Here is a 50,731-nt window from a genome sequence, read left to right as displayed (position 1 = left end):
CCATTTACCGGCTTCTTTCGCGCCGCTTTCGCCATTGTTCGCAATATAGTCTTCATAACCGACCACTTCAGCACGGATAAAGCCTTTTTCGAAGTCAGTGTGGATTTTACCTGCCGCTTGCGGAGCTGTGGCGCCAATTGGCACGGTCCAAGCACGCACTTCTTTAACACCCGCCGTGAAGTAGGTTTGCAGGGTAAGCAGTTCATAACCGGCGCGAATCACACGGTTAAGGCCTGGCTCTTCCAGCCCCATTTCTTCTAAGAATGCAGCCGCTTCTTCGGCGTCCAGCTCGGCAATTTCGCCTTCAATTTCCGCGCACACGGCGACCACGGTGGCACCTTCTTGGGCGGCAATTTCACGTACTTTGTCGAGGTAAGGGTTGTTTTCAAAGCCATCATCGTTGACGTTGGCAATGTACATAGTGGGCTTAAGCGTCAAGAAGTTGAGGTATTGTACTGCCGCTTCTTCTTCTTTGCTTAGCTCGACAGAACGCAACATGTTGCCTTCTTCCAGCACAGGCAGCAGTTTTTCAAGCACAGTTAGCTCAAACTTAGCGTCTTTGTCGCCACCCTTGGCTTTTTTGGTGTTGCGCTGAATGGCGCGCTCACAGCTTTCAAGGTCGGCCAGTGCCAGCTCGGTGTTGATAACATCGATGTCATCCGCAGGGTCGACTTTACCGGCAACGTGAACAATGTTGTCGTTTTCAAAACAACGTACCACGTGGCCAATTGCATCGGTTTCGCGGATGTTGGCGAGGAACTTGTTTCCTAAACCTTCACCGCGTGATGCACCGGCAACCAGTCCCGCGATATCCACAAATTCCATGGTGGTTGGCAGCACTTTTTGGGGGTTAACAATCTTGGCTAACGCATCCAAGCGCAAGTCAGGCACAGGCACCACGCCCGTGTTTGGCTCGATGGTACAGAATGGAAAGTTAGCTGCGTCAATGCCAGCTTTGGTCAGTGCATTAAACAGAGTGGATTTACCTACGTTTGGTAGGCCCACGATGCCACATTTAAAACCCATGAGATGGTAACCCTTTAATCAAAAATTACTGTGCTTTGAAGGTATGCAGACGGTTTTGCGCTTTGGCAAGATCGTCTTTGAGCAAGATATCGAGGCTACGAACCGCCTCGTCCGTGGCCTGTTCGATCAGGCTTTGCTCATTGGCGGGGGCTTTGGTGAGCACATATCCCGCTACCTTGTCTTTGTGACCCGGATGGCCAATACCAATCCGGAGTCGGTAGAACGATTTATCGTTAGCTAATTTACTGATGATGTCACGCAGGCCATTGTGTCCTCCGTGTCCACCGCCTTGCTTAAACTTTGCCACACCCGGTGGCAAGTCTAGCTCGTCATGCGCCACCATGATGGCATCGACGGGAATATTGTAAAAATTAGCCAGTGCTTGAACGGCTTTACCGGACAAATTCATGTAAGTGGTTGGGATCAACAAACGCAGATCTTGACCGTGTACGGTAATGCGGCCGGTCAGGCCAAAAAACTTTTTTTCTTCTTTCAGCGGTGCATTGTGGATCCGCGCAAGTTCTTGCACGACCCAAGCGCCCGCGTTGTGGCGTGTTTGGGCATATTCTGGCCCCGGATTGGCCAATCCAACTAGTAAGCGGATCTGATTACTCACGATGTTTCTCGCTGTTTATCTACCCATCATAGCCGGTGAGCATTCTGCCCACCCCAAAAGGCGCCATATCCTACCATTGTTACGACTCAGCGGTCGAGTCAGCACTGAAAATAGACAGATAAAAAAACGCCCTGCACAGAGGCAGGGCGCTTTCACTAAGGATGCGTCTATTACGAATTAAACATCGCAGAGATGGATTCTTCGTTGCTGATACGGCGAATCGCTTCCGCTAGCATGCCAGACAGAGTCAGTTGTGAGACTCGGCCGGTAGCTTGGATTTCTGCGCTTAGCGGAATGGAGTCGGTCACCACGATTTCATCGATGACAGATTCCGCAATATTTTTCGGCGCGTCGCCAGAAAATACAGGGTGAGTTGCGTAAGCGAATACACGTTTCGCACCACGGTTTTTCAGCGCTTCAGCGGCTTTACACAGGGTGCCACCGGTATCGATCATGTCATCAACGATGATGCAGTCACGGCCTTCAACGTCACCAATCAAGTGCATAACTTGAGACACGTTCGCACGTGGACGACGTTTATCGATGATGGCAATGTCGGTATCGTCGAGCAGTTTCGCGGTTGCACGCGCTCGAACCACGCCGCCGATGTCAGGAGAGACAACAACAGGATCTTCCAAGTTCTTCGCTAGCATGTCTTCAAGCAAAACAGGGGTGCCAAAGATGTTGTCGACAGGCACGTCGAAGAAGCCTTGGATTTGCTCTGCGTGGAGATCCACGGTGAGGACGCGGTCAACGCCAACGTTGGAAAGAAAATCTGCAATAACTTTTGCGGTGATAGGAACACGGGAGGAACGTACGCGGCGGTCTTGACGGGCATAACCAAAGTAAGGGATTACTGCGGTTATACGACCTGCCGATGCACGTCGGAACGCGTCTATCATCACGACCAATTCCATTAGGTTGTCATTGGTCGGTGCACAGGTAGATTGGAGGACGAACACGTCACTACCGCGCACGTTCTCGTTAATCTGAACACACACTTCGCCGTCAGAAAAACGGCCGACAGTGGCGTCACCCAGTGACATGTAAAGACGGTTTGCGATACGTTGGGCGAGAACGGGTGTCGCGTTACCAGCGAACAGCTTCATATCAGGCACGGTGGAAACCTCGGGTTGCATCCATTTAGTAGTCACTGACTCACAGTTTGCTGCTGTAGCGCATCAAGTAGGGGTGAACGGTTCAACCCACGTGCAACAAACCCTGTCAGCCAGTTAGGCATTATGTCGAGTGTGGCCTGGGCATCTTGTGCGGTGTCAAACTCGGCAAACACGCACGCGCCTGTCCCAGTCATCCTAGACGGCGCGTATTCTAGCAGCCACGAAACAGCCTTATCAACCTCGGGGAATTGTTTACGGGCTATCTTTTCGCAATCGTTTTCGTATTTTTGCCCCATTAGCTCAGAAACTGTGCGCTTTGGCGTGTTTCTTTGCAACTGAGGATGAGTGAAAATTGCAGCGGTCGAAATCGACACGTCCGGCTTGACCACTAAGTAAACTTTTTCTTCCGGTAACACCGGTGTGAATTTTTCACCCACGCCCTCAGCCAATGCTGCTTGACCATGAATAAAAATAGGCACGTCAGCGCCCAAACGCAATCCAAGAGCCGCCAATTCATCAGCGCTGACTTGGGTCTGCCATAAATGATTGAGCGCAACCAAGGTAGTGGCGGCATCGGATGACCCGCCCCCTAATCCGCCGCCCATGGGGAGCCGTTTGTCGATATCAATGTGCGCCCCGTAGGGACATCCTGTGTGGGCTTGCAGCGCCTTGGCGGCTTTGACAATCAAGTTATCGTCTTCTTTCACCCCTTCCATGGCAGGGCTGAGGCTGATCGTCCCGGTTTGGTTAGGCGTAATGGCAAGGGTATCGCCCACGTCCAAAAACTGAAACAAGGTTTGGAGTTCGTGGTATCCGTCCTCACGACGGCCATTGATATACAAGAAGAGGTTCAGTTTGGCAGGCGCGGGCCAAAATGTGGTGTCATTCATCATCAAGCGTCCAATTGGAGATAACCAGCTTTACGGTTTGCTGGGGGCTTTTTAAGGTGATACGCGAAGGCAGCGCCGGCTGCGTGCTACCATCGTAACCGAGATAATCAATGGTCCAGCCTTGGGCGTTGCTTAAACGGGCGAGGCGGTTATCATCGCCGAGCTCAAATTGATCTCGCGATTGTGGTAAGCCAAGCAACCAAGCGGGCAGCGCGTCAATCGGTAACGACATGCCGCTCAGCCGCTCAATCAAGCGAGCCGCATCTGAGTCGGTATAAACTTGGCCTTGGTCATCCACCACGGTGGCAAGCTGCGGATCGATAGTCAGCGAGAGTAGGGTGGTCCCTAAAAAATTGGTCAGACGGAGCGTGGATTGTTCTGGCTGATGATGCCAATACAAATTCGCTGAAAACCGCTCTTGGGGTGAAATAAACGCGACCTTGCCTTTCGCCGTGTAGCTATCGATGGCCGTTAACGCCGACTGATGCGCTTGCCATTGAGTCGACGGTGGTGGGGCGGTGGCACAGCCTGACAAAATGGCGATACAGGCGGCGATGACGCAGGCGCGTAGGGGAGCAAGCATGTGCTGAGTATCCTTTCTTTGACGTCAATAAAGCGGCATCAGGGCCGTGATGCGCTTACTTTGCCACAAGCTGTGCGGAGAAAGAAGACGCCTATCGTGTCTGTATCCGTGGATACGGCACGGGTTTGGCGAGGAAGCCACCAATCTCGCGAGGCTTCACATTTCCACGCCAAGAGGATGATGCATATCAATGTTCGCTTTAATTCACGGGGGCCATCAAGTAAAATCCTCCGCTCCAATCCTTACTGGTGCTGTCGGTAACAACGCTTCATGAGCCTGTTAGTTCTCGGAATCAATCACAAAACGGCCCCCGTTGACTTGCGGGAGAAAGYCGCCTTTTCGCCGCAACAACTGGAACAAGCGTTGCAGCAACTGACCGACCACCCTCAAGTACGAAGCTGTGTGATCGTCTCAACGTGTAACCGCACTGAGCTGTACGCCGACATGCGTCAGCCGGGGATCGGCGTGCTGGTGGATTGGTTGACCGCTTTTCATCACCTAAGCAGTGATAGCCTGATGGCGAGCATTTACTATCACGAAGAACAAGCAGCGGTGAAACACCTGATGCGCGTAGCGTGTGGGTTGGACTCTTTAGTACTCGGTGAGCCCCAAATTCTAGGCCAAGTGAAGCAGGCTTATGCCAGTTCCGGAAAAGCCAATCTGATTGCGGGCTCGCTAGAAAAGCTGTTTCAAAAAGTGTTTGCCGTTGCCAAACGGGTGAGAACCGAGACGGATATCGGCGGCAATGCGGTCTCTGTTGCTTTTGCGGCTTGTACCTTGGCGCGTCAGATCTTTGAGTCGTTATCCGATGTCACCACCTTGTTGGTCGGGGCGGGGGAGACCATAGAATTAGTGACCAAGCACCTGCATGAACACAAATGCAGCAACATTATCGTGGCCAATCGGACTCAATCTCGTGCGCAGTGTTTGGCAGACCAATTTAATGCGCAGGTGATTGGGCTTGAAGCGATCCCAGAGCACTTGGCGAAAGCAGATATCGTGATTAGCTCAACGGCCGCCCCTTTGCCGCTTATTGGTAAAGGCATGGTAGAAAAAGCACTGAAACAGCGCCGTCACCAGCCCATGTTGCTGATCGATATTGCCGTGCCAAGAGACATTGAAGAAGAAGTGGGCAATCTTGCCGACGCGTATCTGTATAGTGTGGATGATTTGCAATCTATCGTGGAACGTAATCGCGAACAGCGTAAAGTAGCCGCGATCCAAGCTGAAGCGATCGTGACGGAAGAAAGCGCTGATTTCATGCGTTGGCTACGCTCACGAGAGGCGGTTGATAGTATTAAGCAATTCCGCACTCAATCGGAGCAGATCAAACAAGCCGAGCTTGAACAAAGTATTCAGGCGTTGGCCAATGGCGCAGATGCCGAAAGCGTATTGCGCCAATTGAGCAATCGTCTAACAAATAAACTGATCCATACGCCGACACAGGCAATGCAGCAAGCAGCACAAAATGGTGAGCCAGAAAAACTGGCGGTGATGCGTGCCTGTCTTGGGCTGGACAGTGATAACTAACGAAGAGATATATGAAAGCATCAATTTTAGCCAAGCTAGAATCACTGGCCGAGCGTTATGAAGAAGTTCAGCACCTGTTGGGCACGCCAGAGATCATCAACGATCAGAACAAGTTCCGTGCGCTGTCCAAAGAATACTCTCAGCTTGAAGAAGTGATTAAGTGTTTTGGTCAGTTCAAACAAGCACAAGAAGACTTGGTAGCCGCACAAGAAATGGCAAACGAAGACGACCCAGAGATGCGTGAAATGGCGCAAGAGGAAGTCGAACAGGCCAAGCAGAGCATTGCCGACTTGACCGACGAGCTGCAAATCTTGCTCCTACCCAAAGACCCTAATGATGATCGCAACTGCTTCCTTGAGATCCGTGCTGGCGCAGGCGGTGATGAGGCCGCGATTTTTGCAGGCGACCTATACCGTATGTACAGCCGTTATGCCGAGCAACGTGGCTGGAAGACTGAAATCATTAGCGCGAGCGATGGTGAGCACGGTGGTTTTAAAGAAGTGATTGCGCGCGTGGCAGGCGAAGGCGCCTATGGCGTGCTGAAATTTGAATCTGGCGGCCACCGAGTCCAACGCGTGCCGGCGACAGAATCACAAGGTCGCGTACATACCTCTGCGTGTACCGTTGCTATCTTGCCTGAAGTGCCAGAAGCAGAAATTCCAGAAATTAACCCTGCTGATTTAAAAGTGGACACCTTCCGTGCATCGGGTGCGGGTGGTCAGCACGTTAACACCACCGACTCGGCCATTCGTATTACCCACTTGCCAACCGGCACTGTGGTGGAGTGTCAAGACGAACGTTCGCAGCACAAAAACCGCGCTAAAGCGATGTCGGTACTGGCCGCTCGTTTGATTAAAGCGGAAGAAGAAAAGCGCGCTGCAGAAGAAGCGTCAACACGTCGTAACTTGTTGGGCTCAGGCGATCGCTCCGACCGTATCCGTACTTACAACTATCCACAAGGCCGAGTGTCCGATCACCGTATTAACTTAACCCTTTATCGTTTAGATGAAGTGATGCAAGGCGATTTGGATAGCTTGGTTGACCCTGTGATTCAAGAGCATCAGGCCGACCAACTCGCGGCGTTGTCAGAGCAACAATAATTATGACTGCCACGATTAGCGCACTGTTAGCGGATAGCACCCATGAATTGAGCGCTGTCGGGCATGGCTCGGCGGCCATTGATGTGAAAGTGCTGCTTTGTCATGTGCTCGATCAGCCCACCAGTTATTTGTATACCTGGCCTGACCGTAAACTGACCGCCGCTCAGCTTGCCCAGTTTCGTCAGCTGTTTGCGCGTCGTCTGCAAGGCGAACCCGTGGCGTATATTCTTGGCTATCGCGACTTTTGGACGCTGCGCCTGTCGGTGTCGCCCGCGACCTTGATCCCACGCCCAGAAACGGAGCTGTTAGTCGAGCAAGCACTGGCGGTGTTACCGGATAAGCCCTGTCGGGTATTGGATTTAGGCACAGGCACAGGCGCGATTGCGCTGGCGATTGCGTCAGAGCGCGCTGATGCCACCGTGGTGGGCGTCGATCTGATGCCAGAGGCGGTATTATTAGCCAGCCGGAACGCACACGACAATCAAATCACCAATGCGCACTTTATTCAAAGTGATTGGTTTGATGCGCTCAGCGACATGCAGCCTTTTGATCTGATTGTCAGCAACCCGCCCTACATCGACGGTGCCGATCCGCATTTGCAGCAAGGCGACGTACGGTTTGAACCAGCGAGTGCGCTGGTGGCAGACGAGAGTGGGCTGGCAGATATTCGCCACATTGGTGCGACTGCGCGGACATATTTGGCCGCATCTGGTTGGCTAATGGTAGAGCATGGCTATGACCAAGGCGCAGCAGTGCGCGCGCTTTGGCAACGACAAGGATGGGGCAATATTGCAACCCAGCAGGATCTCGCTGGGCTCGATAGAGTCACTGTCGCTCAGAACGTATAATTCTAACTGACTGGAAGCAGGAACTTTTTATGATCTACATGGCACTAAAGCATACCCATTTATTGAGTATTGTCTTGAGCCTTTCGCTATTCGTGATCCGCTTTTTTTGGGTGATGCGTGGCAGTGAGATGCTCAACAAAAAATGGGTCAAAGTGACWCCCCATGTTGTCGATACCGTATTATTGACCACCGGAATTGGCCTGATTTTTGTAACAGGTTTTGTGCCATTTACGCCAAGCGGGGCGTGGATGACCGAAAAGCTGACTTGTGTACTGGCTTACATTGCGCTCGGATTTGTCACCTTGCACTACAGCCGTGGCAAACTCTTTCGCACCTTTGCGTTCTTTGGCGCCTTGGGTTGGGCGTATGCAGCAGCCAATTTAGCGTTAACGAAAGTACCACACCTAATGGGATAACAGGATGCCATTAACCGATCAACAACTGGATCAGCTCACACTGGCAGAGGGCGCCTTAACATTGAACCACGCGCTCGATCCGTCGATCGATGTTAATCACGTTCAGGCCTCACTGGAGCTGTTGGCGGACGAAGCCGAACATCTGCTGGGCAGCGAACCCGATATGGCTTTGCGCCTCGAGGGCTTGCGTCGCCTTTTCTATCATCAATGGCAATTTACGGGCGACTTCGAGCAATACTTTTCCTCGGAGAACGTCTTTATTCACCATGTACTGTCGCGCAAAAAAGGGATCCCAGTCTCGCTCGGTGCGATCTTTTTGTACCTGTGTGAGCGCCTCTCGCTACCCGTCAAACCGGTTGGCTTTCCAACTCAGCTGCTGTTGCGCATTGATGAGTTAGAAGACACCCCCGTATACCTCAATCCATTTGATGGTGAGCGTGTCAGCATGCGAACCCTGCGTGGCTGGCTGATAGGCAGTCAAGGACCGTTTGCTGAGCTAGATCCATCGCACCTTGAAGTGAGTGACCACCCATCGATCATTGGTCGTTGGTTGGCCGTCGCCAAAAGTGCGTTATTGCGCGAAGAAAAGTACGCGATGGCATTACGTTGTAGCGAACTCGCGCTAACCTTTAGCCCTGACGACCCATACGAGATTCGCGATCGCGGCTATATCTTTCAGCAACTCGATTGTGATCGGGTTGCGGCGACCGACTATGAGTACTTTATTGAGCAATGCCCGGATGATCCGGCGGCAGAGCTGTTAAAGATGCAAGTGAAAGTACTCAACGAAGAACAACCGACTTTACATTAGCGCGCTGCTTTCAGTGCGACCAAGGAACTAACCATGACGCAAAAAACCGTTCACATTGGCGATATGCCAGTGGCTAACGACCGTCCTTTTACGCTGTTTGCTGGCATGAATGTGCYGGAGTCTCGCGATTTAGCGATGCAAATCTGTGAGCACTACGTCAAGGTAACGGACAAACTGGGCATCCCTTATGTCTTTAAAGCCTCCTTTGATAAGGCGAACCGTTCATCCGTACATTCATACCGTGGACCGGGAATGGAAGAAGGCCTGAAGATCTTTGAAGAGCTGAAAAGCACCTTTGGCGTCAAAGTGATCACCGACATTCATGAGCAAGAGCAAGCGGCACCGGTAGCGGAAGTGGCGGACGTGATCCAGCTGCCAGCGTTCTTGGCCCGCCAAACCGACTTGGTGGCAGCGATGGCCAAAACCGATGCGGTGATCAACGTGAAAAAACCCCAGTTTATGAGCCCAGGCCAAGTGGGGAATATCGTGGATAAATTCGCGGAGTGCGGCAACGAGAAAGTGATTTTGTGTGAGCGTGGTAGCTGCCACGGTTACGATAACTTGGTCGTGGATATGCTGGGCTTTGATGTGATGAAAAAGGCCTCTAACGGCAGCCCGATCATCTTTGATGTTACTCATGCCCTGCAATGTCGCGATCCGATGGGCGCTGCATCTGGTGGCCGTCGCCAACAAACAGTAGATTTAGCGCGTGCTGGGTTAGGGACCAAAATTGCGGGCTTATTCATTGAGGCGCATCCAGATCCAGACAATGCACGTTGTGATGGCCCTTCAGCACTACCGCTAGATAAACTCGAGCCTTTTCTTGCGCAAATGAAAGCGCTGGATGATGTGATTAAAAACTTTGCAGAGATTGATATTCGCTAATTGGCGAATGATCGAGACCCAGAAAGCTGCCTATTGGCAGCTTTTTTTATCTACGGCTTGCGGTCACGCCTTAACGGTGAGCAGTCGTCTATCAGTCGATATGTGTGGCACTCACACCTTGTTGCATGTCTTCGTTTAGGCGCGTTACTAAATAGTCAATCAGAGTGCGGAGTCGTTTGGGCATCAAGGTACGATTGGCATACACCAAGCTGATGGGTACCGCCGGCATTTGCCAGTCGCTAAGCAGTTGGACCAAACGGCCTGATTCAAAGTGCGGACGACATAAGAACGTCGGTAATACCGCAATGCCGAGGCCATCAAGGCATGCCTGCAACGAGGCCGTAATGGTGTTGACCCGCAGCTGATAGGGGAGGTCGACACTAAAACTCTGCCCCTGCTTGTCATACAACTCCCACGCTAACAGCTTCACCGCTTGGTTATACACTTTGACTTGGCGATGCGGTGAACGAAGATCGGCAGGGCTTTGCACCGTGCCAGTTTCGGCTAAATACGCTGGGCTTGCCGCCACCACACGGGTTGAATTGGTGAGCAGGCGTGAAACGAGGTTTGAGTCTTTGCGTGTCCCCACTTGCGCGTAGAGATCAATGCCTTCACCAATAATGTCGACTTCACGGTTACTCATCTCAAGGTGCACGCGGATATGCGGATGCAGCTTGATGAACTCGTTGATGTAAGGCCCCAATACCTGATGACCGAGCTCAACGGGCATCACCACATTTAAATCCCCTTGGATCAATTCTTGGTGAGCGGYGATTTCAATTTCTGCCTGCTCCATGATGTCTTTCGCCAACAAGCATGATTGGTAAAAGCGCTCGCCCTCCGCGGTCAGCTTTAAACTGCGCGTGGAGCGCGTGATCAAACGCACACCTAGACTGCGCTCAAGGTCAGAGACTTTTCGACTGACCGTCGATTTTGTCATTCCCAGTGCCTCAGCCGCTTGCGTGAAACTGCCTAATTCCACCACTTTCACCAAGATGGCGAGCGCATTGAAGTCCAACATCCTTCCTCTGATTAGATTCATTTTTGCAACAGTGTTTTTGATTATAGCGCGATTATTAATTAATACGATTGGTTTACAATTCGAAACACTTTGCTTGGTATTGATTTAATTAACATTAGTGAGACCTCATGACAGCCTCAACCGCTTCGAAACGCGTTAAAGCGCCACTATTGGCGACCTTGATATTCCTCGTGATTGGTGTGCTTGGCGCAGGGTACTGGTGGATGGAAGGGCAGTATCATGTGTCGACCGATAACGCCTACCTAAAAGGGGACATCGTTACCATCAGTCCCAAAGTCTCTGGCTATATCGTGGCCCGATATGTCGACGATAACCAGTTTGTAAAAGCCGGAACCTTATTGGCCGAAATTGACGATCGCGATTATCGTACCGCGGTCTCCCAAGCTAAAGCAGCACTCGCCTCGGCAAGCGCTAATGTCGAGCACCTGCACGCACAGCAAACCTTACAGCACAGTAAGATCCGCCAAGCCGCGAGTCAGATGGCATCCGCGCAAGCTGAGTACGATCGCGCCAAGCAGCAAGTGGCCCGTACCCAGCGTTTAATCGCGCAGCATTATTCCTCTGAAGATGAATTGGATGCCCAACTTGCGCAGCAAAAAGTGCGACTCGCCCAGTTAGAACAAGCTAAAGCCGCGCATCATGCCGCCAGTGACCAATTGGCCGTGTTAGCCAGTGAGCTGAAACAAGCCCAAGCTGCGATTGATGACGCCACCGCTAAGCTGACTCAAGCGCAGCTTAACTTGGATGATACCCGCCTTTATGCGCCCGTTGATGGGGTGATTGGCAAACGGAGCTTACGTGTTGGCATGTTGGTTCAGCCGGGTATGCCGTTAGTTAGCTTGGTGCCTCAAGGGGAGGTGTGGGTTGAAGCGAATTTTAAAGAAACGCAGCTTGCGCATATCCAGCCGGGGCAATCGGTGGATATTGAAGTGGACGCGTTTCCCGGACAAGCACTGCATGGCGTGGTCGATAGCTTCTCGCCAGCCACGGGCGCACAGTTTGCGCTGCTGCCCCCTGAAAATGCCACCGGGAACTTTACAAAAATTGTTCAGCGGGTGCCGATTAAAGTGCGGATCCCCGATCAGCCACTTAAAGCTAAGTTATTGCCAGGACTATCTGTGATTGCAACGGTAGATACACGAGGCTGAATATGACCGCGACAGCGTTAACCGCCGAAGCCTACAGCGATCGGGTGCCGCTCAAAAACTGGATTGCCCTCTTAGGTGGGTTGATTGGGGCCTTTATGGCCATTCTCGACATTCAAATCACCAATGCCTCGCTAAAAGATATTCAAGGGGCGCTGTCGGCGACCTTGGATGAAAGCTCGTGGATCTCGACCTCCTATCTGGTGGCAGAGATGATTGCGATCCCGCTCAGTGGCTGGTTATCGCGGGCGCTGGGCGTACGGCGCTATCTGACATGGACCACCGCGGTGTTTACGCTGTCATCTTTTTTGTGCTCACTGTCATGGAACATGAGTGCGATGATCGTGTTTCGCGCCATGCAAGGATTTAGTGGCGGTGCGCTGATCCCACTGGCTTTCTCGCTGGTGGTGCAACTGCTACCTGCCAACAAACGGGCGATTGGTATGGCGATGTTCGGTGTCACGGCGACGTTTGCGCCTGCCATCGGGCCTACTTTTGGTGGCTGGCTGACGGAAAATTTGTCGTGGCACTATATTTTCTACATCAATATTCCACCAGCAATGCTGGTGATAGCCATGATCCGCTACGGGCTTGAGGATACGCCGTTATCATTGTCATTGCTGAAAAAGGCCGATTGGGTCGGAATTGCCACTATGGCATTAGGGCTTGGCTGCTTAGAAGTGGTGCTTGAAGAGGGTAATCGTGAAGATTGGTTTGGCTCGTCGTTTATTCTCACGCTCAGTGCGATTTCCGTGGTGAACATCGTCTACTTTGTGATTAACGAACTGCAACACCCCCGTCCACTGGTGAATTTGCGGTTATTGAAAGACAAGCAATTTGCCTTATCCTGCTTTGCCTATTTAATTTTGGGTATGGCCTTACTTGGCTCGATTTACGTGTTGCCGCTGTATCTCACCCAAATCCAGCACTACAACGCGATGCAAATTGGCCAAGTGCTGATGTGGATGGGGCTGCCACAGTTGTTACTCTTTCCGCTCGTGCCTAAGTTAATGCGCGTGTTTCGCCCAACCCACATGGTGACATTTGGTTTTGTAATGTTTGGGCTCAGTTGTTACGTCAACACACACATGACCGTCGACTTTGGTGGTCAGCAGCTGGTTTTATCCATGATCCTGCGTGCCATTGGTAGTCCATTTATTATGGTGCCTTTGTCGATAGTGGCACTGAAGCATATCCAGCGTGATGACACGCCAGATGCCTCCACACTCACCAATGTGATGCGTAATTTGGGCGGTGCGTTTAGCATTGCCATGATAGCGACCTTGCTAGATAACCAAACACGCTTGCACTTAGCGAACATCAAAGCCACCTTGTCCACAGTGAGCGAGCAAGGTTGGCAGCGTTTGCACCAACAAACAGATTGGTTTATCGCCAAAGGCAGTGATGCCACCACCGCGTTGCATCAAGCACAAGCCAGCGTGCTGAGTGTGATGCAACGTGACGCCGCCATTATGGCGTACAACGATGCCTTTATTGTGATGACCGGCTTTTTAGCATTGGCAGCCGTAGTGATCCTCTCGCTCGAAGACTAACCCCCGCTCGATAGTCACCACGTAAAATGGGAGCGGTGCACCGCCGCTTCCTTCGCTATCCTTCCTGATAAGTTCAAGTAGCTTGACCGACAAACGGTGTTGTCCGATGCATTCGGCTATTGTCGCTGTCTTTTCGTCTGCCACCGTGTCACTTGTTCGGGGTCGTCATGCGCTCGAGATAACCTATGTTTGCGAAACACTGTCTAGCAGTGACTACGAGCCGTTAAGGTTTTTAGATGTTTAGACGTCTATTTGTTGACTGGATGGCTAGAGGGCTGTAATCTGGATCACAGTTTTATAAGAGGTATTACAAAAACTGCCATGACAACATCTGCAAACACAACGCCGCAGCCTTCTGCCCTTGCACTGCTGCCCCTATTATTATTCTTAACCCTTTTTATTGGTGCAGGCGTTTACTTTACCTTAGAAGGTGCGGACTACGCCTTCTATCAACTGCCCGCACATGTCGCCATTTTACCAGCGGTGATCTTAGCGCTCGCACTTAGCCGTGAGCGGCTGAATACTGCGATTGAACAGCTTATTCGTGGTATGGGCCATGGTGATATTATCGCCATGTGTATGATTTACCTGCTGGCGGGCGCCTTCTCATCAGTGGCTGACGCCACGGGCGGTGTGCAGGCGACGGTCAATCTGGGGCTGACATTGATCCCAGAAAACCTGATTCTGCCGGGACTGTTTGTGATTGCGGCCTTTATCTCCACGGCAATGGGTACGTCAATGGGCACCATTGCCGCACTGGCGCCTTTTGCATTGAACATGGCGACCGCAACCGGTCAGTCACCAGCAGTGATGGCGGGGGTTCTGCTCAGCGGTGCGATGTTCGGTGACAACCTGTCATTTATTTCGGATACCACGATCGCGGCAACACGCTCACAAGGCTGTAGCATGCGTGATAAGTTTAAAGAGAACGTCGGGATAGCCATTCCTGCCGCCATTGCTGCCATTATCCTGTTTGTGTTCAACAACCAAAGCGCACCGGTGGACGCGCCTGAAAGCATTAATTATCTCGCGGTTGTGCCGTACCTTTCTATCATCGTCTTGGCGCTCGCAGGGCTGAATGTGTTTGTGGTGCTGACTGCGGGTATTTTGCTGGCGATGGGCGTCGGGTTGATGAGCACGCCAGATTTTACCTTGATGAGCTTTAGCCAGCATGTCAAAGACGGCTTTGCCAGTATGCAAGAGATCTTCATCTTGTCTTTGATGATTGGCGGTATTGCAGAGCTTATGCGCTGCCAAGGTGGATTAAGCTTTTTAACCAACACGGTCAATAAAGTGATTGCCCGTTTTCAGAAAAACCAAGGCAACCATCACTCACGGGCCAGTGAGTTTGGAATAGCCTTGTTGGTATCATTCGCCAACGTGTGTACCGCCAACAACACGGTTGCTATCGTAGTGTCAGGGCAAGTGGCGAAGAACATTGCTAGCGAACACGAGGTGCCAGCGAAACGCAGTGCCAGCCTGCTCGATATTTTCTCGTGTGTGGTACAGGGTATGATCCCCTATGGGGCGCAAATCCTGCTGCTGGGTGCTAGCTTTGGCCTCTCGCCACTGGTGATTGTAAGCCACTCGTACTACTGCTTCTTCCTTGCCATTTCTGCACTGGTTGCCATTGCCAGCCGACACTGGTTTCACGCCCGTCAGCAGTAAAGGTCTGAGAACGCGCTATTAAAATGGCTCACCTCATAAAGCCTTTGCCTTATGCAAAGGCTTTTTTGTTGGCCCTAGCGAACTAGTAAGCAAAGGATGCGCCGATTTTGCTATTGATTAGAGTTTAGGCTCTATAACTTATGACTCGATCACCAAAGTGACGGTTTTTGCCCAACTGACGGTGATCATCGCAACAAAATAATGAAATAGACCAGCGGGATAGCATGAATTCTTTTAGACTAGTCGGCGTTTTATAATCGTCGACAGTCGTCGATGGTGGCTTATCCATCGCTAATAAGGTCTTAGATCATGAAGGAACGTCTTTCTTTGAAGGCAGCGGTCAGTGCTGCGTTAATTGCGTCATTGGCAGGGTGCGCCAATACAGGCTCAGAAACACCAGAACACGGTTGGGCGCCAGATACCACTTATAAGTTAACCATTCTTCATACCAACGATCACCACGGTCGTTTCTGGCACAACCGCTACGGCGAATACGGCATGGCTGCGCGCAAAACGCTGATTGATGAATTGCGTGCCGAAGCAAAAGCAGAAGGCAGCGAGGTGCTATTGCTCTCAGGCGGTGATATCAACACCGGTGTGCCTGAGTCTGACTTGCTACAAGCGGAACCTGATTTTAAAGGCATGACGCAAATTGGTTACGATGCGATGGCGATCGGTAACCACGAGTTTGATAACCCACTGAGCGTGCTTGAAAAGCAAATGCAATGGGCCGACTTCCCAATGCTGTCAGCCAACATTTATGATAAAGAAACAGGCGAGCGCAAATTCCAAGCTTATCAAATGTTTGAGCGCAACGGCCTTAAAGTTGCTGTGATTGGCTTAACCACAGAAGATACCGCCAAAATCGGTAACCCAGAGTATATCGGTTCATTGGAATTCCGTGATCCAAAAGCGGAAGCGAAGAAACTGATCGCAGAGCTGAAAGAAACCGAGCACCCAGATATCATCATTGCCGCGACACACATGGGCCACTATGCCGATGGTAAAAGTGGTGTGAACGCACCGGGTGATGTGGCGCTCGCGCGTTATATTGATGAAGGTGATTTGGATCTGATCATCGGTGGACACTCGCAAGAGCCGGTGTGCATGGAAGGTCCAAACATGTACAACAAAAACTTCCAGCCGGGTGATGCATGTACGCCAGACCAGCAAAACGGTGCGTGGATCATGCAAGCGCACGAGTGGGGCAAATATGTCGGTAAGGCGGAGTTTGAATTCCAAAACGGCGATTTGAACCTCGTTAGCTATGATCTGATCCCTGTGAACCTGAAGAAAAAAATCAAGGTGAACGGTGAGAAGAAACGTGTCTTCATCCAAGATGAAATCGCGAAAGATCAAGCGCTGTATGACTTCTTGAAGCCATACCAAGACAAAGGCCAAGAAAAACTCAACGTCAAAATTGCTAAGAGCAATGGCAAGCTTGAAGGTGATCGTGATGTGGTGCGTTTCCAACAAACCAACCTTGGTCGCCTGATCGCCATGTCACACATGGAGCGTGCGAAAGCAGACTTTGCGGTGATGAACTCCGGCGGCGTACGTGATTCGATTCCTGCTGGCGACATCACTTACAAAGACGTATTGAAAGTACAGCCATTTGGCAACATGGTGACCTACACCGATATGAGCGGTAAAGAAGTGCTGGACTACCTGAATGTTGTCGGCACTAAGCCGGTTGATTCTGGTGCGTATGTACAGTTTGCCGGTATCTCGATGGTGGTTGAAAACGGTAAAGTTCACGATGTGAAAATCGGTGGTGAGCCATTAGATATGGACAAAACTTACCGCTTCACTGTGCCAAGCTTTAACGCAGCGGGTGGTGACGGTTATCCAAAACTGACTAACCATCCTGGTAACGTAAACACAGGTTTCGTGGATGCTGAAGTGCTGAAAGACTATCTAGAAGCGCACAGCCCAATTGATGTGAACGACTACGCACCGAAGGGCGAAATTGTTTACAAGTAAATCTGACTAAGATTGCCATGATGACAAAGCGGTACCGATGCGGTGCCGCTTTTTTTATGCAATGATAGTGCGATGTGTTTTAGCTGTAGAGAAGCATGATGACACCAGCGATTAAATTAGCTGAAAAACATGGGATTAAGTTTAACGTTCATCAATATGAACACGACCCTAACAACCAACACTTTGGCGAAGAAGCGGTGCAAGCACTTGGGCAAGATCCTGCGCGGGTATTTAAAACGCTATTGTTTTGCATTAATGGTGACAGTAAACAACTGGCGGTCGCAGTGGTGCCGGTGAAAGGCTCGCTCAACCTGAAAGCGGCAGCCAAAGCTGCAGGCGGTAAAAAGGCGGTGATGGCGGAGCCGGCGAATGCCCAACGGGTGACAGGCTATTTGGTTGGCGGGATCAGCCCTCTGGGACAAAAGAAACGCTTGCCAACGCTACTTGATGCATCTGCACAACAGTTTGAGACGATCTGTGTCAGCGCCGGTCGTCGTGGATTAGAAATAGAACTATCGCCAGCGGATTTGTTGGCGTTGACTGCGGGAAAGTACGCGGCGATCGGCGAATAACCATAAGGATAATCCAGTATGACATTCACCATTTGGGCCTCATTGGCGCTTGTGTGTATGCTCGGTGCGATGTCGCCCGGGCCGAGTTTAGTAGTGATGGCGAAACATAGCCTCGCCAACAGTCGATTACACGGTATTGTTGCGTCTTGGGCGCACGCGCTTGGCGTCGGTTTGTATGCGCTGATCACCATGTTGGGCTTAGCCGTGATCTTCAAACAATCGCCGTTACTCTTTACCGGGATTGCCTATACAGGGGCGGCTTACTTAGCGTGGCTTGGCGTCAAATCTTTGTTGAGCCAAGGTGGCGTGGCGTCCAAACTTGAAGCGGGTAAACCGGCAAGCTTAGGTGAGGCGGCGCGGGATGGTGCGATGATCTCGATGCTTAATCCCAAACTGGCGCTCTTTTTCATTGCCTTATTTAGTCAGTTTGTTGCCATTGGCACCGATTTCTTTAGTCGCAGTGTGATTGTTTTAACACCGCTACTGATTGATGGCTTATGGTATACCCTGATCGCGTTTCTGCTCTCTAGTGCCAGTGTGGTCGATAAGCTACGCCAGCATGCCGTGTGGGTGGATAAGCTCTCAGGCGTGGTGTTAATCGCGCTATCGGTTCGGGTAGTGGTGACGCTTTAAACCGCATAACGGCCGAAACATAAGTACAAAAAAGACTGGTGGCTCACCAGTCTTTTTTCTTTGGCGCAAGACAGCGCCGTGTCGTGTTGGGGTACATTCGCTAGGCGCGGCGGCTCAAATGGCGCTCGCGTGTTTCCAATTTTTTCTCTTGGCTTTTTTTCAGCATCACGTAAAGCGCTCCCGAGCCACCTTGATGGCGCAGCGCCGAGTGATAACAAAGGACATCTGAAATCTGCTGTAACCACTGGCACACATAGCTTTTCATCATAGCCGGTGGGTTACTGCGCTCTCCTTTACCATGCACWATCACCACGGTACGRATATCCATGCGCTGGCATTGTTTTAAAAAGCGTAAAATTTCATCGCGCGCTTTTTCCAAAGACATCTTATGCAGGTCGAGTCTTGCGTGAATGTCATACTTCCCTAAACGCAGTTTACGGAACACGCCCTCTTGCACACCCGCGCGCTTGTAGGCCATGACTTCGTCCGGTTTCACCATGGTGGCGTAATCCAACGACAAATACTCAGGGTCGCTGTCGGCCAGCTTTTGCGCCGCTTGCTGTCGTGCCAGCTGTGCTTCAGTTGGCTGGTGAGATGCCGGTTGGGTCTCTACTTTGTCCTGCTCAATGGGGTCAACGTCAGACATCATCTCGCGGAACAAATCAAACTCATTTTTATCACTCATCGCTCTTATGCCATGTGTGGTTTGATACGATTTGGGGACAGTATAAACGAAATTAAAAAAAGAAACCCAGAGCCACATTCTGTGACCAACCATGTGACCCTGGACTAAGCAAGAATGCTTAAAGTTAGGTAGGCAATAAAAAACAGGTTACTGAGGTTTGGACGTCATCACTTTGTAGATGAAGTAACCACCAAAAAAGCTGATTAAGCCAAATGTACAGATGATGACAATCATGGATGACAAGCCGACTGCATTGCCGAAAAGGAGATCAAGCCAAAAGTCCATAGTCTGTACCCTCGTGTCCGTTAATGTAGGGTCAGAATGCCAATAGGCAGTTAGTTGAATACTGATCAGGATCAAGTCAGGGTGGCGAACAAATAATAAACACATGTTAACGGGAATTGGATCACAGTCTCTGCGTAACTGACGTTTCTTTCACCGCTTAAGCGTGAACAAGAAAAAATTTATCGGACAGGGCTTGAGGTTTCGGTGGGCTTGAGTATTATAGGCGACCTCAGCGCGGGGATGCACTTGGTCGCATAGCCCTTCGCTTGACAAGATAAACGTCAATTCGTAAAACTTGTCATATGTCGGTGAATAGCGCAGTTTGGTAGCGCATCTGGTTTGGGACCAGAGGGTCGGGGGCCGGAAGCCGGTCCAATCGAATCCTTCTTCACCGACCACTATTTTTAAGCTCGGTAATCTAGGGTTGCTTGGCTGATGTAAAGAACATTGTCGGTGAATAGCGCAGTTTGGTAGCGCATCTGGTTTGGGACCAGAGGGTCGGGGGTTCGAATCCCTCTTCACCGACCACTATTTAAAACTGAGTGATCCAAGGTTACTTGGTTGACGTAAAAAGCATTAACGGTGAATAGCGCAGTTTGGTAGCGCATCTGGTTTGGGACCAGAGGGTCGGGGGTTCGAATCCCTCTTCACCGACCAACAAGAAACCCCAGCCTTTTGGCTGGGGTTTTTTCGTTTTATTGCAGGTGAGTGCTTAAGGCTTAGGATAGTGCTGGAAAGCCTTAGTATGACCTGTTTCGTCAAATGCCATCACTGTGTAGGGCTGGTGACGATCGCCATATTCCATACCCGGCGAGCCGATCGGCATGCCGGCAACAGCGAGACCTTCATAGCCTGTATGGGTGGCAAGGAGCTTTTCCACTTCTTGCGCGGGGACATGGCCCTCAATCACGTAGCCGTTGATGCGTGCAGTGTGACATGATTGCATGTCGGCAGGCACACCCATCTCTTGTTTGACGGCCGCCATATTGTTGTGCGGTTTAACCTCCAGCTCAAAGCCGGCTTGCTCCATGTGCTCAACCCAATCGTCGCAACAGCCACAGCTGGGCGATTTATACACCACACCGCTTGCGGCCATCGCTGAGGCACTCATCAGGCCTACGGTTGCTACCAGTAGTTGTAAATGCTTCATTATCACTCCTTGTTACTTCTTGTCTGATTTTATTTTGAAAAAACGTAGTCGATTGGCGTTGGTCACCACAGTGATCGAAGACAATGCCATTGCGCCGCCGGCAATCACGGGGCTGAGTAACATGCCGGTAAAGGGATAAAGAATACCGGCCGCCACCGGGATCCCCAGCGTGTTGTAAACAAAGGCGCCAAATAGGTTTTGCTTCATATTGCGCACGGCGGCTTGAGATAAAGCAATCGCGTTGGCAAGCGCACCCAGGTGTTGATGCATTAACGTAATTTGCGCACTTTCAATCGCAATATCACTGCCGCCGCCCATCGCGACCCCCACATCTGCCTGAGCAAGAGCGGGGGCGTCGTTAATACCATCGCCCACCATTGCCACACGCTTACCTTGCTGTTGCAGCGCTTGAATTTGCTCGGACTTACCATCCGGAAGCACACCAGCAATCACATGATCAATGCCTAATTGGCGACCGATTGCATTGGCAGTATCGGGGTGATCGCCTGATAGCATGATGACTTCGAGCCCTTGTTGTTGCAGTCGCGCGACGGCATCAATCGCATCGTCCCGGATCGGATCGCTGATCCCGATAAGCGCCAGCACTGCCTGTTCATTGGCAAGATAAATGGCGGTCTCACCGCGTTGGGTCATGGCATCAATATCGTGTTGATGGGGGCGGGTATCCATGCCTTGCGCACGCATCCACGCTTGGTTGCCGATGTAGTAACGCTCACCGTCAATTTTGGCTTGGATCCCTTTACCGGWTTCACTGTTAAAGTCGCTTGATTCGGGCAATGAGAGAGCTTGAGCTTTGGCATAGTCCACAATCGCGCGTGCCAAGGGGTGCTCGGAATGTTGTTCCATGGACGCCGCGATAGCCATGAGGCGATCTTGTTCGCCATGAAGGGTATTAATATGCGTTACCTCAGGCTGGCCGCGTGTCAGCGTACCGGTTTTATCAAACACCAGAGTATGCAGCTTGGCGGCCGTTTGTAGTGCGTCCGCATCACGGATTAACACCCCGATTTCAGCCGCGCGTCCCACCGCAGCGGTGACCGATAGCGGTGTCGCCAGCCCAAGCGCACACGGGCAAGCAATAATTAACACCGTGGTCGCTGTCACTAGCATATAACTCACTGAAGGCTCAGGGCCGACAAGATACCAAATAGCAGCGGTAAGTAACGCGATGCACACGACCACAGGCACAAACACAGAGGAGATGCGATCCGCTAACTTGGCTAGTTCAGGCTTGCTGCTTTGGGCTTCACGCACCAAATCGATAATCCGTGCCAGCATGGTGTCGCTGCCCACGCCGGTGGCTTTAAAGGTTAAGCCCCCTTGTTGGTTTACGGTTCCTGCATGCAAGGTATCGCCCGCTTGCTTATGCACCGGCACAGGTTCACCAGTTAGCATGGATTCATCGATATAGCTGCTGCCATCAACCACTTCACCATCCACAGGGACTTTGGCACCCGGCTTCACGCGCAGAGTCATGCCTTTTTCCACATCACTTAATGGGCGCTCGGTTTCTTGGCCATTTTCAATCACTAGGGCAGTGGGCGGTTGCAAATCAAGCAGCTGGTCTAGCGCTTTGGAGGTATTGGCACGTGCGCGCGCTTCAATCGCATGGCCCAAGCTAATCAAACCAATGATCATTGCCGAGGCTTCAAAATACACATGGCGTGCTTGTTCAGGGAATAATGCCGGTGCCACGACGACGGCGGTTGAGTACAGCCATGCCGCCCCCGTGCCGAGCGCAACCAAGGTATCCATGGTGGCGCGTTTGTGCATCAACGCTTGCCACGCATTCGCGAAGAAGTGGCGACCACCGGTTGCAAGTAAGATCAGGGTCAGCACGGCAATCACGCCCCACGCCCACTGATCTTGAGTCGATTGAATGGTCATACTGCCACCCAATACCCCCCAAGCCATCAGCGGTGCGCCAAGCCCTAACCCAGCCAGGGTGCTGCGTTTAAAGCTTTTCAGCTCAGAGGCTTGTTGAGCCTGTTGGCGTTCACGGCGGTCATTATCATCTTCTACCTTCTCGGCGCCATAGCCTGCGTTTTCTACTGCTTGAATAATCGCCGCTGCCGTCGCATTGCCTTYGACAATGGCACTGCGCTCAGCAAGGTTCACGCTAACATTGGCCACACCATCCACACTGCTGATAGCAGTTTCAACACTTTTGACACAGCTTGCGCATGTCATGCCGGATAACACAAATTGCATGCGTGAGTGGCTGGATGAAGGCTCAGTGCGCGTCTTGGTTTCGGCCTGTTGCTCAACCTCGGCGGTTTCGGTTTGCGATTGATGTGGCTCGGTTGATGAGGGCGTTGCTTGGCTGGGATCGATGAGTGTGGCCCCAAAGCCCAACGCTACGATCGTTTCAATCAGCGTCTCGGCGCTGAGTGTGGTGCGTACGGTCGCCGCGTCTTTGCTGACTTGATAGTCAAAAACGGCATCGTTTTCATCGAGCGCACGCTCCACTTTTGCCACGCAGTGACCGCAGCTTAACCCCGACAATGCCAATTCATGCTGATAACCGACTTGATAGCCAAGGTTATCAATGGTTTGGATGATGGAGTCCAAGCTCAAGCTGGTATGAATATCTGCATGAGTTTTAGTTACCGAGTGCGAAAACACGGTGGGTAGGGCATCCAATGCCGCTTCGACTTTGGCGACACAGCGCCCACAGTTTAGCCCACTTAATACCAAAGCATGACGAAAGCCGGCTTGATATCCCAGTGCCTCGATCGCATCGACGATCTGTTTAAGCGTCGCTTCAGGGTTATCTCCGAGCACTTCCAGCGAGATAGCTTGTGTATCCGCCTTTTCTATGCGGACGTTATCGACCGTTGCCACTGCTTGGGTCACTTTTTTCACACACCCGTTGCAGCTCAGCCCGTCGAGAGGCAAGGTGTAATAAGTCATGGTGGTATCTATGGTTGTCATTTCCGCTCCTTAATGATCACAACACAGCGCACGTGTTGGGGAAACGTCGCAACATCGAGTAAACTGAACCATAAACCTTATAGCTACTGGAAGGTCAAGGAGCGAGAATGAAAATTCAGCAAGTCGCCGAAAAAACCGGTTTAACCACCAAAACCATCCGCTTTTACGAGCAGAAAGGGCTGATCACGCCGCCACACCGCGCCGACAATGGGTATCGTGATTATCGCGCGCAGCACGTGAGCGAGTTGCAAATGATCCGTCGGGCGCGATTGGTGGGGTTTACCTTGGAAGAAAGTGCGGATTTGTTAGCGTTATCGCGCGATCCTTCTTTACGCAGTGCCGATGTGAAAGCACGCGCCGAGAGTAAATTGATGGAGATCGATGAAAAAATTGCCGAGCTGGCGGCGATGAAAACCACCCTTCAAGCGCTTACCCAAGCGTGTCCCGGTGATGGTGACGCGCAGTGCCCGATCATCGAAGCCCTGCGCGGAGACAGTGAGCTAGGCAGCATTGATTTTACCGAAAGTCAGTGCTGCAAAGCGTCGGCGAAATAGCTGCCAAGCGTGAGTGACCAATTAGTACAGTAGCGAGTACAGTTGACGGCGATAACGTGAGGCAATTTCGTTGCCTTGACCCAATGCGGCCAGAATATCCATCAAGGTTTTCTTGGCCTCTCCATCGGCGTGATTCATATCGCGACGGAGAATGTTCATCAGTAGCTCAAGTGCGTCTTCGCTACGATTGATTTGGTTAAGTTGCACCGCAAGCTCATAGGCGATATCTGCATTATCTGGGTTCTCGGCCAGTGCATCTTGCAAGTTACGGATCTCTGGCGCGTCAGCCGCTTGATTGTGCAATTCAATTTTCGCGATCAGCCCTTTGTAGGTCGCGTCTTGATCTTGCATCAACACCGTATCGAGCACGGCTTGCGCTGCATCAAACTGCTGGGTCTCGACCAGACATTCGGCCAGCGCCAGTTTAAAGTCTCCCTTCTCACCGTGGCTGCTTTCAAGGGGTTTTAGGATCACCAAGGCATCGGTGTAATTGCCTTCCGCCATCAATTGACGCGCTTGGTCAAACGCTTGATCTTCTGGGCTTGGCAGGTGCTTATTTAGCATTTCGCGCACCGTCTCTTCATTTTGCGGGCCGGCAAGGCCATCCACCGGCTGACCATCTTTAAACAGAGCCAGCGTTGGCAGTGCGCGGACGCCAAACTGGGCGGCAATCAGCTGCTGCGCTTCACAGTCGATCGTGGCGAGCGTAAAGGTGCCGTGGCTATCGTGAGCCACCTGCTCGACAACCGTTTTCAGCTCAACGCTTTCGGGCATCATGTTTGCCCAAAAATACACCAGCACCGGCGTGCGTGAAGAAGACTCAAGAATTTGCTGAAAATTATGTTCGGTTAATTCAACGATATAGTTTGCGTGCATCATGGATCCCGACGAAGTGTGTTTGCAATAAGGGTGGGGGCAAATGCGTCGAAATTCAAGCAGCTGAGATACGAAAAAGCCACCCTAGGGTGGCCTATTTCGTCGGTCTGCAAGCGAGTCCATCAAAGATGACGAGTGCGGGTTACAACACGAGCACCACGCACAAAGCGACGCTCAAGCAGAGCCAGTTCAATTGATGCAAGGTCATCAGCCGGCTCCTGTTGTTTATTATTGTCGGTGTTATTGGCTTGGCAGCTTGGCTGCCAATGAAGGAAAGCGYGTCAGCAAGTGGCCGCTTCCACTCATGCAAGCTAGATTAATCGCGATCTATGACATTGATGTGACAATTGCGACATCAAACACGTTTTTTTGCGATCATCTTCCCATTGCATTAACTGCCTTTGAGCAAGACCCGATCGAGCCAACGGCTGGGAAGGAGCCGTTTGAGTATTGCCATCCACACTGTCGGTTGTGTCACGCGATAACGCACCTTGGGACGCGGCGAGAACAGCGCATGCGTCAGTGGTGCAACGAGCGCGTCGGCGGGCAGGGTATATTTGTTGCCGCCTTCATCTGCAGCAAGACGGTCGATTTGGCTTTGATATGCGTGCTGGTGGCGACTTTTATCGGGGTCGACCCAGTGTTTAAAGGCACTAAGCGCATTGGCACGAAACGCGGTTTCAATTGGACCAGGCTCAATTAAGCTCACCTTAATGGGCGTATCGCTCAGCTCTAAACGCAGGGTATCGGTCCAGCCTTCGAGAGCAAACTTGCTGGCGTTATAGGCGCCGCGATATTTCAATGCCACGATGCCCAGCACCGAGCTATTTTGCACAATGCGTCCTTCGCCGTAATTAAGCAGCATCGGCAACAAGGCTTGGGTTAAATGGTGCCAGCCAAACACATTGGTCTCAAACTGGGCGCGTAAGGCATCGGTGGGCAAATCCTCCAGCGCGCCCGGTTGGCCGTAAGCGCCGTTGTTAAATAGCGCAAAGAGTTTGCCACCTGTCATTTGCGCGATTGTGTCGACCGCTTGGTTGATACTGGCCGTGTCTGACACATCCAACTGAATACAGGTTAAGCCTTCTTGCTGTAAACGGCTGACATCGTCAGGCTTTCGGCAACTGGCGATCACCGTGTGCCCTTGCTCATGCAAAGCTTTGGCGCAGGCATAGCCGATGCCGGTGGAGCAGCCGGTGATGAAAATGGCGTTGTTTAATGGCGAAGCCGTTTCCATGACATCCTCACTCATGATTGTGGCGCGTCGGACAAATAAGGCGCGAGCTTTTCCGCCATAAAATCGGCAATCCAAGGTTGTGCTTCCGGCATCGGGTGAATGCCATCATCACGCATCCATTCAGGCTTTTGGATCACAGTCTCCATAAAAAAGGGCAGCAAGGGGGTTTGTGTTTGCTCTGCCAGTGTAGGATAAATATCAGCAAATCCTTGTGCATAGCGCTGGCCATAATTTGGCGGAATTTGGATTTGTACCAATAAAGGCGTGGCATCGGCCGCACGAGTTTGGGTGATCAATTGTTCAAGGTTGTCTCGTATACGGTTAAACGACCACCCGCGTAGGCCATCGTTGCCGCCGAGCTCAATCAGCACCCATTCGGGCTGGTGGCGTTCTAATAATTGAGGCAGACGCTGCAGGCCATTGGCGGTGGTATCGCCGGAAATGCTGGCGTTGATCACCTCAATCTCGACATCATGGTCGTTGAGTGCGCGCGGCAGCTTAGCAGGCCAGGCTTGTTCAGCCGCCATTTGGTAGCCAGCGCTTAAGCTGTCACCAAGGACAAGGAGCGTTTGTGCACTGGCACTGCTCACCCACAAAAAACACAACAAAGTAAGGATGCGTAACATGGCCTCTCCTGTTATTCGAGCCGAAAAAATTGCAAAACATGTCGTGACACGCGAACAGCCGCTTACCATTCTGCAGGATGTCTCGCTACAAATCGAGGCAGGCGAGTCGATTGCATTAATGGGCGTGTCCGGCGCAGGAAAATCCACCTTAATGACCTTGCTTGCAGGATTAGATACGCCCAGTGAAGGCGAGGTCGATCTGCTCGGCCACAAGCTTTCTACCTTAGATGAAGATGCGCGCGCCGCACTGCGGGCCGAATCGGTGGGGTTTGTGTTCCAAAGTTTTTTACTGGTGCCGTCACTGAACGCGCTTGAGAACGTGATGCTGCCGCTCACCATTCGCGGTGAGGAAGAAGACGAAACCCGCGCCAAGCAACTGCTGGCCTCGGTGGGTTTGCAAGGGCGCGAAAGCCATTTGCCGTCGCAACTCTCTGGCGGGGAGCAACAACGGGTGGCCTTGGCGCGTGCCTTTATTATCCGCCCACAGGTGCTGTTTGCCGATGAGCCGACCGGCAACCTTGACCAAAAAACCGCGGCGACCATCATTGATTTATTGTTTGAACTGAACGAAAAGCATGGCACCACCTTGGTGTTGGTTACCCACGATCCGGCGCTGGCAAAGCGTTGTCAGCGTACCTTGATGATGGACAGCGGCAAGCTACAGGAGCGAGTGAATGGCGAGTAACAACGGACTACTCAATCGCTGGGCATGGCGCGAACTGTTACACGGGCAAATTTGGCCCGTGGCGGTGGCGTTGGCACTGATTATCACCTGTGTGTTTGCGCTATCAGCATTGGCCGATCGCATTGAAAACGTGCTCACCCAGCAAGGGCGTAATCTGATTGCCGCCGATACCGTGCTGCGCACCCGTCAGCCGCTTAACACCGAGCAAATTGAGGCGTTTAAACAAGCTGGCGCCACAGTGTCTGCCCAAACCCGCTTTGGTACCATGGCATTCAGCGAGCAAAAGATGCAGCTTGTGAGCGTGAAAGCGGTGGATAGCCTTTACCCGCTGCGCGGTGATTTGGTGCTGGAGCAAAACGGCCAARCCATTGGTGGTGACCGACGCATTCAACCCGGTGAGCTATGGCTGTCTGAGCGGGTGTTTAGCTTGCTGGATGTGAAAGCGGGCGACACCGTATCGATTGGTAACCTCGATTTAACGGTGAGCGGTACCTTGGCCGCGGAGCCGGAACTCTCGTTTAACCCCTTTAGCCAAATGCCTGCGGTGATGATGCATCGAGCCGATGTGCCTGCCGCTGGCGTGGTACGCGAAGGCAGTCGGGTGCGTTATCGCTACTTTTTAACCGGTGACGAGCCCAGCCTAAGCGCGGCTAAAGCCAGCTACACGCTGCAAGATGGTGAGCGCTGGGTGGATGAAAACACCTCTGATCGCACCGGCGATATGCTGGATCGCAGCCGTCAGTACTTGTCGTTAACCGTGGTACTGGTGATTGTGATGGCCGCGGCGACGTTAACCTTAACTTGTCAGCACTACGCCAAAAGCCGCGCGGATTTGGTGGCGATGCTAAAAAGCCTCGGCGCCAGCCAACAATGGGTGCGACGCTGGTTGGCTCGGCAGTTAACCTTATTGTTTGTCCTTGCCACCGCCGTGGGCTTGGCTGCGGGGTACACGCTTGAAGTGTTATTGCGCTTGCCGCTGACCGATGTGCTGCCTTCACCGCTGCCAAGCTATGGCTGGGTGCCTTGGGTGCTTGCGCCCGGTGTCGCGCTTTTGGTGGCGCTGCCTGCCTTGGGCGTGCCGCTGCTTAAATTGCTGGATGCGCCTGCGTTGGCCGCGGTGCAATCGCAGGCTGCCCGTGGGCGTCAACGTCGCGGCACTGCGGCGATCTTAATCGCGATACCAGTGGGAGCGCTTGCACTGTGGGCGTTTGATAACACCTTGCTATGGACGGTGCTGGGGGCGATGGCAGTGATGATCGTCTTGCTGGCGCTGGCAGGGTTAGGCTTGCTCCGGTTGGTGAAATCACGGGTGCGCGCCCCCTCGGTGAAATTGGCCCTTAGCCGAATTACCCGCAATAAACTGGCTAGCAGCGTGCAATTAGGGGCGCTGGCGATCTCCTTTATGCTCTTGGCGATCATCTGGCTGCTGCGTACCGATTTGCTCGCTGATTGGGGACGGATGCTGCCGCCCGATGCGCCCAATGTGTTTGCGCTGAATATTGCTCCGAGCGAGCAGCAAAACTATGTGGGTGAACTCGATGACGCCAGCTTGATGCGCTCTGATGCCTATCCCATAGTGCGTGGCCGGCTGGTGGGCAAAAACGGTGAGCGTTACCAGATCCCAACCGATGAAGTTGAGCGCGATGAAGTGGATGAAGCACTACGTCGCGAGCTTAATTTTACTTGGCGAGACAGTTTGCCGTCGCACAATGAGGTGATTGCCGGAGACTGGCCAACCGAGAATGGCGTGTCGGTGGAGGCAGACATTGCCGAGCGCTTGGGGATTGAGATTGGTGACAGTCTGACCTTTAGCGTGACCGGCCAAGACTTTACTGCCACGGTGAACTCGATTCGTGAAGTCGAGTGGCGCAATATGCGGCCTAACTTCTACTTTATTTTCGACCGCGAGACGCTTGCCAATAAACCGGCTAACTGGCTAGTGAGCTTCAGGCTCGATGAATCGCAAACGCCTTTGCTCAATCGCTTGGCGCGGGAGTACCCGACCGTTACGCTGCTTGATTTGCGCACCATGAGCAGTCGCATTCAATCGATTTTGCGTCAAATTGGCTTGTCGCTCTCGGTGTTGGCTGGGCTGGCGGTGATCAGCGGCTTATTATTGCTGCTCACCTTGCTGCGTATCAGCCTGAGCGAGCGTCAGCAGGAGATAAACCTCTATCGCACCTTGGGCGCGAGCCGTACCCGTATTCAGCGCACCTTATGGAGCGAGTACGGCGTGATGGCCTTTGTATCGGGCCTGATGGCGGTGCTGGGCGCAGAAGCGGCGATGGTCGGCCTGCTGAAATGGGGCTTTGAAATGGAGGTACGCTTGCACCCTGAGCTTTGGGCGGTGTTGCCTGTTGTGGCCGTCGCGCTGGTGTTTGTCACGGTCGCCTCGATGCTGCGCAAACTGATTGATCCGCAGCGGCGTTAATACGGGGCGGCGGATAAGCGTTCGCCTTTCATATGCAAAAAGCGGGTATCAATTTTTTTGATACCCGCTTTGTTGTGGAGAACGCCCGAAAAATCTAACCAGCAACACGCTTAGGCGAAAAGCGAATGGGCGATTAAAATAGTGACGCCATCGCTTCTTCTACTTTGGGGTGTTGGAACTTAAACCCTGAATCTTCAAGAGCATGGGGCAGGGCGCGCTGGCTATCGAGCAGCAAGTGCGAGGCTTCCCCCATCATGGCCTTAATCGCCACGGTAGGCACAAAGAAAAGGTGCGGGCGTTTTAAGGCGCTGGCTAGCGCCTGACTAAAGCGTTTATTGGTGACCGGCTCTGGCGCGGTGCAGTTAAACGGCCCTTGCAACGCAGGCGAGTCGAGCAAATGAATGATTGCTGCGACCATATCATCAATATGGATCCACGGCATGTATTGCTGGCCTTTTCCTATCGGGCCACCAAGGCCAAGTTGGTAGGGCAACATCATCCGTTTTAGTGCGCCGCCTTCAGCGCTTAACACCACACCGGTACGCAGCAGACAGACTCGCGTATGTTGCGAGGCGCCTTTTAAGGCAATTTTTTCCCACTGATGACACACATGCTGAGCAAAATCATCGGCATGGACCACCAAGGTTTCATCGAATGGATGGTCTTGCTGATCGCCGTAGTACCCCACTGCCGAGCCGCTAATAAAAGTATGGGGCGGCGTGCTGCTGGCATGGATTTTCTCCACCAGCTTTTCTGTTAGCCCCCAACGGCTGGTACAAATGATCCCTTTTTGCTGCTCGCTCCAACGCTTATCGGCAATTGGCTCACCGGCAAGGTTAATCACAGCATCAAAATCATTCAGGTGGGGAAGGTCGTCAAGACGCTCTATCGCGGCGACCGAGTCCCCGAATATCTTTGTCACCTTTTCTTTGTCGCGCGAGAGCACGGTGAGTTGATGTTGCGGCTGCAGCTTGGCGACCAAGGCTTTGCCAATCAGGCCCGTGCCACCTGTGATTAAAATATTCATGCCTAGAGTCCTAAAAGGGTGACGAAATCTCTGCTGTTAACGCTAAGGGGCTTTTCCACTAAGCGCAAGTGGTTGCTTTGTATCCTGTTACGTGTGGCAGCGAAAATTGGTTTGATCGCGCAGTTTTCTGCTTTGTCACTCGCACCGCACATTGGGAGTGCTAACATAAATAGGCATATAAACACTGTGCCTTTTCAAGGTCGATGTTCGTTACGCAGGGAGTCATGTCACCCACATGCAGGCGTTGTTCAAATCACTACTTGGCAGTTTTCGCGATCTCTTAYCCATCATTTTAGTGATTGGTTTCTTTCAAGTGGTTGTCCTTAACCAGCCATTGCCCAATTGGTTATCCATCACCATTGGGCTAGTGCTCGTGGTCGTTGGGCTGACCTTATTTGTGTACGGCTTAGACATGGGGCTGTTCCCGATTGGCGAATCGATGGCGCATTCGCTGGCCCACAAAGGCAGTTTAGGGTGGTTAATTGCGTTTGCCTTCCTACTTGGCTTTGGCACCACGATTGCGGAACCTGCACTCACCGCGGTGGCGGCGGAAGCGGCTGATGTGGCCGCCAATGGCGGGATGATAAACACCACAGAGGCAGCCAAAGACAGCTACGCCAATGGGCTGCGGCTAACCGTGGCGCTTTCTGTCGGCTTTGCGATTGTGCTTGGCGTAGTGCGGATTATGAAAGGTTGGCCGATCCACCGCTTAATTATCGGCGGCTACTTGCTGGTGGTGGCGATGACTATGGTGGCACCGCCCAGCATTATCGGCATTGCTTATGACTCGGGTGGGGTAACCACCTCCACGATTACAGTGCCATTGGTGACCGCGCTCGGCGTGGGGTTGGCAACCGTGATTAAAGGGCGTAACCCGATGGTGGATGGCTTTGGTTTGATTGCGTTCGCCTCGCTATCACCGATGATCTTTGTGATGGCTTACGGCATGGTGGTGGCGTGATGGATGGTCTGCGCCTGTTTATCGACACCTTTTTCTCCACCGTGCGCGATGTGATCCCGATTATCGCGATCATCTTTGGCTTTCAACTCTTTGTGCTGCGCAAAGCGCTCAACAACCCCAAACGGATCTTGTTTGGTTTTTTCTATGTCATTTTGGGCTTGAGCCTATTTTTAATGGGGCTGGAGCTGGCGCTATTCCCGCTTGGGGCTTCGATGGCCGAGCAGCTTACTGCCACTGATTTTGTTGGCGACGCACTCAAAGCAGGCGGCGAGATTAATTGGCAGGCCTATTACTGGGTATACCTATTTGGTGCCGCAATTGGTTTTAGCACCACGGTGGCCGAACCCTCATTGATCGCGGTGGCGATCAAAGCGGCCAAGGTTTCGGGYGGAGCGATTCGAGTGAACGGCTTACGGGCCTCGGTGGCGCTTGGCGTGGCAATGGGAATTGCCTTGGGGTGCTATCGCATTGTGGTGGGCGACCCGCTCCATTACTACATCATCACCGGCTATGTGGTGGTGGTGATCCAAACCTATTTTGCCCCGCCGTTTATCGTGCCCTTGGCCTATGATTCTGGAGGGGTGACCACCTCAACCGTCACCGTGCCCTTGGTAACGGCGCTGGGATTAGGGCTAGCCTCTACCGTACCGGGAAGAAACCCGATGCTCGATGGGTTTGGCTTAATTGCGTTTGCCAGTTTGTTTCCGATGATCACCGTGATGGGCTATGCCCAAATCACAGCCTATTTACAGAAAAAGCACGCACAGCGTTCATCGTAAGGAGAGCCTATGCGGTTCAAATTAATCATGGCGTTTATTGAAGACGCTAAAACCGATGCGGTGCTCGATGCCGCCAGACAAGCCGGCGCTACCGGCGCGACCATTATTAACAACGCGCGTGGCGAAGGCTTGGTGAAAAAGAAAACCTTTTTAGGGCTGACGCTGGATGTACAGCGAGACGTGGCTATCTTCTTGGTGGAAGAGCACTTATCACGCGCTATTCTCGAAACCATTAATGACGTGGGCGAGTTTGATGCCACCTCCGGCAGTGGTATTGCGGTGCAAATAGATGTGGAAGATGCCGTGGGCGTAGCCCACCAAATGCGAGAATTAACCGAAGTGGTGAAGGACGAGTTATGAAACAACATAAAACGGTAAGAGATGTGATGCATGCCCATGCCGTGTGTATTGATGGGCTCACCACGGTCGAAGAAGCGATCCGCATTGCACGCGAACAAGAAGTGAAAGCGATTATCGTCAATAAACGCGATGAGCATGACGAATTCGGCATTGTGTTAATGAACGACATTGCCAAAAAAGTGCTCGCCAAAAACCGCGCGCCATCACGGGTCAACGTTTATGAAATTATGACCAAACCCGCGCTTGGCGTCTCTCCCAATATGAACGTGAAATACTGCGCCCGTTTATTCGAACGCTTCGGCATCAGCCGCGCGCCCGTTATTGAAAACGGCCAAGTCCTCGGCATGGTCAGTTATAACCTGATCGTGATCTACGGCATGCTCGCCGAAGAAGTGGAGAGTCAGCATAGGAAGGATTAGGGGGGAGGATATGAACTTCCACTGTATTTATTGATTTACGTTTGTTTAAAAAATCCATAGTCACTCACGTTTACTTTTTCAATTGTATGGACTTTTTACAGCTGCTAGTATTTATTCTAGCTCCGCTGGTGTGTGACTGAATAAGCCTCCCTTAGATAGAGTGGAGGTGGCTCTAATCAAGAGGCGATTCTATCGCTTACTGTCATGAAGGTGACAGTAGCCTCAAGTAAAGACTTAGAGGCGTTAACGGTCTCAAAGTTTTCCCAGCGGAGCTCTTTTAGGAGGAGTAAATGAATAAAGATAATGTTTGGTGGACAAGGAAATGTTGGATAAAAGCAGAAGAGCGTCTACTTAAACATGCCCGATATTCAGATTTTTTTATGTTCTGGTACTCCCTTTGGGGAGTCGCCTCTTCCATAATATTTATTGGTGAAAAGCAACCTGAGATAATATCTAAGGTTTTTGTCTGCTTCTCAGTTTTTGTTTTTGGCTTCTCGTTATTCAGCTCCTTAGGACGTTTTAGAGAAAGAGCTAATAATTTTAAAGCTGGATATATTGAGTTGCAACGAATATATATGATCTTGAATTCAAAAAAGAAATCTAAAAGTGAAAGGATGGATGATGAAAATTTTAAAAATTATACGAAAGTATTGGACTCTTGTGAAAATCATACTTCACTGGACTTTTTGAGAGCAAAAGTTGATGTTTATCAGAATTCTGTAGAAAAATCAAGCCTTACCATAATACCATGTGGGAAAGACTTTTTTATATACTATTTTCTTATATTTTGGGACTTTTTTCTTCCTGTTTTCCTTTTTGTTTTTCCTGTTTTAAACCTCATTTTTTTTATGAACTATTATGACTAGCCAATCTATATCTAATACTTTCACTTTAGAAAACCTAAGACGTATATATATTGATAGCTTTAGCCAAACAAAGGTCACAGGGGTAGATAATATTTTACCCAAGCATTTTTCTAGAAATCAGAATGAAGAACTATCAAGGATTGTAAGCAAAGTCTATTTTGAAGAGTATAAATTCACTAGGTATAAAGAGAAGCTTATATTAAAAGGAGCAAATAAACTTCCTAGGCAGATTGCAATACCTACGCTAAGAGATAGAATTACTCTTAAGGCGCTTCAGGGTTACCTTCATAGTAGATTATCTGACAGGTTGAGTATGAAAGTTCCGCAGCAGGTAACTAGAGAGGTAAAATCAGCCATTAACTCTGAAAATTATGAGACTGTTATTAAAATAGATATAAAGGATTTCTATCCTAGTATTGACCATTCCATTCTTGTGAAAAAGTTAAAAGAACTAGGTATTGAAAAAGAGGCAATAACTTTAATAGAAAGTGCAGTAAAAAATGGTTTTAAAAAGAAATCTTTAAATGAATGTGGCATTCCCCAAGGGTTGTCGATATCAAACATTCTTGCTGAAATATACTTTTTAGAACTAGACGAAAGCTTTAAAGGYAGGCCTTTTTTCTACAAGAGATATGTCGATGACGTTCTAATATTTTGTAGTAGCTCCAGTTCTGAAGATATATACAAGGAGTTCAAAGATAAAGTGGAAAGCATAAACTTATCTATTCATGAAAAAAATAATTCTGATGGTAAAACTGAAGTTAAAAGTATTCTTAATGAGTTTTCTTATCTAGGATATCTATATAATTGTGATGTAAAAACAAAGGAAGTTAATAAAAAAGAGAAAACTAATATTTCTGTTAGGGCTTCTAGCAGAAAAAGATTTCAAGATTCGATTGCCTCTATTTTTACTCTGTACGCAAATGCTGGAAAGAAAAAATCTAAGGCTCTACTTTTTTGGAAATTAAACCTAAGAATCACAGGGTGTATATCTAATGGAAAGAGAAAAGGTTGGCTTTTTTTCTTTTCAGAAATGAATGATATGCCTATGCTCTTTGAAATGGATAATATGATAAAAAATCTTTGCGCTAGACATCGAGTTGAATATAAGGGGGTGAAAAAGCTTACTCGTGCTATTCATGTTATAAAACATGAAAAGTGGGAGAGCAGTTACTTTCCCAATTTCGATGAATATAATTATAAAAGCATGAGAGAGGTTGTAGCTTATGATAGAGGAACTAGACCTCATAAGGTGAAACTTACAGATCAAGATCTTAAAAGTGCGTTCTGGTCGATTATTAATCGTGAGGTAAGAGCGATGGAAACAGATATCACGTCATTTTCTTAGGGTTTATAAACCATTACAAGTTTGTTACCTGCTTTCCAGGAATAAAGCCTCAACTCCATCCCTAACGCATTCACAATCGCGATCAGTGCCTTGAGGGGTTGCCTTTTTGGCTGAATGTGCGGTAGAGCGTTTCTCGTGAAAGACCGGTTTGCTTGGCGATATCTGCCATTCCTTTGGTGCGAGCGATTACACCAGAGCATCGGCGATAAATGCGGGATCGCCCGTTTGCACCGCTTCGTCTAAGTAAGCTTGAAGTGCTTCTTGATTGTCCAAGAACTCCGCTGGGTCAAAAGCGTGTAAAGTTACTTCAGTAGCGACAACCATAGTTGTACTCCTCAAAATCAATGACTCCCAAACCGTCAGGATACAACTGTTCTGGCTTTGAGATCCTGTAATCCTCGTAGCCACTCACTAAAAACTGTCGTCTCTTTTATCGACTTTTCCACGCCTAAATGTAGCTTTGAAGCTACGCCTTTGGCAAGTGAATCTATCGTATTTAAGGTACACACAGAGATAGAGATACAGCGCATTCAACTCTATCATCAGCGATCTGACTCGCATCGTTAGACGTGAACGTAATCAATTTATTTATTAGTAACTTAGCGCGACTTCTATGGCTACTTGGGTTTTTAATTTATGTCCATGTGTCACTTTTATAGAGTGTTAATTTATATGTTGATCGTAAAAATATGCAACTGATAAATGTAATGTTTCTATTTTTAGGTTTTGTCACTCTAAAAGCGAGTGATTAAGATTTTGATCTTATACCTAATCATGCATTGTAAGTCCTAGATCGAATAATTTCTTAGTGCGAAATTGAGGATAAGGTGAGAGGGCTAAAATTAATTGTATTGCTGGCTTTTGTTTTTGCTAGTGCATCATCTTGGCAGCATTTAGTTGATGTGAAGCTAGAACCAGATCCAACGCCAGGTGACAATACCATTGAAGGGGTTGATTTAGATAATAATGGTGTTAGGGATGACTATGAGCGAGCAATTAGTGATACCTATGTTGATGATGACTTGATTAAAGTTGCTATATCTGCCAGCCAAGAGTGGAAGTCACTGATAAAGATCAGCTTAGATGAGGACATAATCATCACTCAGGATTTTGCGAGTGAGAAACTCTCTAACTTAATATCCTTAAATAAATGCTTTTCAGAACTAAGAAGAATTAATCCTGAATTTGAAACGCCATCAAAGCTATATTTTAATACTTTAGAGCGAGCAATGGAAAAAAGAAAAGTAGAAAATAAGCTCTTTAAAGCACTTAAAGGCGATTTAAGAAGTGTTCAGGTGGCCGAAAGGCCGTGTTTAAATATTGATTTGGTGAAGTGATATGAAAAGATTTTTGGGCTATTTGTGTAATTGTTTTTTAGTCACAGCTTGGCGACGATTTTAGCTATATTCGAGTGGAACTTCGTTCACGCTTTGATTCCTTAAAGAGAAGAGTGAAAATAATCACGTTTATTACAATGTCATAGATAAAAGTTGACATTAGGTCGCTTGGATTTTGCTCTGAGTATTTAAAATATGGATAGATATAAGACGCGAGTGTGATGAATACTGATAGAAACGCAATGGACATCAGCTGTTTTTTAGTAAACAAAGATACGTCTTTATAAATGGAAAACAATGCGATAAGGACAAAGTAGCCGATGAACATGCTTAGTGCGCTTAATCCTTTCTCTACAAAATCACCAATGTATTGATAGCCACTAGTCAGTGATATAGCGAGAGTGATAAATAAGAATGTGATTAATGAAAGGTATTTGTCAGATTTACTCATAAATCCTCTTCGATAAAATGTAATGAGTTGGCATTATCTTTTCGCCCTATGTGGCTTCATATCTAGATTTGGGGGTGTCTAAATGTACCAACCGTTTTGGGCAAAAGTGAAGGCATTCGTGGTTTTTTGAATTAATCTCTCATAGTTTTCCACTAGATACGTCATCCTTTACATTAGAGCAACAGATAAAGGCTTCGATTTAACAAAAAACATACCTTACTCTTTGGCACCCAAATCATCACTCAGCGGATACCAAAAAGCCCGCACTTTTCAGCGCGGGCTCAGTCAGTTTGATGGGGGCGTTGTTGATCAAATCATCCACCTAACGCATTGATCCCTTTAGTTTGGAAAAAAACTATTAATGTCAGAACTCAATAATCTTTGGAGCTGATTCAAGCCATCTCTCAATCGAGCCTCATTCCCGATTGACATCAGAGACAATCTGACATGTGGAGTACTTCCATTGTTTGCGCAGAAGTAACTACCACTGGTAACTATTACCCCTCGATTTTTTGCCTCCATAGCAAATCGATCCGGCTGCCAATGGGCAGGTAATGGTAGCCAAATATGGTACCCAGAGGCCGTAAAATCAATGGAAGTAAAAATCTCCCTTACCATTTTCTGCCTTTTATGTGCAGCTTTCCTTTGTTGGTCTGCTAACCGAAAAGCATCACCAGATTCAATTAACAATGTCGCTGCAATAAAATTAATTGGAGACGCAAGCCAAATATTAGTTCGAATATTTGCATTAAGAGCCGTTATCTGACTGTCTGGGGCTTTTAAGTAACCACAACGCATCGCAGGGCTAATTGCCTTAGATAACGCAGAAATGTGGAACGTATAATCTGGGGAAAAATTAGCTATTGGAGGAACTGGCTCATCATCTAAAAAGCAATAAATATCATCTTCAACCAGCCAAACTTTCTTATCATTGATAACTCGTGCTATTTCCTTTTTTCGGGATTCTGGCATTGAAATCCCTGTTGGGTTCTGATGACTAGGAATTGCTATTACCATTGCAGCTTGATGTGCTTCAATTGCAACCTCTAAAGCTTGTGGGCATAAACCATACTCATCAAGGTCCACACCAATCACATGACGGTCAGACATATTTACGATTGCCAAAATACCTGGATAGGTGAGTCGTTCGACTAGAATCGTGTCACCTGGCTTAGTCAAAGTGTCAACGAGTAAAGATAAAGCGTGCTGCGCCCCATTCGTCAGTAACATATTACCGTTGTTTGCCCCCTCTAAACCGTACTGTTTCGCCCATTTAACACCGGCCGCCCTATGGGCCTTATGTCCAGAGCTCTCAACATATCCAATTTCAGAAGGGGTCAGTAACTCCGCGGATTGCCGGTAGGCATTCTTCAATGCAGGTACATTTCTCTCTAGGCAAGGTTGAAGTATTGAGAAGTTAAAGTGTGTTTCTTCATCGGGGGCTTGTATGGCTTTATCAAGTTCCGAGTTTGCTCTCACGAACGTGCCACGACCAACAAATGACTCCAAACACCCTCTGTTGTTAAGCAACTTATAAGCTTTTGCAACGGTAGCAGGCGTCGTTCCAAGTTCGTCAGCGAGTAAACGATGGGTGGGTAGCTTTGAGCCTGGCGGGAACTCACCTGTTTCAATTTTCTGCTCTATAGCTTCAGCTATACGAATGAACTTACTATTATTCACAAAGGGACTCCTAGGATATGGAAAGCGAATTAATTAGCTTATTGTTAACTGTAACTTGCTGATAATTAGATTTGTCTACCATCAACCAACCAAATGATCGTTCGATAATTAAACAATTTATGCCAACAATACTTGATTAAAATATGCTTGCATATACATATCGTTAACATTTTAAAAACCAAAAATTAAACAAAAATCAACTAAAACGCTCTCCCTACCTCTTGGGACAATCCTCACTTTCAATCGATTATAACATCTGTCTTTTGGTTTTTGACTCTTTTAAATAAACACACCAACTCTATTGACATATGTCATTTTCGGCAATAGTCTACATATAAAACAAAATTGAGATAACTCAATAAAAGCAATGACAACATCAAATCAGGCTTAAGAAATGCAAAAAGAAGTGTTAGAGACACCTAAAAAGCAAAGTGTTCAAGAAGTACATGTATCATACAACGCTACAAATAAGCTAAAAAGAGCATTCAGTAATTTACGGTTTCGAGAGGACAATGAGTGGCTTAACGTAAGAGAGTGGCTTGGGAACGTAGTCAAACACAGTCTTAATGATGAAGTAATCAATGCTATTCAGGACTTTAAGTCAGATGATGATCAATGCGCCCTGATTGTCCGTGGTTTACCTGTTGATAGTAATTTATGTGCGACACCTTACAACGGGTATGTTCCCCCATCAAAAACTCCTTTAGCTAGCGCAATCCATATTGGGATATATCAATTGGCTAAGGTTGAACCAGTCTCATACCAAAGTGAAAATAAAGGATTCTTATTTAGACATGTGGTACCTGCACTCAATGCTCTAAATGAAAAGTCATCTCATGGCTCCACTTTTACCTTTGGTCATCATGTAGACAACCCAGATTTACCATTATCAAGTGAGCCCGTTACAGAACGAAGTGGCTGTCCTGAATTTTTATCACTGATGGCATTGCGTTCCGATCTCAAGGTTCGATCAAATTTTATTCTATTGGATAAGTTGATTGCTCAACTGAGCCGCGGTGTAGTCAACGAATTATGCCAATCTAACTTCCGTATTAACCGGCCTGATTCATTCGGTCAGTCTCGTTCGAGCCGTCTTCCTATTTTAGTAATTAGCGAAGACGGTGTGATGTTATGTCGTTATGACAAGGAAAATACCACTCCTCTTACCGAGAGTGCCGCAGCAGCACTAGTTATGCTGGAGGCTCAGTTAAAAAATGAGTCGTTAAAACAATACGTGGTCTATCAACCAGGTGATTTATTGATAATAAAAAATCAACGGCTTCTACATAGTCGCGAAGGGTTTAAATCTAGATCAGATGGTACAGACCGCTGGTTAGCTCGCATGTTTGGGATGAGTACGTTAGAGCGTATCGTTCCAGCCAGCCCAGAATTTAACCATATTGGAAAAGATTAAGGAAAATAATATGAAATCAAACAACGTCGCTTTTATTGGTTTAGGTGTAATGGGTTTTCCAATGGCGGGTCATCTTGCAAAAGCAGGGCACAAGACCAAAGTGTTTAATCGTACAGAAAGCAAAGCAAAGCTATGGGCTCAACAATTTTCCGGTGAATATCAGCCAACTCCTCGGTTAGCTGCGACAAACTGTGACATTGTATTTTTATGCGTGGGGAATGATGAAGATGTAAGAAGTGTTGTATATGGCGAAGACGGAGTACTCGCTGGTATGGTCCCAGGTTCTGTTTTGGTTGACCACACGACAACATCTGCAGAGCTTGCAGAAGAATTAGCCAAAGTCTGTATGGAAAAGAATATTTCGTTTATTGATGCTCCAGTATCAGGTGGGCAGGCTGGAGCTGAAAACGCAGCTCTTACAATTATGTGTGGTGGTGAGCAAACTGTTTTTGAACACGTAGAGCCCGTGATGAAAAATTATGGTAAGCAATCAACTTTAATGGGAAAAAATGGCCAAGGGCAGCGCAGTAAGATGGTCAACCAAATCTGTATTGCAGGCGTGTTGAAAGGGCTAAGCGAAGGCCTCCTTCTGGCAAAAAAAGCAGGTCTAAATATAAACCAGTTAGTTGATGTGTTAAGGCATGGTGCGGCGGGGTCATGGCAAATGGAGAACAGAACCGTAACTATGTCGCAAGATAAGTTCGATTTTGGATTTGCAATTGACTGGATGCACAAAGATCTCAGCATTTGCCTTAATGAAGCAAATAAGATGGGTATTGATCTTCCGTTAACAGAAAAAGTAGATAGTGAATATCAATCCCTACAGCAACAAGGTTTGGGTCGTATGGATACGTCTGCACTTTTCAAAGTCTACAATCGATAACTTCGACAGGAATTTTCAGTATGGAACTCTTTGGTAACGACATTACACTTTTAATACTAATAGCATTAATGGTATCGGCCTTTGCGGCCGGTTTCATTGACTCAGTAGCAGGCGGTGGAGGATTAATCTTAGTTCCATCTTTTATCCTTGCTGGACTGCCACCTCAATTAGCTCTTGGACAAGAAAAAGTTGTCAGCACATTAGGTACTATCGCAGCAATACGCAATTTCATTCGAAATAAAAAAGTAATTTGGACTGCAGTGGCAACAGGGATACCCGCTGGTTTACTTGGTGCCTATGTCGGGGCAGAGGCCATTCTCTATTTTGACCCAGAGACGATTGGTAAAATTATCTTGGCGATGCTGCCGGTAGGGATCATCTTTTCCTTTCTTCCAAAAGGAAAACTAAGTGAAGAAACGGAAAAGCCTGTGAGCAAAGGCGTACTCTTGTTTGGTGTACCTGCTGCGGTGTTTGTAATTGGGTTTTATGATGGTTTTTTTGGTCCAGGAACAGGCAGCTTCTTGATATTAGCACTGCATTATTTACTCAGATTTGAACTGGTGGCTGCGTCTGCAACTTCCAAGCTATTTAATTTTGCATCCAATATTGGTGCTCTTATTGCCTTTATGATTGCAGGCCACGTGCTGTACCTTCTGGCATTGCCTTTGGTAGCAATGAATTTGATCGGCAATCACGTTGGTAGTTCGTCGGCGATGAAGTACGGGCCAAAACTGATACGTAGAACCATTTCAGCCTCACTCAGCCTTTTGATGTTCTCGCTGGGATATAAATTTCTGCTTGCCTAATAATAGTGAAGCCACCGCTCACTCTGTTGTGTAGGTGGCTTTCTATCGGCGTTGTTGATCAAATGAGTCACCTAACGCATCCACAATCGCCATCAGTGTCTTGAGGTTAGGATTGCCTTTTGGGCTGAGTGTGCGGTAGAGCGTTTCTCGTGAAAGACCGGTTTGGGTTGCAATATCATATGTTTAGGTTTTTATGTGTTAGGGTGCGTAGTTAGATGCCTTTATTCGGTTTGCATTTTTACCTGATCTTTAGGAGAGCCTAGCGGTGATAAATTGGGACGATTTAAAGTACTTTCTGGCGCTTTACGAATCAGGCAAGGTCAGTGACGCAGCAGCGAGGTTAAATGTAAACCATGCGACGATTTCAAGGCGTATTAATCGGCTTGAAGACGCGTTACGAATCAACCTTTTCGATCGTACTGGAGATGGATTTACGCCCTCAATAGAGGGCGAATTACTCTATGAGCGCTCTGTGATTGTGAGAGATGAGGTTGATGGATTATCGGAGTCAATTTCTCCAGACGCTCGTTTTAACCAGTCGGTGAAGATTTCGATGGTGCCATTTTTAGCTGAGAGCATGCTCGTTGAGCAACTAAAAAGTCTTCAATACCGTTTTCCAGAACTGAGAATAGAAGTAGATACATCGACTAGGAATCTGAATGTATCGAAGCAAGAGGTTGATATTGCGTTAAGAATGGGACTACCTAAGCAAGGAGAGTCCATATGTAAAAAAGTGGGAGAATGCTCCTTTCTGATTGCAGGAAACGCGTTTTGGATTGAGAGATTGAAAAACGGTGAGCCAGTGAATATTGTCACTTATACCTCTGAGCTGAGCCATTTAAGAGAGTGTCAATTTTTAATAGAAAAGCATGGCCTTAAGTCAATTCGATTCCAGGCTGATACTGTATCTCTACAGAAAAAGGCAGCAGAGCTTGGCTATGGTGTTGCGCTATTACCCGAAATAACACTTCGCTCCAGCCCTTTAGTGACTTTGGAGCCCGAACAACCCATAAAACGTGATATTTGGATGCTTTCCTCGAAAAGAACGCATGCCTCCACGTCAAAGAAAATTGTAATGGATGAAGTAGCGAAGATATGTCAAACCATGATTTAGCTGCTTTCCATACCCCTCGCTATATCAAAAATAGGTAAGTCAAAGACTAACGCTTCACTGATAAGCATTTTTGCACATCCCATGTGCATCAATAGCACTTAATCCGTTTCGGCAGGTGGATATAATTGGCTTAGTTTTCGAGGAGAAAGACGATGAATGAGATTAAAACACTCAGAGATATTGCCGGAGCGAGTAACTGTAAAGTCAATTGGGAAAGTGTAGCGGTTATTTTTATCGACTATCAGAATGAATATATACACGGTGCCTTGCCTTTAGGAAAATCCGGAGAAAAAGCATTGTTTAATGCCCAAAAAATCCTTGATAAAGCACGCCGCCTGTCTGTTCCGGTTTTTCATGTTTTACATAAAGGAAGTTCAAGCTCCCCCATCTTTAACTGTGATAGTGAGCTGTCTGATGTTGTCAGTTGTTTGACACCTATTTCCAGCGAGAAGGTGATACACAAGATGCTACCTAGCTCGTTTTATAATACAGAGCTTGAAAGTGCCTTGATACGAACCGGTTGTACTCAAATTTTGGTTGCAGGCTTTATGAGTCATATGTGCGTTATGGCAACGACGATTGGTGCTCTAGAACGAGGATATGAAGTGATCGTTTGTGAAGATGCCTGTGCGTCACGCTCATTACCGGATCATCAAGGAAGCACAATTGATGAACGCTCTGTTCATACAGTATCAATGGCAGCGTTGGGAGATCGCTACGCTTCTATTCAATCGACGCGCAGTATTATTACTTCATAGCAAAAAGCCCGCACTTTTCAGCGCGGGCTTGAGTATTTCAGTGTGGTGAGCGGACTGGCTTACCAGCCTTTTACCACTGCGCCGTCAAAAACTTCCATTGCGGCGTTGTAAACCGCGTCGGTTTGGTAGGCTTTAACAAAGTTTTTCACGTTTTCAGCGTCTACGTTGTCTTTGCGCGCCACAATCAGGTTCACGTAAGGCGATTCTTTGTCTTCAACAAACAAACCGTCTTTGCTTGGGGTTAGGCCCACGCCCGCGGCAAAGGTGTTGTTGATGATCGCAATGTCTACATCTTCCAGTGAGCGAGGCAGTTGTGGCGTTTCTAGCTCGATGATTTCCACGTTTTTCGGGTTCTCAACGATATCCAGTTTGGTGGCGTTAATGCCAGCGCCTTCTTTGAGTTTGATAATGCCTTGCTGTTCAAGCAATACCAGCGAACGGCCAAGGTTCGATGGGTTGTTAGGTACGGCAATTTTGCCGCCTTCAGGCAAATCGGCCACGCTATCGAGTTTGTAAGAGTAGGCCGCAATCGGATACACAAAGGTGTTGCCTGCAATCGCAAACTCGTAGCCACGGTCTTTGATTTGTGCGTCGAGGTACGGTTTGTGCTGGAAGGCATTCACGTCCACAGAGCCATCGGCGAGGGCGGCGTTAGGGGATACATAGTCGGTAAAGGTGATGAGTTTCACCTCAAGGCCGAGTTTTTTGGCTTCTTGAACCGCATATTCGGCCACTTGTGCTTCTTCACCGGCCATGACGCCAACGGTGATTTTGCTGTTGTCTTGCACGGCAGCTTCTTTTTCTCCACAGCCGGTAAGGACAAGGGTTGAGGCCAGTCCAAGTGTGGCAAGCAGTGTTTTAATCGTGGTTTTCATTGTCTGTCTCCCTTTTAAAAAACGTATCCGTTTTGACGGTATTCCCGCACCACTTGAGGCCGTGTGGCATCCCAAGTGGCTGGGACAAATGTTGTGTTTATGTGTTTGGGTATTTAGCGGTGATTTGTGCGACGCACTAAGTAATCTCCGCATGATTGAATCGCTTGTACCAGCACGACCAGCATCACAACTGTGATCAGCATGACGGTGGTATCAAAGCGCTGATAACCGTAGCGAATGCCCACATCCCCGAGGCCGCCACCGCCGACGGCACCCGCCATGGCTGAATAGCTCACCAAGGTGACTAAGGTGATGGTGGCACCATTGATGATCCCCGGTAGCGCTTCGGGCAGCAGCACTTTGTAAATGATTTGGGTTGGGGTTGCGCCCATCGCTTTTGCGGCTTCTTCCAACCCTGCAGGTAGCTCTAAAAGCGCCCCTTCCACCAAACGTGCAATAAATGGAATCGCGCCGACCGTGAGCGGCACAATGGCTGCCGCGGTGCCGATGGAGGTGCCCACCACAAAGCGAGTGAATGGGATGATAGCCACCAACAAAATAATAAACGGAATTGAACGGCCGATGTTCACGACGGCGCCCAAAATTTGATTAACCCGTGGCTGTGCTTTCAGTCCGCCTTTTTTGGTGATGTGCAGCAGCACGCCAAGTGGGATCCCGAATACAAAGCCAAGCAGCCCAGAGACCAACACCATATAAATGGTTTGGCCGGTGGCATCGGTCAGCAGTTCAATCAGTGCTTGGTTTTGTCCAATCCATTGGGTTAACGCATCAATCGACATAGCCAAGTACCTCCGTGGCGACATGGTGTTTGTTTAGGTAGTGAATCGCATCATCAACGGCACTTTTCGGGCCCATAATCTCCGCCAAGAGTAGACCAAATTTCACGCCGCCAGCGTAATCAATGTCAGAGCTTAAGATGCTGATATCAATATTAAATAAGCGCGACATCTGGCTGATCAGTGGCTCGTCGACGGTGGCGCCTGTAAATTCTAGACGCACCAGCGGATAGCTGCCTTTAAAGTAGTCTTTTTGTAAGCGTTGGGCGTAGTCGTGTGGCACCGATAAATCCAAGGTGGAGCGAATAAAGTTTTTCGCTAACTCGGATTTAGGATGAGCAAAAATATCGCCTACGGGGCCAGACTCAACCAGTTCGCCATCACCAATAATCGCCACGTCATGACAAATGCGCTTCACCACATCCATTTCGTGGGTGATCAGCAAAATGGTGAGGTTGAGTTTTTCATTAATGGTTTGCAGCAACGACAAAATTGATTGGGTTGTAGCCGGATCCAATGCGCTGGTTGCTTCATCACAGAGCAATACATTTGGGCTTGGCGCCAGCGCGCGAGCGATAGCGACACGCTGCTTTTGTCCACCACTGAGGCTGGCAGGATACACATCACGCTTATCGACCAAGCCGACCAAATCGAGCAACTCGCTGACGCGCGTTTCAATTTCATCGCGGCGCGTACCACTGAGCTCCAGCGGCAGGGCGATATTGTCGAACACGGTGCGCGACGACAGCAGGTTAAAGTGTTGGAAAATCATGCCGATTTTACGGCGCGCTTGGGTTAACTCGCGGTTGGGTAACGCAGTAAGGTTGACGCCGCCCACGGTCACTGAGCCGCTGGTTGGGCGCTCAAGCAGGTTAACCATCCGGATCAGCGTGCTTTTGCCCGCGCCAGAGGCGCCAATCACACCAAACACTTTTCCTTTCGGAATAAATAAATTGATGTCTTTAAGGGCATGAATTCGGCGCTCCCCGAGTTCGAATACCTTGTTGAGTTGTTTTATCTCAATCATCACATGTCCTTAGCGATAAATCTTATGACATCTCGCAGCTGTCCAGCGCCTTGCACCTTGGCTGTCGGGTCTCTCTGGTTATTGATGCTATGGGTTCGTTAAAAACAAGTCAATGGATATTTTTACTTCTAGACGTCCAAATGGCAATAAGTCTAACCGTCCGGTTATAAAGTGAGCGAAGGGCTTGATCTCTGCAGGCAAAGCGCGTTAACTGACAGCTCCTGTACCTAACTGTTAAGACTGTTGTTTTTATGTCTCCGCTTTTAATTGATACCACCATGCTGACGCTGTTCATCCCTACCTTTTTTTTCGTGTCGGTCACGCCCGGCATGTGCATGACATTATCGATGACCCTTGGCATGACAATTGGCGTTAAGCGTAGCTTACATATGATGTGGGGCGAGCTTATCGGCGTGGGGCTGGTTGCGATCGCCTCTGTCATTGGTGTGGCGACGGTGATGCTGAACTATCCCGCGGTGTTTCAGGTGTTTAAATATGTCGGTGGTGTGTACTTGGCGTATTTAGGCGTACAAATGTGGCGCTCTCGCGGCAAGATGGCGATCCCAAATGATGATGACGATACCCCCAATGAAGCCTCGGCATTGTCGTTGGCCGCGCAAGGCTTTGTTACCGCCATTGCCAACCCAAAAGGTTGGGCGTTTATGATCTCGCTGTTGCCGCCGTTTATTAACCCTGCAATGTCACTCCCCAGCCAGTTGAGCGTGCTGGTGTTGATCATCCTTTGCACGGAATTTAGTTGTTTAATGCTATATGCCAGCGGTGGGCGTACCTTGCGTCAGTTTTTGCAGCAAAAGGGCAATGTGCAATTGCTGAACCGAATCGCCGGCACCCTGATGATCGGGGTCGGATTTTGGTTGGCGTTGGGGTGAATTAACTTTTAATAATTCTGCAAATAATTAGAATAACCACTTAAATTCATAGGCTTGGTCGATTATTGTGCAATTTGGTGGGGCTGAGACGCAGCTTGTTTATGATTTTCTCGATTTGTCCGAGGAAGAACAGGAAGTATGGTTAAGTCGGTTGAAAGTCACGTCTCCCTCTCAATACGCACAACTCTTGCCATTCTATCATTGCGATACACAGCCATTGCTGAGCCAAATTTGGTCAGATGGGGCTCAATCTTTCATCGCATCACAGCTGTTTGAACCGAATACTACATTGGATAAATATCGTCTCGGTGAGGAGATTGGCCGCGGTGGAATGGGGGTTGTGTATCGCGCTTATCGCGATGATAGTACGTTTGAACAAGAACTTGCCATAAAGTGTATCCACCCCTCTTTGTACCCTATTATCGGTAGAAATTCTCTGTTCAAAGAAGCACAGATGTTAGCGCGTTTAAGTCACCCCTGTATCGCAAAGGTGTTTGATGGCGGGATCAGTGACGGGTGTGTTTATATTGTCATGGAGTATGTGGATGGATGCACGCTTGGAAAGCAGATAGCAACGCAGCCAACGTCGCACAAGGCACGACTATCCTTGTTTGTGTCGATTTGCTCAGCGATTGAGCATGCGCATCGCCACCAAATGATTCATGGTGATATTAAGCCGGATAATATCCTGATTGATAGAGACGGACAGGCCAAAATTATCGACTTTAACCTCACACAAAAACTTGAATGCTATCCAAGCCCTGATAGTGATGATGGTGTGTTGGCCTACAGTGAGAGTTATGCAAGCCCTGAACAAAAACGTGGCGAATACCTTACCCAACAAACAGACGTATACGCATTAGGCAAATTGTTAGCATTTCTACTGACTGCGGACGGTAAAAAGCCCAATCAAGAGTTGGCATTGGTAATTACTAAAGCGACAGAAGAAGAGGCAGATAATCGCTACGTGACTGTCAACCAGCTTCGTAATGACGTTATTCATGTGATGAATAAAAAGCCGATTTCTGTTAAGCAAGATAATTGGCTCTATCGATTACGCTGTTTAGTACGACGACGGCCTATCCCTCTATTTTTATCGATCGTGTTGGTCGTGTCTGCGTTTGTGTTTAGCCTAGTGTTAGTGAAAAAAAATCAGCAGCTTTATTCTGAAAAACAGGCATCTGAAGAGCTGGTTATGCATCTGACACAGTTGATGTTTCATGGTAAAGAAACGTACGACCACCCGATTAGTTTTGAGGTGATGTTAGATCTTTCTCGTCGTCAAATTCTTGCAAATCCCCATGTCTCTGATGATGTTAAACAAAAATTAATTGTCGCTATGATGGTCCCTCATCCGAGTACTTCAAAAAATGAAAAATAAAATTACACTGCTTTTATTATTCTACATGAGTGTGATACTGCCTGCGCAAAGTGAGCCGCAATTAAGTGGCTACTTTATTGATGCTCCTGTTACAGGTTTATATTACGAAACATCCTCGGGGCATCAAGGCTTTACGGATAAAGGTCGATTTGAATATGACGAGGGTGACGCTGTTAAATTTTATTTAGGTCAAGATAACCGCGGAGCTTTAATTAGTGCAATTTCAGGTCAAGAAATTGTGACTCCTAATAATATTTCCACTCAGCCAAGTAAAAGTATTAATCTTACTCGCTTACTGATGTCACTGGATAGTACACCAAATAACCGTAATAACATCACGATTGATGACAGTGTGAGGAACAATACTGGGCTAATAAACACACTAAACAATCTTGACTTAAGCTACTTAGATAGTCATCTGGATGAGTTTCAACTTGCATTTGTATCCATCGAAGAAGCTGCACGTCACCTTAAAAAAAGCCACGAGTATATTAAGGATAGATTTGCTTCAGAGCATAAAGTTCTTGATGGGAAAGATACAGTGTTCATCTATGAAACCGTCAAGAAAAGAGACTATAAAGGAAATATCTGCGCCATTAATCTTGACCAACTAAGGAATCCTTATTACCACGCGCCGATAGGCAAAACGGTTTTTGAGATAACAGATGACACGATCATTGAATATCCTTCAATAGGCGATAGGTTCAAAGGGTGCCAGCTTGATCCTAGTAACGACCAGAAGGTAGTGGTCAGCCCACTCAGTGAATTTGGTGGTGGACGAGGTCTAGTAAGTTGTGCTAGACAGGGCTGTCGACAATATCAATTAAATGGCTTTTACATTGACGATCGACAAGATGGTAGCGATTGGAAATATCGTTCTATTGCCATAAATTATGATGAGAAAACGCATCTTTTAATGGAGAAATCTCAGGGGCTAGGCAAAAAAAAACATATTGAACACAACAATGTTGCTGAAGGTGTGACTTTTATTTATCCGAAGCGTAAAGAGAGTTTTATTGATTACTCCGGAGTATGGATAAAGAAAACATTTAATGGCAGCAAAACTTCATCTCAGTGCGTATTGATGAAAGGTGATCGTCTCCTAGAAGGGCCTAAAGAAACAGATCATTGTCCGATCACAGAATCAAGCTATCAGTTAATGGATAAGTTTTTGTATCGAGATGCCTGGTGGCTAAATGAAACGGGCAAGACTGCTTTGTCTGCACTCAATGTTACTGTGAGTTGGTTTGATATAGATAAGGGCGATCAATACACCAGTTGGGAGTACTTGCCAGTTAATGAAAGTTGGTTAGGCGGGACTATCTATCAATACAATCAAATAAAAATATTAGATAAGCATGGTTTGCCCAGTTTAAAAACTATTAAGACAAGTATGTATACAAAATATGATGAATAAAAACGCTGACTTCACACAGCTTCTTTTACAATGGAAGCAAGGTGATCGACAATCTGAATCAGAACTTTACCATCTGGCTTATGCTAGGTTAAAGCAACTGGCGGCACGTGAAAGCAAAAGAAGTAGTGATAACTTTGGTGCTGACAACACGATTATTAGTGATGCTATTCACAGTGATACTATGCTTGTTAATGAAGCTTATATCAAAATGACGCAAGTGGATTTAACAGATGTGAAT

At 48.6% G+C, this 50,731-nt stretch carries 52 protein-coding genes and 3 tRNA genes; 34 read left to right on the top strand and 21 right to left on the bottom strand.

Features of this window, described 5'->3' with window-relative positions:
• The 5 genes from ychF to lolB all read right to left on the bottom strand — a co-directional run.
• The coding region (ychF, locus tag BZG83_RS05640; protein WP_077479702.1) for a redox-regulated ATPase YchF at positions 1 to 1,026 on the bottom strand (1,026 nt) is incomplete at its 3' end.
• A gap of 25 nt (positions 1,027 to 1,051) precedes the next feature.
• A complete protein-coding gene (gene pth, locus BZG83_RS05635; RefSeq protein ID WP_069587379.1) occupies positions 1,052 to 1,642 on the bottom strand; it encodes an aminoacyl-tRNA hydrolase in 591 nt (196 codons plus the stop codon).
• A gap of 170 nt (positions 1,643 to 1,812) precedes the next feature.
• Positions 1,813 to 2,760, bottom strand: coding sequence for a ribose-phosphate pyrophosphokinase (locus tag BZG83_RS05630; RefSeq protein ID WP_131825056.1), 948 nt, complete (start codon positions 2,758 to 2,760; stop codon positions 1,813 to 1,815).
• A gap of 32 nt (positions 2,761 to 2,792) precedes the next feature.
• A complete protein-coding gene (ispE, locus tag BZG83_RS05625; protein ID WP_077457334.1) occupies positions 2,793 to 3,653 on the bottom strand; it encodes a 4-(cytidine 5'-diphospho)-2-C-methyl-D-erythritol kinase in 861 nt (286 codons plus the stop codon).
• Positions 3,643 to 4,233, bottom strand: a complete 591-nt coding sequence (gene lolB, locus BZG83_RS05620; RefSeq protein ID WP_077479701.1) for a lipoprotein insertase outer membrane protein LolB — start codon at positions 4,231 to 4,233, stop codon at positions 3,643 to 3,645. Before lolB ends, ispE begins: the two co-directional genes overlap by 11 nt.
• 270 nt (positions 4,234 to 4,503) lie before the next feature.
• Here lolB and hemA point away from each other — a divergent pair, with 270 nt between their 5' ends.
• From hemA to kdsA, 6 genes are read left to right on the top strand one after another with little or no spacing between them, the layout of a single operon-like run.
• Complete coding sequence (gene hemA, locus BZG83_RS05615) at positions 4,504 to 5,763, top strand: glutamyl-tRNA reductase (RefSeq protein WP_077479700.1); 1,260 nt, start codon at positions 4,504 to 4,506, stop codon at positions 5,761 to 5,763.
• Between the two features lie 11 nt (positions 5,764 to 5,774).
• Positions 5,775 to 6,863, top strand: coding sequence for a peptide chain release factor 1 (gene prfA / locus BZG83_RS05610; RefSeq protein WP_077479699.1), 1,089 nt, complete (start codon positions 5,775 to 5,777; stop codon positions 6,861 to 6,863).
• 2 nt (positions 6,864 to 6,865) lie between these two features.
• Positions 6,866 to 7,711, top strand: a complete 846-nt coding sequence (prmC, locus tag BZG83_RS05605) for a peptide chain release factor N(5)-glutamine methyltransferase (RefSeq protein ID WP_077479698.1) — start codon at positions 6,866 to 6,868, stop codon at positions 7,709 to 7,711.
• 32 nt (positions 7,712 to 7,743) lie between these two features.
• Positions 7,744 to 8,127 (top strand): SirB2 family protein, encoded by a 384-nt coding sequence (locus BZG83_RS05600; RefSeq protein ID WP_069587478.1) that lies wholly within the window; start codon positions 7,744 to 7,746, stop codon positions 8,125 to 8,127.
• A 4-nt stretch (positions 8,128 to 8,131) separates the two neighbouring features.
• Entirely contained in the window at positions 8,132 to 8,938 is an 807-nt protein-coding gene (locus tag BZG83_RS05595; protein WP_077479697.1) for a SirB1 family protein, read from the top strand.
• A gap of 33 nt (positions 8,939 to 8,971) precedes the next feature.
• A complete protein-coding gene (gene kdsA / locus BZG83_RS05590) occupies positions 8,972 to 9,823 on the top strand; it encodes a 3-deoxy-8-phosphooctulonate synthase (RefSeq protein ID WP_077479696.1) in 852 nt (283 codons plus the stop codon).
• A gap of 91 nt (positions 9,824 to 9,914) precedes the next feature.
• Here kdsA and BZG83_RS05585 read toward each other — a convergent pair whose 3' ends face one another.
• Positions 9,915 to 10,841 (bottom strand): LysR family transcriptional regulator, encoded by a 927-nt coding sequence (locus tag BZG83_RS05585; RefSeq protein WP_077479705.1) that lies wholly within the window; start codon positions 10,839 to 10,841, stop codon positions 9,915 to 9,917.
• Positions 10,842 to 10,972: 131 nt separating this feature from the next.
• Between BZG83_RS05585 and BZG83_RS05580 the strand changes: the two genes are divergently transcribed.
• The 6 genes from BZG83_RS05580 to BZG83_RS05555 all read left to right on the top strand — a co-directional run bounded on the left by BZG83_RS05580 (position 10,973) and on the right by BZG83_RS05555 (position 18,419).
• Positions 10,973 to 12,013: an HlyD family secretion protein gene (locus BZG83_RS05580; RefSeq protein WP_077479695.1), complete on the top strand. Its 1,041-nt coding sequence runs from the start codon at positions 10,973 to 10,975 to the stop codon at positions 12,011 to 12,013.
• 2 nt (positions 12,014 to 12,015) lie between these two features.
• A complete protein-coding gene (locus BZG83_RS05575; RefSeq protein WP_077479694.1) occupies positions 12,016 to 13,563 on the top strand; it encodes a DHA2 family efflux MFS transporter permease subunit in 1,548 nt (515 codons plus the stop codon).
• Positions 13,564 to 13,884: 321 nt separating this feature from the next.
• Positions 13,885 to 15,231: a Na+/H+ antiporter NhaC family protein gene (locus BZG83_RS05570; RefSeq protein ID WP_077479693.1), complete on the top strand. Its 1,347-nt coding sequence runs from the start codon at positions 13,885 to 13,887 to the stop codon at positions 15,229 to 15,231.
• Between the two features lie 309 nt (positions 15,232 to 15,540).
• Complete coding sequence (ushA, locus tag BZG83_RS05565; RefSeq protein ID WP_077457318.1) at positions 15,541 to 17,214, top strand: bifunctional UDP-sugar hydrolase/5'-nucleotidase UshA; 1,674 nt, start codon at positions 15,541 to 15,543, stop codon at positions 17,212 to 17,214.
• Between the two features lie 98 nt (positions 17,215 to 17,312).
• Positions 17,313 to 17,786: a Cys-tRNA(Pro) deacylase gene (gene ybaK, locus BZG83_RS05560; RefSeq protein ID WP_069587476.1), complete on the top strand. Its 474-nt coding sequence runs from the start codon at positions 17,313 to 17,315 to the stop codon at positions 17,784 to 17,786.
• 18 nt (positions 17,787 to 17,804) lie between these two features.
• Positions 17,805 to 18,419, top strand: coding sequence for a LysE family translocator (locus BZG83_RS05555; protein ID WP_069587367.1), 615 nt, complete (start codon positions 17,805 to 17,807; stop codon positions 18,417 to 18,419).
• 100 nt (positions 18,420 to 18,519) lie between these two features.
• Here the strand turns inward: BZG83_RS05555 and smrA are convergent, their stop codons facing one another.
• Positions 18,520 to 19,104 (bottom strand): DNA endonuclease SmrA, encoded by a 585-nt coding sequence (smrA, locus tag BZG83_RS05550; RefSeq protein WP_077457314.1) that lies wholly within the window; start codon positions 19,102 to 19,104, stop codon positions 18,520 to 18,522.
• Between the two features lie 147 nt (positions 19,105 to 19,251).
• Positions 19,252 to 19,389 (bottom strand): DUF3149 domain-containing protein, encoded by a 138-nt coding sequence (locus BZG83_RS05545; RefSeq protein WP_069587366.1) that lies wholly within the window; start codon positions 19,387 to 19,389, stop codon positions 19,252 to 19,254.
• 306 nt (positions 19,390 to 19,695) lie between these two features.
• Between BZG83_RS05545 and BZG83_RS05540 the strand changes: the two genes are divergently transcribed.
• From BZG83_RS05540 to BZG83_RS05530, 3 genes are all read left to right on the top strand, one after another.
• Positions 19,696 to 19,787 (top strand) — tRNA-Pro (locus tag BZG83_RS05540).
• A gap of 53 nt (positions 19,788 to 19,840) precedes the next feature.
• Positions 19,841 to 19,917, top strand: a tRNA-Pro gene (locus BZG83_RS05535).
• A 52-nt stretch (positions 19,918 to 19,969) separates the two neighbouring features.
• Positions 19,970 to 20,046, top strand: a tRNA-Pro gene (locus tag BZG83_RS05530).
• A gap of 55 nt (positions 20,047 to 20,101) precedes the next feature.
• Here BZG83_RS05530 and BZG83_RS05525 read toward each other — a convergent pair.
• Together BZG83_RS05525 and BZG83_RS05520 are read right to left on the bottom strand one after the other, a co-directional pair.
• A complete protein-coding gene (locus tag BZG83_RS05525; protein ID WP_077479692.1) occupies positions 20,102 to 20,539 on the bottom strand; it encodes a DUF411 domain-containing protein in 438 nt (145 codons plus the stop codon).
• Positions 20,540 to 20,551: 12 nt separating this feature from the next.
• On the bottom strand, positions 20,552 to 23,494 hold the full coding sequence (locus tag BZG83_RS05520) for a cation transporter (protein WP_241828273.1): 2,943 nt from the start codon (positions 23,492 to 23,494) through the stop codon (positions 20,552 to 20,554).
• 107 nt (positions 23,495 to 23,601) lie between these two features.
• Between BZG83_RS05520 and cueR the strand changes: the two genes are divergently transcribed.
• Entirely contained in the window at positions 23,602 to 24,048 is a 447-nt protein-coding gene (cueR, locus tag BZG83_RS05515) for a Cu(I)-responsive transcriptional regulator (protein ID WP_077479691.1), read from the top strand.
• Positions 24,049 to 24,069: 21 nt separating this feature from the next.
• On the opposite strand, the gene BZG83_RS05510 is transcribed toward cueR, so the two are convergent.
• The 3 genes from BZG83_RS05510 to tesA all read right to left on the bottom strand — a co-directional run bounded on the left by BZG83_RS05510 (position 24,070) and on the right by tesA (position 26,787).
• Positions 24,070 to 24,924: a co-chaperone YbbN gene (locus BZG83_RS05510; protein WP_077479690.1), complete on the bottom strand. Its 855-nt coding sequence runs from the start codon at positions 24,922 to 24,924 to the stop codon at positions 24,070 to 24,072.
• A 391-nt stretch (positions 24,925 to 25,315) separates the two neighbouring features.
• The gene (locus BZG83_RS05505) at positions 25,316 to 26,161 is read right to left on the bottom strand and encodes an SDR family oxidoreductase (protein WP_077479689.1); all 846 of its coding nucleotides are present in this window, start codon (positions 26,159 to 26,161) and stop codon (positions 25,316 to 25,318) included.
• Positions 26,162 to 26,172: 11 nt separating this feature from the next.
• Positions 26,173 to 26,787: a multifunctional acyl-CoA thioesterase I/protease I/lysophospholipase L1 gene (gene tesA, locus BZG83_RS05500; protein WP_077479688.1), complete on the bottom strand. Its 615-nt coding sequence runs from the start codon at positions 26,785 to 26,787 to the stop codon at positions 26,173 to 26,175.
• Between tesA and BZG83_RS05495 the strand changes: the two genes are divergently transcribed.
• Together BZG83_RS05495 and BZG83_RS05490 are read left to right on the top strand one after the other, a co-directional pair.
• Positions 26,786 to 27,472 (top strand): ABC transporter ATP-binding protein, encoded by a 687-nt coding sequence (locus BZG83_RS05495; RefSeq protein WP_077479687.1) that lies wholly within the window; start codon positions 26,786 to 26,788, stop codon positions 27,470 to 27,472. The genes tesA and BZG83_RS05495 overlap by 2 nt on opposite strands.
• Positions 27,462 to 29,903, top strand: coding sequence for an ABC transporter permease (locus BZG83_RS05490; RefSeq protein WP_077479686.1), 2,442 nt, complete (start codon positions 27,462 to 27,464; stop codon positions 29,901 to 29,903). The genes BZG83_RS05495 and BZG83_RS05490 overlap by 11 nt, the downstream gene beginning before the upstream one ends.
• A 133-nt stretch (positions 29,904 to 30,036) precedes the next feature.
• Here the strand turns inward: BZG83_RS05490 and BZG83_RS05485 are convergent, their stop codons facing one another.
• Complete coding sequence (locus tag BZG83_RS05485; RefSeq protein ID WP_077479685.1) at positions 30,037 to 30,930, bottom strand: TIGR01777 family oxidoreductase; 894 nt, start codon at positions 30,928 to 30,930, stop codon at positions 30,037 to 30,039.
• A 235-nt stretch (positions 30,931 to 31,165) separates the two neighbouring features.
• Here BZG83_RS05485 and BZG83_RS05480 point away from each other — a divergent pair, with 235 nt between their 5' ends.
• The 6 genes from BZG83_RS05480 (at position 31,166) to BZG83_RS05455 (ending at position 35,663) form a co-directional block, all read left to right on the top strand.
• Positions 31,166 to 31,891, top strand: a complete 726-nt coding sequence (locus BZG83_RS05480) for a DUF1538 domain-containing protein (protein ID WP_077479684.1) — start codon at positions 31,166 to 31,168, stop codon at positions 31,889 to 31,891.
• Positions 31,891 to 32,670: a DUF1538 domain-containing protein gene (locus BZG83_RS05475; protein ID WP_077479683.1), complete on the top strand. Its 780-nt coding sequence runs from the start codon at positions 31,891 to 31,893 to the stop codon at positions 32,668 to 32,670. Before BZG83_RS05480 ends, BZG83_RS05475 begins: the two co-directional genes overlap by 1 nt.
• 9 nt (positions 32,671 to 32,679) lie before the next feature.
• Entirely contained in the window at positions 32,680 to 33,030 is a 351-nt protein-coding gene (locus tag BZG83_RS05470; protein WP_069587355.1) for a P-II family nitrogen regulator, read from the top strand.
• The gene (locus BZG83_RS05465; protein WP_077479682.1) at positions 33,027 to 33,449 is read left to right on the top strand and encodes a CBS domain-containing protein; all 423 of its coding nucleotides are present in this window, start codon (positions 33,027 to 33,029) and stop codon (positions 33,447 to 33,449) included. The genes BZG83_RS05470 and BZG83_RS05465 overlap by 4 nt, the downstream gene beginning before the upstream one ends.
• A gap of 290 nt (positions 33,450 to 33,739) precedes the next feature.
• A complete protein-coding gene (locus BZG83_RS05460; protein WP_077479681.1) occupies positions 33,740 to 34,315 on the top strand; it encodes an SLATT domain-containing protein in 576 nt (191 codons plus the stop codon).
• The gene (locus tag BZG83_RS05455) at positions 34,308 to 35,663 is read left to right on the top strand and encodes a reverse transcriptase domain-containing protein (protein ID WP_077479680.1); all 1,356 of its coding nucleotides are present in this window, start codon (positions 34,308 to 34,310) and stop codon (positions 35,661 to 35,663) included. Before BZG83_RS05460 ends, BZG83_RS05455 begins: the two co-directional genes overlap by 8 nt.
• An 82-nt stretch (positions 35,664 to 35,745) precedes the next feature.
• Here BZG83_RS05455 and BZG83_RS16990 read toward each other — a convergent pair whose 3' ends face one another.
• Both BZG83_RS16990 and BZG83_RS16985 read right to left on the bottom strand, forming a co-directional pair.
• Positions 35,746 to 35,850 carry a helix-turn-helix domain-containing transcriptional regulator gene (locus tag BZG83_RS16990; RefSeq protein WP_241825825.1) on the bottom strand — a complete coding sequence of 35 codons (105 nt, stop codon included), beginning with the start codon at positions 35,848 to 35,850 and terminating at the stop codon, positions 35,746 to 35,748.
• Positions 35,850 to 35,987: a helix-turn-helix domain-containing transcriptional regulator gene (locus tag BZG83_RS16985; RefSeq protein WP_241825824.1), complete on the bottom strand. Its 138-nt coding sequence runs from the start codon at positions 35,985 to 35,987 to the stop codon at positions 35,850 to 35,852. The genes BZG83_RS16990 and BZG83_RS16985 overlap by 1 nt, the downstream gene beginning before the upstream one ends.
• Positions 35,988 to 36,490: 503 nt before the next feature.
• On the opposite strand from BZG83_RS16985, the gene BZG83_RS05445 reads away from it, so the two are divergent.
• The gene (locus tag BZG83_RS05445; RefSeq protein WP_077479679.1) at positions 36,491 to 37,000 is read left to right on the top strand and encodes a hypothetical protein; all 510 of its coding nucleotides are present in this window, start codon (positions 36,491 to 36,493) and stop codon (positions 36,998 to 37,000) included.
• 790 nt (positions 37,001 to 37,790) lie between these two features.
• Here BZG83_RS05445 and BZG83_RS05435 read toward each other — a convergent pair.
• Entirely contained in the window at positions 37,791 to 39,131 is a 1,341-nt protein-coding gene (locus BZG83_RS05435) for an aminotransferase-like domain-containing protein (RefSeq protein WP_077479677.1), read from the bottom strand.
• A gap of 394 nt (positions 39,132 to 39,525) precedes the next feature.
• Between BZG83_RS05435 and BZG83_RS05430 the strand changes: the two genes are divergently transcribed.
• The 3 genes from BZG83_RS05430 to BZG83_RS05420 are packed head-to-tail and all read left to right on the top strand — an operon-like array spanning position 39,526 to position 42,234.
• Positions 39,526 to 40,545, top strand: a complete 1,020-nt coding sequence (locus BZG83_RS05430) for a TauD/TfdA family dioxygenase (RefSeq protein WP_077479676.1) — start codon at positions 39,526 to 39,528, stop codon at positions 40,543 to 40,545.
• Positions 40,546 to 40,555: 10 nt separating this feature from the next.
• A complete protein-coding gene (locus BZG83_RS05425; protein ID WP_077479675.1) occupies positions 40,556 to 41,428 on the top strand; it encodes an NAD(P)-dependent oxidoreductase in 873 nt (290 codons plus the stop codon).
• A 20-nt stretch (positions 41,429 to 41,448) separates the two neighbouring features.
• On the top strand, positions 41,449 to 42,234 hold the full coding sequence (locus BZG83_RS05420; protein ID WP_077479674.1) for a TSUP family transporter: 786 nt from the start codon (positions 41,449 to 41,451) through the stop codon (positions 42,232 to 42,234).
• Between the two features lie 42 nt (positions 42,235 to 42,276).
• On the opposite strand, the gene BZG83_RS17120 is transcribed toward BZG83_RS05420, so the two are convergent.
• The gene (locus BZG83_RS17120) at positions 42,277 to 42,408 is read right to left on the bottom strand and encodes a helix-turn-helix domain-containing transcriptional regulator (RefSeq protein ID WP_077479703.1); all 132 of its coding nucleotides are present in this window, start codon (positions 42,406 to 42,408) and stop codon (positions 42,277 to 42,279) included.
• A 91-nt stretch (positions 42,409 to 42,499) separates the two neighbouring features.
• On the opposite strand from BZG83_RS17120, the gene BZG83_RS05410 reads away from it, so the two are divergent.
• Both BZG83_RS05410 and BZG83_RS05405 read left to right on the top strand, forming a co-directional pair.
• On the top strand, positions 42,500 to 43,348 hold the full coding sequence (locus BZG83_RS05410) for a LysR family transcriptional regulator (protein ID WP_077479673.1): 849 nt from the start codon (positions 42,500 to 42,502) through the stop codon (positions 43,346 to 43,348).
• A gap of 152 nt (positions 43,349 to 43,500) precedes the next feature.
• Positions 43,501 to 44,106, top strand: a complete 606-nt coding sequence (locus BZG83_RS05405; RefSeq protein WP_077479672.1) for an isochorismatase family cysteine hydrolase — start codon at positions 43,501 to 43,503, stop codon at positions 44,104 to 44,106.
• 59 nt (positions 44,107 to 44,165) lie between these two features.
• Here BZG83_RS05405 and metQ read toward each other — a convergent pair whose 3' ends face one another.
• The 3 genes from metQ to metN all read right to left on the bottom strand — a co-directional run bounded on the left by metQ (position 44,166) and on the right by metN (position 46,805).
• Positions 44,166 to 44,981, bottom strand: coding sequence for a methionine ABC transporter substrate-binding lipoprotein MetQ (metQ, locus tag BZG83_RS05400; RefSeq protein WP_077479671.1), 816 nt, complete (start codon positions 44,979 to 44,981; stop codon positions 44,166 to 44,168).
• Positions 44,982 to 45,094: 113 nt separating this feature from the next.
• Positions 45,095 to 45,781 carry a methionine ABC transporter permease gene (locus tag BZG83_RS05395; protein ID WP_077479670.1) on the bottom strand — a complete coding sequence of 229 codons (687 nt, stop codon included), beginning with the start codon at positions 45,779 to 45,781 and terminating at the stop codon, positions 45,095 to 45,097.
• The gene (metN, locus tag BZG83_RS05390; RefSeq protein WP_077479669.1) at positions 45,771 to 46,805 is read right to left on the bottom strand and encodes a methionine ABC transporter ATP-binding protein MetN; all 1,035 of its coding nucleotides are present in this window, start codon (positions 46,803 to 46,805) and stop codon (positions 45,771 to 45,773) included. Before metN ends, BZG83_RS05395 begins: the two co-directional genes overlap by 11 nt.
• Positions 46,806 to 47,071: 266 nt before the next feature.
• Here metN and BZG83_RS05385 point away from each other — a divergent pair, with 266 nt between their 5' ends.
• The 4 genes from BZG83_RS05385 to BZG83_RS05370 form a co-directional block, all read left to right on the top strand.
• Positions 47,072 to 47,695: a LysE family translocator gene (locus BZG83_RS05385; protein WP_198536735.1), complete on the top strand. Its 624-nt coding sequence runs from the start codon at positions 47,072 to 47,074 to the stop codon at positions 47,693 to 47,695.
• A 67-nt stretch (positions 47,696 to 47,762) separates the two neighbouring features.
• Positions 47,763 to 49,076, top strand: coding sequence for a serine/threonine protein kinase (locus BZG83_RS05380; RefSeq protein WP_077479667.1), 1,314 nt, complete (start codon positions 47,763 to 47,765; stop codon positions 49,074 to 49,076).
• Positions 49,066 to 50,493, top strand: coding sequence for a hypothetical protein (locus BZG83_RS05375; protein ID WP_077479666.1), 1,428 nt, complete (start codon positions 49,066 to 49,068; stop codon positions 50,491 to 50,493). The genes BZG83_RS05380 and BZG83_RS05375 overlap by 11 nt, the downstream gene beginning before the upstream one ends.
• The coding region (locus tag BZG83_RS05370; protein ID WP_241828272.1) for an ECF-type sigma factor at positions 50,483 to 50,731 on the top strand (249 nt) is incomplete at its 3' end. The genes BZG83_RS05375 and BZG83_RS05370, both read left to right, overlap by 11 nt.

It is taken from the genome of Salinivibrio sp. PR919, from assembly GCF_001995355.1.
Taxonomy (GTDB): domain Bacteria; phylum Pseudomonadota; class Gammaproteobacteria; order Enterobacterales; family Vibrionaceae; genus Salinivibrio; species Salinivibrio proteolyticus.
The sequence above is the reverse complement of the archived record's forward strand: the minus strand, read 5'-3'. Positions and strand labels throughout refer to the sequence as shown.

What these genes read in the sequence shown, in the direction of transcription:
- cueR (WP_077479691.1), top strand. Translation starts at nt 23,602, where the DNA reads ATGAAAATTCAGCAAGTCGCCGAAAAAACCGGTTTAACCACCAAAACC.
- metQ (WP_077479671.1), bottom strand. Translation starts at nt 44,981, where the DNA reads ATGAAAACCACGATTAAAACACTGCTTGCCACACTTGGACTGGCCTCA.
- ybaK (WP_069587476.1), top strand. Translation starts at nt 17,313, where the DNA reads ATGACACCAGCGATTAAATTAGCTGAAAAACATGGGATTAAGTTTAAC.
- prfA (WP_077479699.1), top strand. Translation starts at nt 5,775, where the DNA reads ATGAAAGCATCAATTTTAGCCAAGCTAGAATCACTGGCCGAGCGTTAT.
- BZG83_RS05460 (WP_077479681.1), top strand. Translation starts at nt 33,740, where the DNA reads ATGAATAAAGATAATGTTTGGTGGACAAGGAAATGTTGGATAAAAGCA.
- BZG83_RS05465 (WP_077479682.1), top strand. Translation starts at nt 33,027, where the DNA reads ATGAAACAACATAAAACGGTAAGAGATGTGATGCATGCCCATGCCGTG.
- BZG83_RS05420 (WP_077479674.1), top strand. Translation starts at nt 41,449, where the DNA reads ATGGAACTCTTTGGTAACGACATTACACTTTTAATACTAATAGCATTA.
- BZG83_RS05425 (WP_077479675.1), top strand. Translation starts at nt 40,556, where the DNA reads ATGAAATCAAACAACGTCGCTTTTATTGGTTTAGGTGTAATGGGTTTT.
- BZG83_RS05375 (WP_077479666.1), top strand. Translation starts at nt 49,066, where the DNA reads ATGAAAAATAAAATTACACTGCTTTTATTATTCTACATGAGTGTGATA.
- BZG83_RS16985 (WP_241825824.1), bottom strand. Translation starts at nt 35,987, where the DNA reads ATGGTTGTCGCTACTGAAGTAACTTTACACGCTTTTGACCCAGCGGAG.
- BZG83_RS05485 (WP_077479685.1), bottom strand. Translation starts at nt 30,930, where the DNA reads ATGAATATTTTAATCACAGGTGGCACGGGCCTGATTGGCAAAGCCTTG.
- metN (WP_077479669.1), bottom strand. Translation starts at nt 46,805, where the DNA reads ATGATTGAGATAAAACAACTCAACAAGGTATTCGAACTCGGGGAGCGC.
- BZG83_RS05510 (WP_077479690.1), bottom strand. Translation starts at nt 24,924, where the DNA reads ATGCACGCAAACTATATCGTTGAATTAACCGAACATAATTTTCAGCAA.
- prmC (WP_077479698.1), top strand. Translation starts at nt 6,866, where the DNA reads ATGACTGCCACGATTAGCGCACTGTTAGCGGATAGCACCCATGAATTG.
- BZG83_RS05580 (WP_077479695.1), top strand. Translation starts at nt 10,973, where the DNA reads ATGACAGCCTCAACCGCTTCGAAACGCGTTAAAGCGCCACTATTGGCG.
- BZG83_RS05470 (WP_069587355.1), top strand. Translation starts at nt 32,680, where the DNA reads ATGCGGTTCAAATTAATCATGGCGTTTATTGAAGACGCTAAAACCGAT.
- BZG83_RS05595 (WP_077479697.1), top strand. Translation starts at nt 8,132, where the DNA reads ATGCCATTAACCGATCAACAACTGGATCAGCTCACACTGGCAGAGGGC.
- BZG83_RS05575 (WP_077479694.1), top strand. Translation starts at nt 12,016, where the DNA reads ATGACCGCGACAGCGTTAACCGCCGAAGCCTACAGCGATCGGGTGCCG.
- BZG83_RS05430 (WP_077479676.1), top strand. Translation starts at nt 39,526, where the DNA reads ATGCAAAAAGAAGTGTTAGAGACACCTAAAAAGCAAAGTGTTCAAGAA.
- ushA (WP_077457318.1), top strand. Translation starts at nt 15,541, where the DNA reads ATGAAGGAACGTCTTTCTTTGAAGGCAGCGGTCAGTGCTGCGTTAATT.
- BZG83_RS05555 (WP_069587367.1), top strand. Translation starts at nt 17,805, where the DNA reads ATGACATTCACCATTTGGGCCTCATTGGCGCTTGTGTGTATGCTCGGT.
- BZG83_RS05495 (WP_077479687.1), top strand. Translation starts at nt 26,786, where the DNA reads ATGGCCTCTCCTGTTATTCGAGCCGAAAAAATTGCAAAACATGTCGTG.
- BZG83_RS05525 (WP_077479692.1), bottom strand. Translation starts at nt 20,539, where the DNA reads ATGAAGCATTTACAACTACTGGTAGCAACCGTAGGCCTGATGAGTGCC.
- BZG83_RS05395 (WP_077479670.1), bottom strand. Translation starts at nt 45,781, where the DNA reads ATGTCGATTGATGCGTTAACCCAATGGATTGGACAAAACCAAGCACTG.
- BZG83_RS05405 (WP_077479672.1), top strand. Translation starts at nt 43,501, where the DNA reads ATGAATGAGATTAAAACACTCAGAGATATTGCCGGAGCGAGTAACTGT.
- BZG83_RS05570 (WP_077479693.1), top strand. Translation starts at nt 13,885, where the DNA reads ATGACAACATCTGCAAACACAACGCCGCAGCCTTCTGCCCTTGCACTG.
- tesA (WP_077479688.1), bottom strand. Translation starts at nt 26,787, where the DNA reads ATGTTACGCATCCTTACTTTGTTGTGTTTTTTGTGGGTGAGCAGTGCC.
- lolB (WP_077479701.1), bottom strand. Translation starts at nt 4,233, where the DNA reads ATGCTTGCTCCCCTACGCGCCTGCGTCATCGCCGCCTGTATCGCCATT.
- BZG83_RS05505 (WP_077479689.1), bottom strand. Translation starts at nt 26,161, where the DNA reads ATGGAAACGGCTTCGCCATTAAACAACGCCATTTTCATCACCGGCTGC.
- BZG83_RS05545 (WP_069587366.1), bottom strand. Translation starts at nt 19,389, where the DNA reads ATGGACTTTTGGCTTGATCTCCTTTTCGGCAATGCAGTCGGCTTGTCA.
- ispE (WP_077457334.1), bottom strand. Translation starts at nt 3,653, where the DNA reads ATGATGAATGACACCACATTTTGGCCCGCGCCTGCCAAACTGAACCTC.